At 42.4% G+C, this 53,800-nt stretch carries 30 protein-coding genes; 23 read left to right on the top strand and 7 right to left on the bottom strand.

Annotated features, from left to right (window positions below):
- The first annotated feature begins 2,396 nt into the window (after positions 1–2,396).
- From LC605_RS09200 to LC605_RS09105, 20 genes are all read left to right on the top strand, one after another.
- Entirely contained in the window at positions 2,397–4,256 is a 1,860-nt protein-coding gene (locus LC605_RS09200) for a fatty acyl-AMP ligase (RefSeq protein WP_229547256.1), read from the top strand.
- A 339-nt stretch (positions 4,257–4,595) separates the two neighbouring features.
- Positions 4,596–4,901, top strand: a complete 306-nt coding sequence (locus tag LC605_RS09195; RefSeq protein WP_229547255.1) for an acyl carrier protein — start codon at positions 4,596–4,598, stop codon at positions 4,899–4,901.
- Between the two features lie 40 nt (positions 4,902–4,941).
- Entirely contained in the window at positions 4,942–6,336 is a 1,395-nt protein-coding gene (locus LC605_RS09190) for a hypothetical protein (protein ID WP_229547254.1), read from the top strand.
- A 412-nt stretch (positions 6,337–6,748) separates the two neighbouring features.
- Positions 6,749–11,566 (top strand): type I polyketide synthase, encoded by a 4,818-nt coding sequence (locus LC605_RS09185; RefSeq protein WP_229547253.1) that lies wholly within the window; start codon positions 6,749–6,751, stop codon positions 11,564–11,566.
- Positions 11,567–11,570: 4 nt separating this feature from the next.
- Positions 11,571–14,453, top strand: coding sequence for a type I polyketide synthase (locus LC605_RS09180; RefSeq protein ID WP_229547252.1), 2,883 nt, complete (start codon positions 11,571–11,573; stop codon positions 14,451–14,453).
- A 156-nt stretch (positions 14,454–14,609) separates the two neighbouring features.
- The gene (locus LC605_RS09175) at positions 14,610–16,469 is read left to right on the top strand and encodes a hypothetical protein (RefSeq protein WP_229547251.1); all 1,860 of its coding nucleotides are present in this window, start codon (positions 14,610–14,612) and stop codon (positions 16,467–16,469) included.
- 293 nt (positions 16,470–16,762) lie between these two features.
- Positions 16,763–17,659, top strand: a complete 897-nt coding sequence (locus tag LC605_RS09170) for an SDR family oxidoreductase (protein WP_229547250.1) — start codon at positions 16,763–16,765, stop codon at positions 17,657–17,659.
- Between the two features lie 155 nt (positions 17,660–17,814).
- Positions 17,815–18,990, top strand: a complete 1,176-nt coding sequence (locus LC605_RS09165) for a glycosyltransferase (protein WP_229547249.1) — start codon at positions 17,815–17,817, stop codon at positions 18,988–18,990.
- Between the two features lie 47 nt (positions 18,991–19,037).
- The gene (locus LC605_RS09160) at positions 19,038–19,871 is read left to right on the top strand and encodes an SDR family oxidoreductase (RefSeq protein ID WP_229547248.1); all 834 of its coding nucleotides are present in this window, start codon (positions 19,038–19,040) and stop codon (positions 19,869–19,871) included.
- 110 nt (positions 19,872–19,981) lie between these two features.
- Positions 19,982–21,526: a GMC oxidoreductase gene (locus LC605_RS09155; RefSeq protein WP_229547247.1), complete on the top strand. Its 1,545-nt coding sequence runs from the start codon at positions 19,982–19,984 to the stop codon at positions 21,524–21,526.
- Positions 21,527–21,734: 208 nt separating this feature from the next.
- The gene (glf, locus tag LC605_RS09150; RefSeq protein ID WP_229547246.1) at positions 21,735–22,862 is read left to right on the top strand and encodes a UDP-galactopyranose mutase; all 1,128 of its coding nucleotides are present in this window, start codon (positions 21,735–21,737) and stop codon (positions 22,860–22,862) included.
- Between the two features lie 225 nt (positions 22,863–23,087).
- Complete coding sequence (locus LC605_RS09145) at positions 23,088–24,008, top strand: class I SAM-dependent methyltransferase (RefSeq protein WP_229547245.1); 921 nt, start codon at positions 23,088–23,090, stop codon at positions 24,006–24,008.
- Between the two features lie 407 nt (positions 24,009–24,415).
- Positions 24,416–25,639: a glycosyltransferase gene (locus LC605_RS09140; protein WP_229547244.1), complete on the top strand. Its 1,224-nt coding sequence runs from the start codon at positions 24,416–24,418 to the stop codon at positions 25,637–25,639.
- Between the two features lie 5 nt (positions 25,640–25,644).
- Positions 25,645–27,210, top strand: coding sequence for an MFS transporter (locus LC605_RS09135; protein WP_229547243.1), 1,566 nt, complete (start codon positions 25,645–25,647; stop codon positions 27,208–27,210).
- 30 nt (positions 27,211–27,240) lie between these two features.
- Entirely contained in the window at positions 27,241–27,681 is a 441-nt protein-coding gene (locus LC605_RS09130; protein ID WP_229547242.1) for a hypothetical protein, read from the top strand.
- 1,019 nt (positions 27,682–28,700) lie between these two features.
- A complete protein-coding gene (locus tag LC605_RS09125) occupies positions 28,701–31,085 on the top strand; it encodes an SBBP repeat-containing protein (protein ID WP_229547241.1) in 2,385 nt (794 codons plus the stop codon).
- Between the two features lie 1,312 nt (positions 31,086–32,397).
- On the top strand, positions 32,398–34,638 hold the full coding sequence (locus LC605_RS09120) for an SBBP repeat-containing protein (protein ID WP_229547240.1): 2,241 nt from the start codon (positions 32,398–32,400) through the stop codon (positions 34,636–34,638).
- Positions 34,639–34,947: 309 nt separating this feature from the next.
- The gene (locus LC605_RS09115) at positions 34,948–39,471 is read left to right on the top strand and encodes a filamentous hemagglutinin N-terminal domain-containing protein (protein ID WP_229547239.1); all 4,524 of its coding nucleotides are present in this window, start codon (positions 34,948–34,950) and stop codon (positions 39,469–39,471) included.
- Positions 39,461–41,248, top strand: a complete 1,788-nt coding sequence (locus LC605_RS09110; protein ID WP_229547238.1) for a ShlB/FhaC/HecB family hemolysin secretion/activation protein — start codon at positions 39,461–39,463, stop codon at positions 41,246–41,248. The genes LC605_RS09115 and LC605_RS09110 overlap by 11 nt, the downstream gene beginning before the upstream one ends.
- A gap of 295 nt (positions 41,249–41,543) precedes the next feature.
- Positions 41,544–44,213: a CHAT domain-containing protein gene (locus LC605_RS09105; RefSeq protein ID WP_229547237.1), complete on the top strand. Its 2,670-nt coding sequence runs from the start codon at positions 41,544–41,546 to the stop codon at positions 44,211–44,213.
- A 209-nt stretch (positions 44,214–44,422) separates the two neighbouring features.
- Here LC605_RS09105 and LC605_RS09100 read toward each other — a convergent pair whose 3' ends face one another.
- Positions 44,423–45,166: a DUF2807 domain-containing protein gene (locus tag LC605_RS09100; protein WP_229547236.1), complete on the bottom strand. Its 744-nt coding sequence runs from the start codon at positions 45,164–45,166 to the stop codon at positions 44,423–44,425.
- 262 nt (positions 45,167–45,428) lie between these two features.
- On the opposite strand from LC605_RS09100, the gene LC605_RS09095 reads away from it, so the two are divergent.
- Complete coding sequence (locus LC605_RS09095) at positions 45,429–45,584, top strand: hypothetical protein (RefSeq protein ID WP_229547257.1); 156 nt, start codon at positions 45,429–45,431, stop codon at positions 45,582–45,584.
- Between the two features lie 402 nt (positions 45,585–45,986).
- Positions 45,987–46,247, top strand: a complete 261-nt coding sequence (locus LC605_RS09090) for a hypothetical protein (RefSeq protein ID WP_229547235.1) — start codon at positions 45,987–45,989, stop codon at positions 46,245–46,247.
- 17 nt (positions 46,248–46,264) lie between these two features.
- On the opposite strand, the gene LC605_RS09085 is transcribed toward LC605_RS09090, so the two are convergent.
- The 5 genes from LC605_RS09085 to LC605_RS09065 all read right to left on the bottom strand — a co-directional run bounded on the left by LC605_RS09085 (position 46,265) and on the right by LC605_RS09065 (position 51,130).
- Complete coding sequence (locus tag LC605_RS09085; protein WP_229547234.1) at positions 46,265–46,984, bottom strand: hypothetical protein; 720 nt, start codon at positions 46,982–46,984, stop codon at positions 46,265–46,267.
- Between the two features lie 655 nt (positions 46,985–47,639).
- Entirely contained in the window at positions 47,640–47,834 is a 195-nt protein-coding gene (gene rpsU / locus LC605_RS09080; RefSeq protein ID WP_190895748.1) for a 30S ribosomal protein S21, read from the bottom strand.
- Positions 47,835–48,265: 431 nt separating this feature from the next.
- Positions 48,266–48,577 carry an RNA-binding protein gene (locus LC605_RS09075; protein WP_229547233.1) on the bottom strand — a complete coding sequence of 104 codons (312 nt, stop codon included), beginning with the start codon at positions 48,575–48,577 and terminating at the stop codon, positions 48,266–48,268.
- A 738-nt stretch (positions 48,578–49,315) separates the two neighbouring features.
- Positions 49,316–50,176, bottom strand: a complete 861-nt coding sequence (locus LC605_RS09070) for a 3'(2'),5'-bisphosphate nucleotidase CysQ (protein ID WP_229547232.1) — start codon at positions 50,174–50,176, stop codon at positions 49,316–49,318.
- Positions 50,177–50,236: 60 nt separating this feature from the next.
- Positions 50,237–51,130, bottom strand: a complete 894-nt coding sequence (locus tag LC605_RS09065) for a sugar kinase (protein WP_229547231.1) — start codon at positions 51,128–51,130, stop codon at positions 50,237–50,239.
- Positions 51,131–51,349: 219 nt separating this feature from the next.
- Here LC605_RS09065 and rsmI point away from each other — a divergent pair, with 219 nt between their 5' ends.
- Complete coding sequence (gene rsmI / locus LC605_RS09060) at positions 51,350–52,207, top strand: 16S rRNA (cytidine(1402)-2'-O)-methyltransferase (RefSeq protein WP_229547230.1); 858 nt, start codon at positions 51,350–51,352, stop codon at positions 52,205–52,207.
- Between the two features lie 350 nt (positions 52,208–52,557).
- Here rsmI and LC605_RS09055 read toward each other — a convergent pair.
- Positions 52,558–53,800, bottom strand: a 1,243-nt coding sequence (locus LC605_RS09055) for a diflavin flavoprotein (protein ID WP_229547229.1), incomplete at its 5' end; no start/stop codon positions are given.

Below are 53,800 nucleotides of genomic sequence, written 5' to 3'. Positions count from 1 at the left end.
CTCATTTAATTTAATTGCATTTACCGATGTTATTTTTCTAGTGCAAGGGTGTGATGTTTATTGCAAATAACAGATTTACTTCCAAAATAAACTAAGAGCCATAGCAAGCTTGGATCTACCTTTGAACACACAAAATATTCTCAGGTAAAAACTAAGCTCTCACTTAAACCGGGAGTTAACCCCCCAGTCTCGCAAAAGTCCAGAGGGATTATCCCAGTTTTAGTTGTTTATCAGGCTTTTAAAACGTTAACCTTTGTGGGCTAACTTTAGGTGCATTTTTCTGCAAAATCTCGGGCAAGAGAAATTCAGAATCATCTGCGGCACTTTTGTGCTACCTCTTTTTACCATGAATCACAACTTAAGAACAATTATGACACTAACTCTTCGTCAAAATCAAGTTGTAATCAAGCATTTTTTTGTAAGCTTTAAGGCTTACAAGATGAAGTTATTCGGACAATCCACCACCACAGCCAAAAATTTGGCTTATAAACCAAATTTTTGCTAAATATAAATTTTTTCTCTGTTTTCTAGCAGGTTATCAATTAACCACAAAGTTGTCAGAAGAAAATCTTTAAAAATCCCAAAAATGGGCAAATTTTGGATTTTAAGACACTAGATCAGCCAAGCTAGATTTATCTATGGCCAGATAATTTTGCTAAAGATGCGAAATTCAGCAACTAGCAACTTTGCTTAGGTAATCAGAGGATTCTTCTAGCAATCATCAATCACTTATACACCTCTTATCAAAATAAATAAACAGATGTGGGAATTGCTTGTTCAGCATTGATTATTTATTTGGAGTCAAAGCGGATAGTTATATCCAAAACAGCATAGGTGCATAGAAAGCAGAGATCAAAGTTTTTAATTCTGTAGTGCGTTTTTGGAGGTGAGCAGATGCTAAGTGAGTCGGCTTCAAAAAACTAACCTATGTGACAAAATGTAAAATCAGTAAACAACCTATAAATTCGTTGTTCTACAGTTTTTATAAAACTAAACATACATAGGTTTTATCATGCCGAGTTACTTATCTATGTATCAATGTATTTGCTAGGACTTACGCAATAACTCTCTGAAACTCTTATTCCTTTGTGTCCAACTCTTACGAGACGCCTCCCGAATGCGTCCTTCTCCCAGGGGGAGACGCTAAGGCAAATGGGGTTCGTTTTTTCATTATTTTGCGTAAGTCCTGTTTGCGATCGCTTATTTGCCGCCAAACTTTCGGATTCTCTCTTAGGTGTCTTATTGTGGCAATTGGCGCCAGCCAAGCATAGCAAGCATTCTCCAATCATCATCCAATAGGGTTCGATCCTCCAACCTACGCCAGTCGCCATAGGGAGGCACTCCGTTAGTTGCCTATTCTCCACCTTGAAGGAAAGCCAACACTGCAACATTGGATGAAATGAACATTATTCACAAAGTTGGATGCAACACCCACTAATATTGTTCACTTACAAATCCACACTAGTGTCGCAAGTCAAAAGTTACCCGTGATTTAATTCTGCCCTTTCTGGCTGTAATGAAATAGTAGGTTTAAGTAAGCTGGTGCGAAAAAACATAAGTATGTTACGAAACGTAAAGAAACTTAAAACCCTTAATAATGAGCAATACAACTCTTGGAACTGAAATACTTTTTAGTACCAATTATTTGCGAAGATTCCCCTCTAGAATTTATGCAAAACTATATTCTGTATAGCCAATTCATGAATTTTCCTTACCTGAATAAAGCGCAAGTTAATATAGACTCATACAGAACTGCTATATGTGATCATTCTCAAATAAATTATGGAATGGCAAGAAAGTGTTCCTGGAATAAAATAGCAGCTAAAATATGCAATACATTTGGAGTTTATTCATATATAATTCCTATAGAAACAATAGATTATAATGATAGTTCTTAGGCTGTAATCATTGTAATTTGCTAACTTAGAAATATCTCGAAGGATGAGAAAAACATATCTGGAATAATAACCGGAATAGGTTCTTCTCTTTAACATATCTGGGGGCTGTAAGTCTTATGCCTTTAGGAGTATAACGCTTTTTTCGGGTATTTAGATCCGAAAAAAACGTTCGTGTGAATTGTTTTAAGTCCCAGATCCTATTTTTTAGAATTCGGTATATCCAGTTGTATACAGACATGATAATTAGATGTTGATTTTTTTTTCTAAAGATATTGACTTATCATTCAATTAACTGTACATTAAGTTTGTAAGACAAAAGAATAGTTTTTGTAACATCGCCGAAGCAGCGAAATAAAATTTACAGGTAATATCAATACTTCTAGAGGCATAAAGATTTTCACAATTACTAAGAACATCCTGTGATCATTCTAAGTTTATTGACACAGATTCAATATCTCTGTGTCAATAAATAGCTGTAACTCAATAGAGGCAAATTGAATGAATACTTATTTCGATAGCTTGATAACTCAGCACGATTTTTCAACGTTAGTTGAATTGCTGCTTTACAGAGCGCAAAATCAATCTGAACAGAAAGCTTATACTTTTTTACAAAGTACAGAGGCAGAAGCAGCATCGTTGACTTATAAAGAGTTGCATACGCAAGCACAAGCGATCGCTGCTAGTCTCCAGGCTCTAAATCTTGTCGGTGAACGTGCTTTGCTCTTATATCAACCGGGTCTAGATTTCATTGCTGCTTTCTTTGGATGTTTATATGCAGGTGTTATTGCTGTTCCTGCATATCCACCCAGACGAAATCAAAAATTGTCCAGGTTGCAGGCAATAGCCGTAGATGCCCAAGCCAAGATTGTACTGACTTCTAAATCTATTTTAGATAGCCTCCAAACTAGCTCCAATCAAGAAGATTTAGAAATTTCTGGATTACATTGGCTAGCTACCGATGAGTTGAGTAACGATCTAGCACAAGCATGGCAACCGCAAGAATTGAGCGGTGATACCTTAGCTTTCCTCCAGTACACATCTGGCTCTACAGGGACACCAAAGGGTGTGATGATCACTCATGGGAATCTCCTGCATAACGAGCGGATGATCGAGAAAGCCTTCGGACATACAAACAAAACTATCGTTGTTGGTTGGTTACCTGTTTTCCATGACATGGGACTCATTGGAAACGTCTTGCAACCCTTATATTTAGGCGTTCCTTGCATTCTGATGTCACCAGTAGAGTTTCTCCAAAAACCAATTCGCTGGTTGCAAGCAATATCTCACTACAAAGCTACAACTAGTGGCGGCCCAAACTTTGCTTATGATCTGTGCATTCGCAAGGCAACACCCGAACAATTAGCGGCTCTCGATCTCAGCAGTTGGGAGGTTGCTTTTACTGGTGCGGAACCCGTCCGTGCTGAGACTTTGGAGCAGTTTGCTGCTACTTTTGCGCCTTGTGGCTTTCGCAAAGAAGCATTTTACCCCTGCTATGGGATGGCAGAAACCACTCTGATAGTAACTGGGGGTGAAAAAACAGCTTTACCAATCACTTGCAACGTAGAAAAAGCAGCATTAGAGCAAAACCGAATTCTCAAGCAGCATCAGAGTCACGGAGATACCCTGACGATAGTCGGTTGTGGGCAAAGTCCTGCTGATCAGAAGGTCGTTATTGCTGATCCCCAATCTTTAACGATGTGTACTCCTGAACAAGTGGGAGAAATCTGGGTAGCAGGCCCGAGTGTTGCTCAAGGTTATTGGAATCAACCTGAACAGACAGAGAAAACTTTCCATGCTTATTTAGCAGATGCAGATGTTAGCGATAGTGCCATTCCATCAGGCCCATATCTTCGTACTGGAGACTTAGGATTTATGCTAAATGGGGAGTTGTTTATCACAGGGAGACTCAAAGATGTAATTATCATTAGAGGGCAAAATCATTATCCACAAGATATTGAACTGACTGTTGAGAAAAGCCATCCAGCCTTGAAATCTGATTCCGGAGCAGCATTTTCCATCGATTTTAAAGGTTCCGAACGACTAGTTATTGTTCAGGAAGTAGAGCGGAGTTACTTGCGCAAGTTAAACGTTCAAGAAATTGTCGGAAATGTCAGACAAGCAGTGATTGCACAGCATGGACTGGATATATTCGCTACTGTACTCATCAAGACTGGAAGTATTCCCAAAACCTCTAGTGGCAAAATTCGCCGTCAAGCTTGTCGAACGGCATTTCTTGCCGGTACTTTAGATGTTTTAGAGGATTGGAGTGAAAATCCTGGGAACAAAGCTAAGTTTAGGGATCTAGAAGCAGAGGTTGATTCTGTTCTCAAGCAGTTAACACCTACTAAGCAGCTATAGATACTGGGACAGGACTGACGCAAAGGTAAGGTCAAACCAACCACAGAGTCCGCTCCAGAAGCCAGTGCATCCTTGCGGTTAAGAGACTTGTACCCTTCGGGGATCTTGCTAGGCGCAGCGTCTCTCCTGTGTGTACACCCTAGTACCGTGCGGTGTAAATACACATACCATCTCTAAGCCTTTGGAGCAGCCAAATTTTCCTAGCTTTTAATGGTCTGCTTATTTTTGCCAAGCTGTAGTAGCTTCTCAAGACAGGCATGGTTGCAGTGAAAAAATTGGGTAGCATCAAAATTAAACCCATTTGATTGTTGAAACATCTAGTAGATAAGGACTTAAACTATGACAACGCAAAATATTGAATTGAATACCACATCTACACCTGCACTCAAGCAGATGCCAACAGCAGCAAATATTCAAGCATGGATAGTCTCTTATCTAGCTGACTTGTTGGAAGTCGATTCAGATGAAATCGAAGTCACAATCCCTTTTGACCGCTATGGTTTAGACTCTTCAGCAGCAGTGGGTTTGACAGGTGACTTAGAAGACTGGTTGGGATGTGAACTTGATCCAACCCTACTATACGATTACCCAACTGTTGAGGCTCTAGTTAAGCATTTAGTCTCAGAGTTAAAAGCTGAAAATTAATCTCATTCTCTTCATATTTAGTGTCATTCAGGAGAAAATCATGGTAACTATAAACAAGACTCTCGAACCATTACAAGTCCAAGAGCCAACTCACTTCCATCGCATCGAAAAAACTTACCAAAATAATCAAGACTCAGATTATACTGAAAAAATTCAAGAACTGGGTCATGAATTTAATTACGCCAAAAACAGCAATTGTTATTGGAGTAAACCTGACCTTTCGCTTCTCTATGGGACTCCTCTTTATGATGCTGCTTCTGACACCCAAAAACTAGCACTTAACCATCTTTATTGGGTTGGAAACTATAACCATACTGCTGTTAGCGAAGCAAGTACAAGTATCTACAACATGGTCACATCTGGTGTTTTTCGTGCCGTTGGTGGTTATGAAACACTTTGTGATGAACTGGACTTTGAAACCGATCAGGAAAGCCACCACATTCGTGCCTTTCAAAAGATTGGTTACAAATCGAAAATGGCTATTGTCGGTAAAACCATATTAGGTAATTCCCTCTATAGCAAAACAGAAAAAGACAATAATTGGCTTAGTCTTTTGATCCCTCAACCTGTGCGGGACTATTTCACCTCTAGTCAAGGAAGTTCTCCCTTTTCGATCCAGCGAGACAATACCTTAAGCGCGATCGCTAAGACAATGTTGAGCGATAAAAAGCAATATTACTCTCAATATTTGAGGAATTTAGAAGAAAAAGGTCAGCCGATTCCCGCACCAGCAGATGGACTAGCAGGGCGAATCGCACCCCGCTACTGGTTACGGTTTTTCACTGTTCACTGGGGTATGTCGCCCTTTATGGCGTGTCAGTACTATTCCTTGCGCTACACCGCTAATGCAATTCTCAAAAATCAAGAGTATCCCTACGTCAGATATTACCGAGAGTTAGAGCAAAAAGGCGAGTATATTCCCACCCCAACAGCTGTTTCTTATTACCACTTATTGGACGAGGCTTTCCATACCACCATCTCTCAAACCATTGCTAGAGATATGTATAAGGACTTTCCGAAGCCAACTGCTTACGAAAAATTTATCTCTGGGTTGATAGTCTATCAAATCCAACGCAACCTTTTGAGCGGACTTTCTGGAGTCTTACCTGGTCGTTGTGTTTACGATGACGAGATGTTAATGCTCTTTTACTACAAGCTTTTAAAGTCTCCCTTATTCAACATGGAAACCAAAGAAGCACTCAATTGGATGGAAAAATGTTTCTGTCAAGAACACGAAGGTTTTCAAACTGGACTGAAATATCATCAAAGTCTTTTGGAATTGATGCGGAGATTATTTAGCCGCCTAGACTATCAGTGGTCTGTCAACCGTGACATGGGAATTATGGCTGCTGGAGCTTCTATTGAGAAAGCAATTCAAAACAATATTCCCGTCTTTAAAGAGTTCTCCAAATCGGTTTTAGCTCAAGACAGTTAAAACAATTCCTAAGTACAGATGCAGCATAAAATCGTGGCGAATTGAGGGTTGAAATTTAAACGCATAGGCGCAACTCTACCAGACGCACTCGCGTTCGCCTTCCCGTAGGGTAGGGGCGCAAAGGGAAGCGCATAGGCGCAACTCTTGGAGACGCACTCGCGTTCGCCTTCCCGTAGGGTAGGAACGCAAAGAGAATTCGCTACGAATTTATCAAATATTGTACTAACGGGACTTCCAAATATAAAAATATCCCAAAAACTCTCTGTTCCTGATTCCTGTGTGTTCTCTGTCTTCTTGGCGTCTCTGTGGTTCGTTTATTTGGGTAATTTATTTCTTGGAAATCCCTAATTCGCAATTCGTAATTCAATTCTCAAGTACGAATTAGTAATTAGTTAAAGAGGGGTATAGTATTTTGACAGAACCCATAGCAATTGTTGGCATTGGTTGCCGTTTTCCCAAAGCTAAAAATCCTGAGTCCTTTTGGCATTTATTGCGTGATGGAGTAGATGCGATCGCCCAAGTACCATCAGAACGATGGGATATAGAGGCCTTTTATGAGTCTCAGCCAGCGACACCAGGAAAAATGAGTTCCCGATCGGGCGGTTTTTTGGATCAGGTAGATTTGTTTGATCCCAGCTTTTTTGGAATTTCTGCCCGCGAGGCAGAACACATGGATCCCCAACAAAGATTAGTATTGGAAGTAGCTTGGGAAGCTTTAGAAAATACTGGACTTGTACCAAAAACTCTCGCGGGTAGCCAAACTGGGGTGTTCATCGGTCTTACTAACGCTGACTACCACAAAATTATCTACAAAGACTCTTCCCAGATCGGTGCATATAGTGCCACAGGTACCACCCCTTGCATTGCCGCCAATCGTCTATCCTACTTGCTAAATCTGCGTGGCCCCAGTATGGCCATAGATACGGCTTGTTCTTCGTCATTAGTAGCAATTCATTTAGCTTGCCAGAGTTTGCGAAACGGAGAGTCGAATCTCTGCATTGCTGGAGGAGTTAACTTGATGTTGGCTCCCGAACCTGCGATTTCTTGCTCCCAAGCTCAGATGATGGCTCCTGATGGTCGGTGTAAGACCTTTGACGCTAGTGCTGATGGTTATAGCAGAGGAGAGGGTTGCGGCGTAATCGTCCTTAAGCGTCTAGAGGATGCCGTGGGTGATGGAGACAACATTTTAGCGCTGATCAGAGGCTCGGCAGTCAACCAAGATGGTACGAGTAATGGACTGACAGCTCCAAATGGCCCTTCCCAGCAAGCAGTTATTCGTCAAGCGTTGGAACAGGCTGGAGTGGCTCCAGCGCAGATTAGCTATGTAGAAGCTCATGGCACTGGCACCTCTTTAGGAGATCCAATTGAGGTCAAATCCCTGAAAGCCGTACTGATGGAAGGTCGTTCCCCAGATCAACCCTGTTGGATTGGCTCAGTCAAGACCAACATTGGTCATTTGGAAGGTGCTGCTGGCATGGCTGGCCTGATCAAGGTGATCTTACAAATGCAACAACGGGAAATTGCCCCCCATCTCCACCTCAAACAGCTTAATCCTTATATTTCTCTGGAAGGGACACCTTTTAGCATCCCTGTTGAGCGCCAGCCTTGGTCTTACTCTGGAAGTCGTTTGGCAGGGGTGAGTGCTTTCAGCTTCGGTGGCACCAATTGCCACATAATTTTAGAAGAAGCCCCGATCGCAACCCCAGTCACGAGTCAAGCAGAACGCCCTCACCACATCCTCACCCTATCAGCAAAAACTGCTCCGGCTCTAACGGAATTAGCACAAAAGTATCAAGATTTCTTCGCGTCTCATCCAGAAGTATCTTTGGGGGATGTCTGCTTCAGTGCCAATACAGGGCGATCGCATTTTGAACATCGTCTAGCTGTTGTTAGTGCATCTGCTGAACAAATTTCTCAGCAATTGAGTGCTTTTGCTGCTGGAGAACATACTCCCGGCCTGAAAAGTCAGCAACTAACTAAAAAGAAGTTACCGAAGCTAGCATTTTTATTCACCGGTCAGGGATCGCAGTATGTCGGTATGGGTCGCCAACTCTACGATACTCAACCGATTTTTCGGCAAGCGATTGACAAATGTGCCGAAATTCTGCACCCCTATCTTAACCAGCCTTTACTTGAGATTCTCTATCCCCAAGCCGGCAAATCTTCGTCTTTAGATGAAACTGCTTACACTCAACCAGCCTTGTTTGCTCTGGAATATGCTCTGTTTCAGTTATGGCAATCTTGGGGGATCAAACCAGATGCAGTCATGGGGCATAGCGTCGGTGAATATGCAGCTGCTTGTGTCGCCGGGATATTTAGTTTAGAAGATGGTCTAAAGCTGATTGCCGAACGCGCTCGTCTGATGCAGGCGTTGCCCCAAGGTGGTGAAATGGTGGCGGTAATTGCGTCGGAAGCTTTAGTAACGTCAATTATTCAACCTTATGACCAAGTGACGATTGCTGCGATTAATGGCCCGAAGAATATTGTAATTTCTGGCGATCGCCACGTGATCGAAATAGTCACCAACATCCTTTGCGCCCAAGGAATCACGACCAAAAAGTTACAAGTTTCTCATGCCTTCCACTCTCCTTTAATGGAGCCAATGCTAGGTGAGTTTGAGCAAGTAGCCAAAAATATTACCTACTCTTCACCTAAAATTAGCCTAATTTCCAATCTCACTGGTCAACCAATTACAGATGACATCGCTACCCCTGAGTATTGGTGCAATCATGTGCGCCAGCCAGTACGATTTGCAGACAGTATGGAAGCGGTGTATCAAAGGGGCTACAAGATATTTGTCGAGATCGGCCCCAAGCCAATACTCATGGGAATGGGTCGTTATTGTTTACCAGAAGCAGAGGGAGTTTGGCTACCTAGCTTGCGTCCGGGACGTGAAGATTGGCAACAAATTCTTGACAGCTTGGCGGTGTTATACAGCAGTGGGGCGATGGTAGACTGGAATGGCTTTGATCGAGACTATGCCCGTCATCGAGTGGTGTTACCAAATTATCCATTTCAACACCAGCGCTATTGGTTTGAAGCAGTTAATCATGGACATTCAAAAATAGAGTCTTTATCCCCAGATCGGATCCAGACTCAAATCTTCAATCTTTTGCATCAAGGGGAGACTCAACAACTAGCAAAATACTTACAAAGTGCAACACAATTCTCTCAAGAAGAAATTAAAGTACTGCCTAAACTGCTAGAAATATTAGCCAAGCAACATCAACAACAATTAACAGCAGCATCTTACAAAGATTGGCTCTATGAAGTTAGTTGGCAGCCCAAGTCACGTCAGTTGGCACAAATCAGCGCTCAGGAACCTGGTAGCTGGATGATTTTGGCTGACGGCTGGGGTGTTGGACAAGCCCTAGCCGATCTTTTACAAGAGCGGGGTGAAAGTTGTTTTCTGGTCTATCCTGGGGACAGCTATCAAGTCCAAGAGTCTGGAATTTGGAGTGTTAATCCATCGAACCCAGCCGATTTTGAGCGGCTTTTCCAAGAGGTAGTGGGAACTAACAAGTTACCCTTAAAAGGAGTTGTTCACCTGTGGAGTTTAGAAGCAGGATTAGCTTCAGAATTAACCATCCCTTCAATACAAAACATTCAGGTTCTTGGTTGTGCCAGTACCTTGCATCTAGTACAAGCTCTGGCCTCACGCCTAGCTTCGCCCCGTTTGTGGTTAGTAACCAGAGGAGCAGTACCAGCAGTATCCTCATTGCAAGCACCAGCCCAGGCTTCTTTGTGGGGATTGGGTAAAGTTATTGCCTTGGAACATCCCAAGTTGTGGGGAGGACTACTAGATTTGGCTCCCGATGCTCCAAAAGATGAAGCAGGAAATCTGTTAGCAGAGATTTGGGATTCTCAAGGGGAAGACCAAATTGCCTTCCGAGAAGGAAGGCGTTATGTGGCTCGCCTCATCCGCAGCGAAGTTCCAGAGGCTCGTTCAATATCTCTGCGATCAGATAGCACATATCTGGTTACCGGGGGGTTAGGAGCATTAGGTCTAAAAGTAGCACAGTGGATGGTAGAGCAAGGGGCGCGGCACTTAATGCTGACTGGACGCAAACAGGCATCTGCTGAAGCCCTCCAAGCGATCGCTCAGATGGAAGACATGGGAGCTAAGATAGCGATCGCCCAAGCTGATGTCGCCCAATGGAGCGATATGGTTAGAGTATTCGAGGATATTAAAACCTCGATGCCGCCTCTGGCAGGAATTATACACGCTGCTGGTATGCTCCACGATGGCATCCTCCGACAGCAGGAGTGGAAATCCTTCGAGCAAGTTATGGCAGCAAAGGTCAAAGGAACTTGGATTCTGCACACCTTGAGTCAGCAGTTACAACTGGATTTCTTTGTCACATTTTCCTCGGCTGCGGCCTTACTAGGTTCCCCAGGTCAAGGAAATTATGCAGCCGCTAACGCTTTCATGGATGCGTTAGTCGATTATCGCCGAGGGTCGGGACTGCCAGGATTGAGCATCAACTGGGGACTTTGGAAAGATGCTGGCATGGCTACAAGTCTGGGAAACCGCGACCAAGCCAGATTAGCTGCTCAAGGAATGGAGTCAATACCACTAGAGTCGGGATTGCAGATATTAGGAACTTTGCTAGGACAAAATAGAACTCAAGTAGGAGTATTGCCAGTCAACTGGTCTAAGTTCTGTCAACAATTTCCTGAAGGTGTGGTTTCACCATTTCTGCAATCTTTCATTGCCATAGATCAAAAACCATCGTTGCAGCAAACAAAATTTTTACAGCAGTTGGAGACAACCCCTGTTAATGGGCGGCAAACTGTTTTATTTGCTCACATCCAAACTGAACTTGTTAAGCTTTTAGGGATTGATGCATCGGAATTAGAGCCGCAACAAGGTTTTCTTGATCTCGGAATGGATTCTCTGATGGCGGTGGAGTTGAAGAACCGTTTGGAAAGCACTCTGAGTTGTTCTCTACCTGCAACTTTAGTTTTTGACTATCCCACAATCGAAGCGCTGGTCGATTATCTACTTAAAGAAGCGATACCTTTCCTGCAAAACGCTACGCGAACGGTAAGCTTCTCTACGAGACGCTCCGCGAACGCTAACGCATCTTTAATTTCTGATGAATCTGCCGTAGATTCACAACAAAACAACCATGAGGAGCAAGTTGGAAATGAGTCATATTTAGACGATTTATCAGACAGCGAGGCCGAAGCACTGCTGCTTGGTAAATTAAATAGCATGAGGTACTGAACAAATGAATTCAGAACAAGAAAATACTGTATCACCCATTAAGCGGGCACTTCGGGCGATTGAAGACCTGCAAGCCAAAGTTGACCAGTTGGAGTACGCCAAACGAGAACCAATTGCCATCATTGGCATGGGTTGCCGATTTCCCGGTGCTGACAATCCAGAGGCATTCTGGCAACTGTTACGCAACGGAGTTGATGCCATTACTGATGTTCCTGCCGATCGCTGGGATCTGGAAAAATTCTATGACCCAGATCCTGATGCTCCCGGCAAAGTGTGTACCCGCAAAGGCGGTTTTTTGACTCAGGTAGATGGCTTTAACCCAGAATTTTTTGGGATTTCAGCTAGGGAAGCAGCAAGTATAGATCCTCAACAACGACTCTTATTAGAGGTTGGTTGGGAGGCTTTAGAAAATGCAACTCTTGCACCGGAGCATTTGTATAACAGTTCTACAGGAGTATTTGTCGGCATTTACCTCAACGATTACAGCAAGGTAATGTCGGCAGCAGGAGACTCAACCCAAATCGACGCTTTTAGTGCGATCGGTAACTCCTTGAGCGTAGCGGCTGGGCGCTTGTCGTATATTTTAGGGCTAAAAGGCCCGAGTATGGCGATCGATACTTCTTGTTCTTCTTCATTAGTTTCAGTACATTTAGCTTGTCAAAGTTTGCGGTTGGGAGAGTGCCATGTAGCCCTCGCTGGCGGAGTTGGCTTAAATCTCGTCCCAGACACCAGCATTGCTCTTTCCAAGTCGCATATGCTAAATCCTAACGGTTGCTGTCAAACCTTTGATGCGGCTGCTAATGGCTTTGTGAAAGGAGAAGGGTGTGGTGTCATCGTCTTGAAGCGTCTCAAAGATGCTTTGGCTGATGGGGACAATATTTTAGCCTTGATTCGGGGTTCTGCGGTGAACCACAATGGTCGCAGTAGTAGCTTGATTGCTCCCAATGGGATGTCTCAGCAAGCTACCATTCGCCAAGCTTTAGAAAATAGTGGCGTAGACTCAGCCCAGATTGACTATGTAGAAGTTCAGGGTACTGGGACATCAGTTGGAGAACCGATTGAAGTGGCAGCTTTGGGGGCAGTGTTTGGTAAAAATCGTCCTGAAGACAAACCTTTGGTTATTGGTTCAGTAAAAACCAACATTGGTCACTTAGAACCCGCTTCTGGCATCGCCAGTTTAATTAAAGTAGTGCTGGCTCTGCAACATGGAGAAATTCCACCCCATCTGCACTTTCAGCAGCCTAATCCTCACATAAAATGGGATGAATACAGCCTAAAAGTTCCCACTGAGCGGATGCCCTGGAATGTAGGAGCAAAGCAGCGACTGGCGGGAGTGAATACCTTTGGTTTTAGCGGCACGAACGCTCACGTAATCGTCGAAGAAGCTCCGATTTCCGAAGCAGCGCCAAGATCAATAGAACGCCCCCTACACCTACTAGCACTATCAGCCAAGACAGAGGAAGCTCTAATCCAGTTAGCCGAGCGGTACGAGAAGCACTTGGTTGCTAACCCAGACTTAGCTTTAGGAGATATCTGCTTTAGTGCCAATAGCGGGCGATCGCACTTTCAGCATCGGTTAAGTGTGGTAGCATCTTCATCTACCGAACTTTATGAAAAGTTAGCCGCCTTCCGCGCTGGGCAAGAAGTCGCAGGGTTATTTAAACAAAAAGTGGCAGGTTCTCCGAAAATCGCCTTTATTTTCACAGATTTTAGCTCCCAGGATTTAGAAATGGGGCGTCAACTCTACGAAACTCAACCTACCTTCCGGGCTGCCCTCGACCATTGCGATCAAATCCTCCGTACTTACATAGAGCAACCATTACTAGAGATACTTTCCTCTAAATCTCCCCCTGCCCTCTTTTCCCTAGAGTATGCCCTTTTCCAATTATGGAAATCCTGGGGTATAGAACCCACCACAGTTATGGGTAACAATATTGGGGAATACGTTGCCGCCTGTGTAGCTGGAGTTTTCAGCTTGGAAGATGGCTTGAAGTTAGTTGTCAAGTCCCAAGAGGATGATTTTCAGCAAATCGCTAGAGAAATAACCTACTCCCAACCACGAATTTCCGTAGTTTCTCATCTAACTGGTGAAATAGCTACCCCTGAGTATTGGTGTCAGCAAGTACGACAACCCGTGAACGCCGCTAGTGTGAATATTTTAGTTCAACAGGGCTATGAAATATTTGTAGAAATAGGTAGCGATCGCTTGTCTAAGAATGAAAAAGTTTCCCTTCCAAGTCTGCATCCAGAAAAACAAGATTGGCAACAGCTACTAGAAAACTTGGGGAGTTTATATGTACATGGAGCAAAAGTAGACTGGTTAGCTTTCGATCGCCATTACTCACATCAACGTCTGCAATTACCAACCTATCCCTGGCAGCGAAAGCGCCACTGGTTTAGAGCTAATCGTAATGAGCAAAAGAAAGTTGAGAGCATCTCCCCGAATAAATCTCTCAATCATGGAGACTTCAAACAATTAGTCAAGCAGTTAGAAATGACCGCAGAACTTTCACAAGCAGAGTTGAATTTGCTGCCGAGACTGATTGAACTATTAGAAAAGCAACAGACCAAAACTGAGGAGGAAACTAACATCACATTACAGCAATTAAATCTTAAATCTTTGACAGCAGAAGACATTCAAGCTTGGTTAGTTAGCCAAATTGCCCAAGAACTGGGAGTAAAACCCGATGAAATCAATGTCCGCATACCTTTTGACAGTTACGGATTAGATTCCGTCCTAGCGATCGCGATCGCTAGTGCTGGAAAACAATTCCTCGGACTTGATATGTCCCCACTTCTGTTAGTGCATTATCCCACAATAGAGTCACCTTCACAGCACTTAGCCAAAGAAGTAGAAGCTTCAGAATCAGAAACCTTTGAAATTTAAGTTAAGCATTTCTTACTCTCTTTCTCTCTTTCTTTCTTTGCGTCCTTTGCGTCCTTTGCGGTTCGTTCAAAAAAATTACTTTTAGCCAAGCCTACTGACACATAATTCATTCCGACTCCAGAATTCTATTTAAATAACAACAAAAATGGTGAATCTATGAACGTATCAGAACTTTTGGAAAATCTTAATCATCAAGGCGTTCAGTTGTGGGCCGATGATGATAAACTCAAGATTAATTCACCCAAAGGATTACTAACACCAGAAATTCGCACAGAACTAGCTGAACGCAAAACAGAAATTCTCGCCTTTCTCCAAAAAAGTACCGATGCCATCAGTGATAGTTATACAAACAAAACTCAAGACCTGAGTTTGCAAACAATTGGTCGTTTGATTGGTGGTTATTGTCGGAAAATTACAGGCTTTATCCCTCCTGTCATCGATCCAAAAATGATGGCAAATAGGCTAAAAGTTACCTTTAGACCTTTGCCTAACGGTTACAAAGAAGAAACAGTTTTACAATTTAGAAAAGAGTTAGAACATAAACTGCAAGAAAACGGAGTTCAGATTATATCTTGGGAAGAAGCAACTAAAGAGTTTAACTACGAAATTACTATTCCTTTGGTTAACTGGAAAAAAAATATCACCACAAGGGTAGTTAAATCAGGTGTTAATGCTGTCGTAGACGTTGAAAAACATCCTTCTTTATTTGGGAAAGCCAAGATACTTCTAGCAGAATTACTCTATCGATTATATTCTCATTTTGTTTTCAACAAAAACCCGATATCTGCTTCCAAAATCATGCAATTTATCAGTTGGGCTGAAGAGAGCGTCCAACCACTTGAAGACCCGACAAATACTCAAGCGATCGTTTTAACCAAACTGAATCCCAAGCTAGTTGATCCCAAAATACCTTATCAACAAAAAATTCCCATTGGTGTAAATACCCTAATTAAAAACTTTTCGGAAATTGTGATTGGGGTTGACAGCAGCAATATATCAATCTTAAACATGAACCTTTCCGACTCGGTATTTTCTACAGAGTTACTTGACGAGTTCGTTTCTAAGTCATTAATTCCGAAAATATTTGTCCCAATTCAACCATTACCTTTAAGTCGATTTGAGATTGGTGAATATGACGCTCAAACATCTGTATATGCTGCTCAACTAGTCAAGTTGGGTAAAGAGTTAGCATCAACAGACTTACTACCCTCTGGTTTTAAAATTAACGATGTGATGAAAAGAAAGTCCCATCGAGATATTGTAGACTGGATGATAAATGGTAGAACAGGAGTTTCTTACGGTTTTGTTGCTTATGCCGAACCACCACAATATATAGGTGATCTAGAAATATCCGAGAGGGAGTGGGAAAGCTTATCAACAATCGCCGGATTCGGCCCTGATGAACTGCGTCAGAATGAAATTGGTAGAAGGTATATTAAAACCCAGATTGCAGGAGAATACCTATTTAAACAAATACCAGACATCTGGCTTGCTAGTTCTCGTTCCGGCTCAAATAAAACCAACCTGAATTTAGAAACAGACGTATTTAGGATTGGATTACAAGACAGATTATTACTCCAGTTACCAAAAGGACTTGATTCTGGAGCGGGTGAGATTAAACCATCTTACGATATCTATGTGATGGTGGCGATCGCTCTGGCTGCTGCTTTATATGCACCACAGTTAATTAAAAATGGAATGCCAATGGTTCATTTCCACGGATATCCTTCAAAAGAGTGGTTGCAACCCCATGAATACTGCACTGGAGTTCAAAATCCCTCAGTTCCTTGTGGAACTTATGAATCAGGGGTTTTTAATTTCTTAGGTATATACAATTTAGTGAATAAATATGGCAGCAATATTGCCTTAGCAAGTCTGATCGAACCAGATCATGGCACAAATATCATCGCCTCTGACTGGGAATATTTACTCGCCAGAATCAAAACTGGAGTTGAACAGGAACAAATTGAACTGGGTGGCAAACATTTCCCTTCTCTCAAAGAGAGCATTAAGTAGGTCGGCGCAATTAAAGCTAACTGGCTAAGGCTGTCATTTGTCCTTTGTCATTGGTCACTAGTAAAGATTTTAAGGCTATTTACGTTTTGTAACATACTTTGATTTTTTCGCGCCAACTTACTTAACTGCTGAACTACTGGTCTGTCAAGGGAAGTTTGTGGGGTTAAATGACGAACCGCAAAGGCGCAGAGAACACAGAGAGAAAGAGGGAAAGATTTTAAAATTTGGTTTACTGAGGAAGGTTGACTTGGCGAACTACTCGGTTGGTACTGAATGAAAGAGGATGTAAAATCATGTCAATTATTGCAGGTCAGACAGTACTTTTGACAGGAGCCTCACGGGGCATTGGGGTATTTATTGCTCGTGCTTTGGCAAAAGAAAAGGCGATTATAGTCGGTGTTGCGCGATCGCAAGAGGCACTGGATCAAGTAGCGATGGAAGTCAAAGCTTTAGGAGGTCGCTGGTTAGGTATTAGATATGACCTTACTCAACTAGAAAATCTGCCGAACCTGATTCAGCAAATTAACCAGTTTGCAGGGCCAATTGACATTTTGATTAACAACGCAGGTATAGAGATATACAGAGAATTCCAAGATTATTCTACCGCCGAGTTGCAGTCAATATTAACAATTAACTTGCTATCGGGGATGGAATTAAGTCGTTTGGTACTGCCAACGATGTTAGCTCAAAAGAGGGGTCACATTGTTAATATTGCTTCTCTGGCTGGTAAAAAGGGAAACCCATACAACAGTGTTTACTCTGCTAGCAAAGCTGGTGTCGTTATATGGACTGATGCACTCAGACAAGAGTTAGCAAACACTGGCGTGAGAACTTCTGCAATCTGTCCGGGATATGTTTCTGGTGAGGGAATGATTGCCGATACTGGCGTACCCATACCAAAGTTAGCAGGTACATCTAAACCAGATGATGTAGCAAAAGCCGTCATCCGCGCTATTAAGCAGAATCAGGCAGAAGTGATTGTCAATCAAGATTTGATCACAGCAACTATATCAAAGCTGTTGATGGCCCTGTGGCAAATTTTTCCCAGATTTGGAGACACAGTTTACCACTGGATGGGAGTAGGTAAACTCAATCAACTCCGCATCGAAAATCAAAAGCGCGTTGCGTTGAAATCTAGTGAAAGCAAATCAATGGTAACAGCAACATCAGACAAAACCACTCAAAGATGACATCGCTGAATTTAGATATGAAATTTATAGGACTTACGCAAAACCCCTCTCAAACTCTCATTTCTCAGTGACCTCTGCGTTCTCTGTGGTTCGTTTGATCTCCTAATTTAAAAAAGATCGTTCTTAGCCCAAATACAAACCGAATCAAAAAAGCCATGAAAAAAGTATATTTGATGATTTACGATTTAGGCGCAGGCCATCGTAGCACAGCCAATGCTTTGCAAAAAGTGATCGAGAAGCGGCAATTGCCTTGGGAAATTCACATAGTTGATGCTTTCAAAGAAATCATTGGCACCACTGCTCCACACTACGTTTACAATCAGCTGATCCTCAAAAAAAACTGGGCGAAAATTATTAATAACCCTTTCTTAGTTCCCTCATTCAAATTACAAATACGCCTTTCTCGTTTTGCTTGGCTAGGACGTTTTAAGAGATATTGGCAGCAGCATCAACCTGATATGGTGGTTTCATTATTGCCCTATATCAACGGACTGATTAATCAAAGCTTGCAATCCGTAGCGCCCAGTGTGCCTTTTGCAACCGTAATCACCGATCATGCCGATTGCCCACCCCACTTCTGGATTGATCCACAAGCACAATATTTAATTTGTCCTACTCAAAGAGCAGTTGAACAAGCGAAAAATTTGGGTTATGCGCAAGAGCGAATCTTCTGCACTTCCGGAGTGGTAATTCATCCTCGATTCTCTGAACCGGTGAATAGCGATCGCCAAATTGAAAGAGAACGCTTAGGTTTAGATCCAAATTTACCTACAGGTTTAATCACTTTTGGTAGTCAGGGATCAAATGCAATGCTAGAAATTGCCGATTCTCTAGAGAAATCGTCACTGAATCTACAACTCATTTTTATCTGCGGACGCAATGAAGAAATAGCAAATACTTTGCGCCGTCAACAGAGTCGTTTACCAAGGTTCATTGAAACTTTTACTAGTGAAATTCCCTACTATATGCATCTGTCGGATTTCTTTATTGGTAAATCCGGCTCTGTAGGTGTCAGCGAGGCTGTAGCAATGAACTTGCCAGTAATTACTGATTCCAACGCCTTAAGTATGTTTCAAGAACGACCCTCGGCTGAGTGGATTGCAGAAAATGAGATTGGGATTGTAGTCCGCAATTTTCGGGATATTGACCAAGCTGTAGCAAAGTTAATCCAACCGGAAAATCTAGCTCAGTACCGTGCCAATACTGCTGCGATCAACAATCAAGGAGTATTTGAAGTTGTTGATATTTTGGAACAAATGCTGGAAAACTCCTTCTCTGTTGCGTCTTCTCCAACGGTTGAGACAAATAAGCAGTTATCCTCGAAATTTTGATCGATGTATAAAAGACTGCTGTATAAAAAAGTTTTTGGAGGGTAAATGTGAAAACAATAGCAGGTAAAACAGCACTTTTGACTGGTGCTTCCGGTGGGATTGGAGTATTTATTGCTCGTGCTTTAGCAAAAGAGCAAGCAACCGTAGTTGCCGTTTCTCGTTCTCAAGAAGGTCTAGAGCAAATATGTGCTGAGATTGAAGCTGAGGGTGGTAAAGCGATAAGTATTCCCTTTGACATCAGACGATTGGAAGAATTACCCTCCCTAGTGCAGAAGATTGAACAACTTGCTGGCCCCATTGATATTTTGATCAATAATGCGGCCATAGAAAAATTCCGACCTTTCCAGAATTACACCTTAGAAGATATCCAATCGATATCGACGACCAATCTTTTAGCACCAATGGAGTTAGCTCGTTTGGTACTACCAAGTATGCTAGAGTGCAATAGTGGTCATATTGTAAATATTTCCTCTACAGCTGGCAAAAAGGGAGCGACTTATAACAGCATTTATTCAGCCAGTAAAGCTGGTTTAATTATGTGGTCAGATGCGATCCGCCAAGAATTAGCTAATACCAATGTCGGGGTTTCGGTAATTTGTCCTGGAGTTACCGATGCTGGAATGTTTCATGCTCTTGGCATAACAGCACCCAGTGTAGCCCACCTTGCCCATCCAACAGAAGTAGCAAATGTAGTGCTTCAAGCGATTCAGCACAATCACAAAGAAGTGATACTTGATGGACTGACCTCTAAGATATTCTTTGCTATTTCACAACTTTCTCCACAACTTGGGGATGCAATTATTCGGCGAGCTGGTTTGCTAGAACTGAATCGAAGGTGTGCAGAAACGCAAATGCAAGTGAGGAATCTGGTTAAAAATTAAGTTACACCAATTTTGCTAATCAAGACAGATTAAATCTGGCTTTCTTAATTATGAATTACCCTAGCAAGTCTGCAAGTGTAATTCAGAATTAAGAATTAGGAATTAAGCAAATGGTTAATCAACATTACGATGTGATAATTATTGGTACAGGTGCAGGTGGTGGAACTCTAGCACATGCCTTGGCACCAAGTGGAAAGAAAATTTTAGTTTTAGAGCGAGGCCCTTTTCTTGCTAAAGAAAAAGCCAATTGGGATTCTCAAGAAATCTATGGAAAAGGTCGCTACCGCAGTTCCGAAGTGTGGTATGACAAGGATGGTAAGCCAATGGATGTGCCAACATACTATTACGTCGGCGGCAATACCAAATTTTACGGTGCTACATTGTACAGGTTCCGTGAGCGGGATTTTGAAAAAGTCACTCATAAAGATGGTATTTCTCCAGAATGGCCGTTGAAGTATCAAGATTTTGCCCCCTACTACGCTCAAGCTGAAAGGCTTTACGAAGTACACGGTATGCGAGGTCTTGACTCGACTGAACCCCCAAGCAGCGAAGACTATCCCTATCCAGCCATCAGCCATGAACCATACATTGAACAAATCTGCTCTACTCTCAAGGATAAAGGGTTTCATCCTTCTTACCAACCCCTAGCGGTGAAACTCAATGAAGTCAATCGTTTTTTAAGTGCGTGTATTCGTTGCAACACATGTGATGGCTTTCCATGTTTGGTCAACGCCAAAGCCGATGCTGACATTAATGGTGTACGTCCGGGAATGGTCTATCCTAATCTGACTTTGCTCACCGAAGCCAAAGTTTTACGTTTGCATACCAGTCCATCGGGTCGTGAAGTTACTGGCGTGGAAGCAGAAATCGCAGGTAATCGCCAAATTTTTTCTGGAGATCTAGTTGTTGTTGCTTGTGGTGCAATCAACTCAGCAGCATTATTGCTTAAATCTGCTAATGAACAACACCCAAACGGACTAGCGAATAGTTCTGATCTTGTCGGACGCAACTATATTAAGCATAATATTGCAGCGATCGTGGGTTTATCTGTAAAACCTAATCCGACAGTTTATTCCAAGACACTTGCTGTTAACGATTTTTATTGGGGAGAGAAAGATTTTCCTTACCCAATGGGACACGTACAGACACTCGGCGACATCAATGAAGATAGGGCTGCCGCTAATGCACCACCTTTTATTCCTAAAGGAATTCTTCCCAGGGGAGTATATAAGGCAGTATCAGATCGGACTACTGGTTGGTTTTTGATGGGTGAAGACTTGCCAAATCCTAACAATCGTGTCCATGTCAAGGATGATAAAGTTTTTCTCGAATATACAAATAACAATGAAGAAGCATTTAATCGTTTCATCAAGCGTTGGATTCAAGTATTAAAGTCCATTCAGCCACCCAGTATTAGCTCATTTTCAATTTATGTGACTACAAAAATGCCCTTTGGGTATCAGTGCGGTACTTGTCGTTTTGGTGAAGATCCTAAAACTTCTGTACTCGATCTCAATTGTCGTACCCACGATATTGATAATTTGTACGTTGTTGATGGTAGCTTTTTCCCGTCTAGTGGCGCTGTGAACCCAACTTTAACGATGATGGCTAACGCTTTGCGGGTTGGAGAGCATTTACTTGAAAGACTACGATAACTCATTCAACGAGCTAAAACATCGAAGTAAATTACCATACTGATGATCAAAGCCCAGATTTTTCCTAACCAAAATACAAATCAAATCCTTTTATATTGCTTTGTTGAACTCGGATTTTAATTTGAATTCAACAGGAAAATCTCATAGATGAAACAAAAATATCATATCCTTTTTTGCGCTGTCCACAAACTAACCGGAGTGAAATTAAATGCTATTTGATTGGCTAATTATAGGAGCGGGATACTCAGGCTGTGTAATGGCTGAACGGCTAGCAACTCAGCTTGGACAGAGGGTGCTGATTGTAGAGCAGCGAGACCACATTGGGGGTAATGCCTACGATTATTACAACGAGCATGGCATTCTTGTTCATAAATATGGGCCTCATATCTTTCATACTAAGTCTAAGAAAGTATGGGATTATCTCTCTCAATTTACAGAATGGAGGCATTACTATCATCATGTACTGGGAGTCTTGGAGGGCAAGAAAGTCCCTATTCCTTTTAATCTCAATTCTCTCCATGCACTTTTTCCTGAAAAATATGCAGAGAAGCTGGAGAATTTGCTTCTAGAAAACTTCGGTTTTGGAGTAAAAGTACCCATTTTGAAACTGCGGGAGAGTGCTAGTGGTGATCTCAGCTTTTTAGCTGATTACATTTATGAAAATGTTTTTCTCCGTTACACAATCAAGCAGTGGGGAATGAAACCAGAGGATCTGGATAAGGGAGTAACGGGACGTGTTCCAGTTTATATCAGCCGGGATGACCGTTACTTTCAAGACCCCTATCAGGCTATGCCTAAGCTGGGCTATACAGAAATGTTCCGGCGAATGCTGGCTCATCCCAATATTAAGGTAATGTTAAACGCAGATTACCGCGAAATTATCAAAGATGTTAAGTTTCACCGACTACTTTGCACTGCGCCGATTGACACCTTTTTTGATTATATGTATGGTGAATTGCCCTATCGGAGTCTGCGCTTTCAATTCGACACTTTAGATCAAGAACAGTATCAAGAGGTGGGTACAGTTAATTATCCCAACGATTACGATATCACTCGCATCACTGAACAGAAGTATTTGTCAGGACAAACTTCTCCTAAAACTACCTTGGTGATGGAATATCCCCAGGCTTATGTACCAGGAAAAAATGACCCTTATTATCCTATTCTCAATGAAGAAAGTCGCGATCGCCTGAGCCTATACCTTAAAGAAGCAGAGAAACTCAATGGTACAGTACTATTTGCTGGACGACTTGGAGACTACAAATACTATGACATGGATCATGCAGTGCTTCGGGCACTTGGTTTGTTTGAGAAAGAAGTAGCAAATTCTATGTAAGTAGGTTGGCGCAATTAAAGCTAACTGGCTAAGGCTGTCCTTTGTCATTGGTCATTAGTAAAGATTTTAAGCCTATTTACGTTTCGTAACATACTTTGATTTTTCGCGCCAACTTACTTAGAAAGTGCCAAAAGGATGCGATCGCACTTCTGATGGATAAAAACATAGAACTCTTTCTTTCAAGTTCTGACTAAAAAATGGTTAATATTTTCTCACAAAAAGATTATGACGCAACAACAACTCGTTAGTACAACTAAGCAACGCCTTGACTGTTCCATTTGCAATTATCGCGTCAATCCGAATGATGAATCTGCATTTTCTACGTTTCCTTGTAGTGTCAGAGCCTTTATAGGCGAAAAGTTTCAGGTTTGGCGTTGTCCCGATTGCAAGACGATACATTGTTTAGATGTCGTAGAGCTTGACCACTACTACGCCCAATACCCGACTGCTAAGGCAACACTCACATGGTCATATCGATTTATCTATGGCAATCTGTACCGCCAGTTGACGAAGCATGGGTTTTCCAAGACTCACTCGTTGCTCGATTATGGCTGTGGTGCTAACGGTCTGTTTGTAGAATATCTGCAAGAACGTGGTTTTGCCAATTCCTATGGATATGACCCTTATGGGCCAGAGGACGGCTTTGGGGATCCAACAACCCTCCAGCGTAGACCATTTGATTACATCTCGCTCCAAGATGTCATTGAACATGTTGAAGATCCTAATGATCTATTAACTAAGTTAAACAATATGCTGTCCCCTGGTGGTTACATTCTAATCAGTACACCTAACGCCGCTAATATCGACCTCACGCGACCCGACTTACCCGATCACTTTAACTGTATGCATATCCCCTACCACCTTCATGTATACACGCGTGAAACCCTCGAATCATTAGGGAGATATCAGGAATGGGAGCCTGTAGATTTCTTTGACCGAAAATATGATGATACACCCTGGTTCGGTTTCAATAATCGAGTTTATAACGTTTACATGAGCCTCTTTGACAACTCACCAGACGTTTTTGTTGAGCCGTTGAAACTAGGAAAAGCGTTGTCCTCTTATAAATTCCTCTTCTACGCTATTTTCGGTTATTGGCTGAGTTTCCATTCTGGGATGAGCATCATGTTCCGCAAAAGAACTTAATCTAGCGATCGCCTTCCTTATGGAGTCGCTAAAGAACTCAGCCCAATAGAATTGGCACAGCATTGTCACTAAAAAGGTATCCGCTCAATAAATCGTGGCGAACTAAGTACGTTGGTGCGAAAAAAGTTAAGTATGTTACAAAACGTAAATAAGCTTAAAACCTTTACTAATGACCAACGACAAAGGACAAATGACAGCCTTAGCTAGTTAGCTTTATTTGCGCCAACTTACTTACCAGATCAGGAACGATTTTAGGCAATTTGAGCCTTGTCCCTGAGGGATTTACCCCGGATTATTGAGCGGTTAGGTGGACTTCCAATTTAAAAAATACTCCACAAGATTGAATAATTTATTTATTGGAAGTCTATTACCAAAAAAGTTTGGTTTTTAAGAAAAATTTTGTATTTATGGAAACAATGCAATCACCCTCATATCCCAAAAAAAAGTTTTTGATCAATGTTGTCACCGGAAATAGTGGTGGAGGGCATATCGCCACTTCTAATGCCATATCTTCAATCATTGAGCAACAACTCGTCTGTCAAACTAGTGTTACCGACGTAGACGTATTAGCACAGCGTTTAGCACAAGGACAAAAGACACTGGATATCTACAGGCTATTCGGAACTAGTGCAGATCAAGTTCTCAACCAGATCATGCAAAGCGGTTGGACATGGATTCACCATCTGACCATGCCCTTTAATAAACTACTGATCAAACTAAATCACGATGCTGGTGTGAAGATATTCGAGGAACATTGGCGCGAGGAACAGCCAGATATAGTAGTTTCTGTAGTGCCGTTGTTTAATAAAATGATCTGGGAAAGTTTACAGAGAGTAAAACCAGGCACACCTTTAGTAACAGTTCTGATAGATTTTGCTGATTTTCCATCGGCCTATTGGATAGAACCAGAAACGGGAAGTTATGTTGTTTGTGGCACCCAAAAAGCAGTGGAACAAGCTCGTTCTCTAGGAGTAAAGGAGGATCTGATCGTCAAAACTTCGGGAATGGTAATTAACCCTCGCTTTTATGAACCAATTGTGAGCGATCGCGCCCAAGAAAGGCAACGCTTGGGTTTAGATCCAGACTGTCTGACTGGACTTGTGTTATTCGGTGGTAATGGCTCCAAAGTCATGCTGGAAATTGCCAAGGGTCTGGAGCGTTTTCAACAAAAGCTACAACTGATCTTTATCTGCGGACGCAATGAAGAACTAGCTGTAGCTTTACGTGAAAGCCAAGGTCTTCAAAAGAGGTTTGTCACCACCTTTACAAAAGACATTCCTTACTATATGCATCTTTGTGATTTTATGATTGGTAAACCAGGCCCCGGTAGCATCAGCGAGGCACTAGTCATGAAGCTACCAGTGATTGTGGAACGCAGTGCTAAGACAATGCCGCAGGAACAATACAACACTGAGTGGATTCAACAGCAGCAGGTGGGTCTGGTTATCCCCAGTTTTCAGGATATCGATGGAGCAGTTGAGCAGTTTCTTCAACCAGAAAATTTTGCCCGCTACCGTGCAAATGTCACTGCGATCAACAATAGAGCCGTATTTGAAATACCCGATATTTTACAGAGAATTCTCGCTACTAATTATCAAAAAACAGTGGCAGAACCACTCCAGCAGAGGTGACAACGATGAATCGAGATCGTGTTAAATCAGTTACGCTGGCGGCAATGTGTTTCGCCCTCTTCATGGCCAATCTCGATGACACTGTGATCAATTTGGCACTTCCCCAGATTCAGATAAGTCTAAACTCTAGCGTGTCGGGATTACAGTGGATTCTCAACGCTTACAGTTTGTCTGCCACTAGTCTAGTGCTGCCAAGCGGAACCTTAGGAGACATTTATGGACGTAAGCGAGTCTTCCTCACAGGGCTAGTCATCTTTACGATCGCTTCTTTAATTTGCGGTCTGGCTCCCAGTTTGAGTATCTTGATTACTGGGCGAACCCTTCAAGGAATTGGAGCTGCTGCCTTAGTGACTGGTTCTCTGTCGATCATTGCTGAGACCTTTCCCGAACCGAAGGAAAAATCTAAAGCCCTTGGTATTTGGGCTGCGGTGTCAGGACTCGCCCTCGTTGCTGGCCCAGTGCTAGGCGGACTACTAGTGGATACTTTGGGATGGCAGAGCGTATTCTTTCTCAACTTACCACTGGGCGCGATCGCTTTTTGGGTGACTTCGCGTGTTGTTAAGGAAAGCAAGGATCCCAGCAAGCAACGTCTCGATGTGCCTGGTTTACTGCTCAGTGTCATCTTTCTGGCTTCACTTACCTATGCACTTACTCAAGGGAATGCTGGGCTGTGGCGATCGCCACTAATTGTGTTCCTGTTGATAGTTGCCGGACTTAGCTTTGTGACATTTTTATTTGTTGAGTCCCGCAGTAGCCACCCAATGCTACCATTATCCTTGTTTCAAAATTCAACGTTTACTGTAGTCAGTATCGTTGAGGTTTTGGTATTCTTCACTGTTGTCAGCTTACTTTTTATCTTCAGCCTGTTTTTCCAGCAAGTGCAGGGGTACTCGGCAACGGCGGCGGGCTTACGCTTCCTACCAATGAATGGAGCTTTTGTAATTGCATCTATATTTTCTGGGTGGTTTGCTGCTCGCTTAGGGTGGCGCTTTGCGATCGCCACAGGATTGCTCCTAGCAAGCATAGCTACGTTTTCCTTTGTACGAATCACTGTCGATACAGAGTATGGAGTGATTTTGTGGAGCCTGATTGTTTCAGGGTTTGGTAGCGGCTTGACACTCGCACCCTTAGCAGCAGTAGGTATGAGTTCTGCACCTTCCACGAAAGTGGGAATTGCCTCAGCAGTCATCAACGCTAGTAATCGTTTCGGCAATATGTTAGGAGTTGGTATACAAGGAACAATTCTCACCCAACAGCTATCCTCGAATTTGGCGCGATCGCTCTCTGCTTGGGGTCTACCCTCAAACCTTCAAGATCGCCTCATGGCTGATGTTTTGCGTGGTGGATTTCAAGTTCCAAGTGACCTACCAGTCAACATTTCGACCCAAGCTATGCATCAGGCAATTAGCAATGCATTTGTGTCTGGTCTGCACGCAACTGTGCTTCTAGCTAGTATTACCCTGCTAGGTGGGGCATTTTTGATTCTGGTGTTTGTTCAGCCAACTTTTAACCAAGTCACTAAGAATTCTCCTTTTGCTAGTAAACACAAGAAGCACGGTAAGCGCATCTAAAATTAGACTTTACAAAAAGATGATTTATCTATGAACGAAGAAATTGGTAAGCTTTACGAGACTGGATCTACTGATGGTTTATTAGGGAACACTAATGGCGTTAATACCTCACCTGTAGACAGTTGGTTACCCGAGCTTGATGTCAACAACGAAAAACTGCAAGAATTTCCTGGAAGTTCAAATGATTTCGTCAGTATTGCCAATCCGAAATCAATTTCCACCATTGATATCACTAATGATTTTGTAACCAGTGAAAAGCTGCCTCAAGGCGATAATCGCATTGACCCTGCTGAGGGGATCAATCTTAATTTTACTCAGGGAATCAGTACTAACAACACTAATAGTACATTCAACTATGGACAGTTCATTTCTGATCTTATTAGCTTATTTGCCCCTCAGTCTGAAAATTCTTTTCCTTCAGCTTTCGCTCAGGGAGTTAATAATGGCACTATAGATAGTGATTTGAAATAATTTAAACTATTCCGCAACTCTTGGAGACGCTACCGCAAACGCTTCATGGGGAACTAGAATTATGTCTCCCCTCTCCCATCTTTGGGAGAGGGGCTGAAAGTGAGGGAAAAGATTTAAGCAAAATTAGGATGCTCCCCCTAGTCAGGACTGAAGTCCTTATTTCCTTAGCACACTTTGTGCTTACTACAAACCCTCAAAACTAACTTAGTACAACATTTCATTAACTCGTAGCGAATTCTCTGCGAACCTTTGCGCTTCCCTTTGCGCCCCTACCCTGCGGGAAGGCGTTCGCGTAGCGTCTCGTAGAGAAGCGCCTATGCGTTTAAATTTCAACCCTCAATTCGCCACGATTTTACGCAAAGCCGTACTTAAACATCGTAATCGTAATAGTATATTTTACGACTTTTAAAATATCTCATAAGTATATGTCAATACAGTTCAGTTAAGCATTTCCCCCTTCTCTTTCTCTCTTCTCTCTGTGTTCTCTGCGCCTGGAGTGGTAGCCTGCGGCAAGCCGCTTTGCGTCTACGTAAAAAAAAAAGAGTTTCAGCCCTTTTGTGAACCGTATTGAAGTATATGTAGGGAAGCCAGCCCCGTGGGCGAGTTTCCCAACTTAAGATGATTTTTGCCAATTTATACTAGAAGATCAGTAGATTTGATATAAGAGGCAAAAAACTATAAACAAGATTAATCATTAGTGTTGTTCATGTAAATATATGCGAACAATTCTTTTTTGTCCCAAGTCCAAAAATCAGGAGCTTGCAAAAAAGAAATACTTTACTATTTGGCCTAATTGTTGGATATTAATCTTTGGAGATACCTAAGTATAGGACTCCTATTTGATTTTTGAACAATCAAGCTGCCTAGAAGCTTGACATACAAACCTTGACTTCTCAGTATACTGAGCAAGATTCAAGTAGGATTCCTACACAACCACCAGCCAAGGGAAATTAGTCAGAAGTCTGAAACTGAGTATCGAGAAAATCTGAATCGTTTCTGAAATAAAGGATTTGAACAAAATGGCCAATAACCAATTAGGAATCTCATTATTAACACCTGCCAGCGATCTAGTTCTCGCATCGGGTACAACTGATTCTGAAGCCCTTTTCGCTCGTGCTGGAAACGATACAATTTATCCTGACAATCCGGTTGTAAGCGCCACTCAGGCAACAAATGTAGATTATTTGTTCGGCGATTTATTTGATAACTCTGCTGAAGAATTTGAGATTATTCTGAATATTCAGAATTCTCAGCAAGGTGGTAATCCATTTCTAATTCTAAACAGAAATATCCCATCTGTAGGAGCAGACAGATTTGTTCTTGGTGATCGAACTCAGCCCTACTATACTACCTCTAACCCAGCAACCCTACTAACTACAAACTTCCTTGGTTTGAACGAGTTTGCTGTCATTTATGATTTCGGCGTTAATAATGATGTCATCCAGCTAAATGGTAGACCGCAAGACTATCGAATCGTAAAAGTTACTGGATTACAGGTTGCAGGAGTCGCACAACCTCTTTCTGGACAAGCGATCTTTTCAGTGCAACAGGGACTACCTGACTTAGTAACTTTTGTGGTTGCAAAGCCGGAAGTCAATTTAAATTTGAACTCGAATAATTTTCGGTTTATCGGTCAAAAACCACTAATAAAACCAACATCGTACCGGAAGATTAATCAATTATCGACTACTGGTAACGATCTCAGTCTTGCTGCGAATACAGATTCTCCTGGTAATGTTTATATATCAGGAACTACCACCGGGACATTGTTTGGAACCAATCAAGGTTTGGGAGATGCTTGGGTAGAGAAATATAACACCAATGGCAGCCTAGTCTGGGGTAGGCAGTTTGGCTCCTCTGGTGATGAGTCTAACTTTGCGAGCGCCACAGACAGGAATGGTAACACATACCTAGCGGGTGGCACATCGGGTAACTTGTTTGGAACCAAGCAAACAGAAACGGATGTTTGGGTGGCAAAATATGATACCAATGGCAATCGTGTTTGGGGTAGGCAGTTTACTGCTGGTGGTTTTAGTAGTGGAGCCTTTAGCATTGATCTAGATCCAGCAGGCAATGTCTACTTATCAGGAATCGCAATTAAAAACAATACAAGAACAGACATTTTCAATTTTGCGGTTCAGGATGATTCTTGGGTGTCTAAGTTTGACACCAATGGCAACCAACAGTGGATTACCCAGATTAAGAATCCGGGAGCAACTTTCCCTTTTGATATCACTCCCTTTTTTGACGAATCTTACGACCTTACAGTTGATAAGGATGCCAACAGCATAGCTGTAGGCTGGACTCAGGGCTTAGTCAGAGAATCAGACCCATCGCGACAACTTTTGAAGTACGATGCTTGGGTGTCAAAGGTGAACACAGCAGGGCAGGTACAGTGGGTTCAACAGCTTGGAAGTACAAATCAGGGACTTGATTTTGCCTGGGGCGTTGATACTGACAGCCAGGGCAATATTTACGTTACAGGATGGACTACAGGGAGTATTGGCGTAAGCAACGGACAAACTGGCGCTCGCGATATTTGGATTACTAAACTTCGTCCAGATGGCTCTCAAGTGTGGGCTAAACAGTTTGGCTCTCCAGATGATGATGGTATGTTCCTATCGGATATGCAGATCGATCAAAATGACAACATCTTTATCATCGGACATACTAACGGCGTCTTGGGAAATGGCACAAAAGACCCATCTTATAATGCCTGGGTGGCGAAGTTCGACACTAATGGCAACAACAACTGGATTCAACAATTTGGAAGACTAAATAATCTGGACTACCCTACAGGAGTCACTACTGATGGAACGGGTAGGCTTTACGTGACTGGATTTACTGACAGCTCATTAACGAACCCTACTGGCGTCACTAGCTCAGCTGTGGACGGTTGGTTGGCTCAACTTAATGCCAGCACCGGAACCCTGCAAAAATTTATCGGCACATCAATTAATGCTCTCAGCACTTTAACTGATAGTCTCACCACTTCAACTGATAGTCTCACCACTTCAACTGATAGTCTCAGCCCTTCAACTGATAGTCTCAGCCCTTCAACTGATATTCTCAGCCCTTCAACTGATAGTCTCAGCACTTCAACTGATAGTCTCAGTAGTTTAAATGATGTCTTCAGTATTGCCGCTCCTACTCGCATTTCCACCACTGATATCACTAATAGTCTTGTAACTAGCGAAAAGCTGCCTCAAGGCGATAACCTGATTAACCCTGCTGAGGGGATCAATCTTAACTTTGGTCAGAGAACCACTAGTCCTTCTACTAGTAGTACATTCAACTATGGACAGTTCATTTCTAGTCTTGACGGCATATTTGACTCTGGGTTGAGACCTGCTTTTTCTTCAAGTTTGACTCAGGCAGTTAATAATGGCAGTCTAGTGATTTGAAATGATTACTCCCTTCCCGCCAGAAGAATACCTAAATTTTTTTTACGAACGGCCAACGCGAGTGCGTCTCCCCTTCTCCCAAAGGGAGAGACTAGCGCCAAGGGGGAAGGACACCAAGTAAGAGGAAGAAAAATAAATAGGTAAGGGACTTCCAATTTAAAAAATACTCAACTACTTCTTGTGGGGTGGGCGAGACATCGCCCACCCCACAAGATTGAATAATTTATCGGAGGCAGGAGTTAGGAGGCAGGAGGCAGGAGGAAAACTGACCCCTAACTCCTGCTGTGACCAGAGGGAACAGGGGTTTAAGACCCCCACTGAACTCTCGTTCAGTGGCTCTTTTTCAGTTGGGGTCGAATCCCCAACTGAAAAACTCCTTCTGCCTCCTGCCTCCTGCCTCCTGCCTCCTTCAATTATTGGAAGTTTCTAAACGACCGGCTCTGGGTTGCGGTTTCTTATCCCGAGTAACTGTTGGCTTAACTTATCTCTATTGTTATGTATTAATACGGTCTACTTTGTATAAATATTTTTATTTACTGATAACAGGATTTAGCGTAGGCGCAGCCCGGCGTAGACAGCGTAAGTCCTAAAATATTAAAAACCTAGGCAGTATTGCTACGGGATTGGCTTTGGGGTCGAGTTAAACCTGATCTAAGTTGAGAACCGAGTTTTCGCCCTCACCCTAAATCCCTCTCCCAGATCTGGGAGAGGGACTTTGAAATTCTAGCTCCCCGAATCCCATATCTGGGATTCAGGGTTGAGGGATGAGGGCAAATCCTTTTGAAAAGCGTTGAACTACAGGTTTCAAGATCGACATAGTTTAGATGAGGTAAATTGAGTCATCTAAGTAGGTTGGTGCAATTAAAGTTAACTGGCTAAGGCTGTCATTTGCCTTTTGTCATTGTTTATTAGTAAGGTTTTTAATCGTATTTACGTTTCGTAAAATAATTGAATTTTTTCGCACCAACTTACTTAATCAGCATCTCAGATTTTGGCTGGCAATCACACGTCTAAATGGTAAAACACGACAAATAAGGAGCTTGGAAAAAATAAATTATTTACTAAAAAATAAATACTTTACTATTTGGTCTAAACTGTTGGATATTATTATTCTTGGACAAAAATATAATCATTCAGAGCATCGACACCAGCAGGGGCAAAGGCACGTAAAACCTGAAACACTTGCTGTAAGAGGATTATTCTCCTTTAGATGCCCAAGACTTTCGACACCAATAGACGGAAATTAGTCACAAGTCCGAAACTAGATCTCGAAAAAATCTAAATTGCTTCTGAAATAAGGGATTTAAATAAAATGGCTGATGAACAACTAGCAATTTCATTATTGACACCTGCCAGCGATCTAGTTGTCGCAGGGGGTACAAATGCTCCTGAAGCCCTTTTCGGTCGTGCCGGAAACGATACCATTTATCCTGACAATCCGGTTGCAAGCGCCACTCAAGCAACAAATGTAGATTATTTGTTCGGGGATCTATTTGACAACTCTGCTGAAGAATTTGAGATTATTCTGAATATTCAGAATGCCCAGCAAGGTGGTAATCCATTTCTGATCCTAAACAGAAATATCCCATCTGTAGGGGCAGACAGATTTGTTCTTGGTGATACAAATCAGCCTTACTATACTACTTCTAACCCAGATACCCTACTAACTACAAACTTCCTTGGTTTGAACGAGTTTGCTGTCATTTATGATTTCGGCGTCAATAATGATGTCATCCAGCTAAATGGTAAACCGAAAGACTATCGAATCGTAAAAATTAATGGATTACAGGTTCAAGGAGTCGCACAACCGATTTCTGGACAAGCGATCTTTTCACTGCAACAGGGAGCGCCTGACCTCGTGACTTTTGTGGTTGCAAAGCCGGAAGTTAATTTAGATTTAAAATCGAATAATTTCCGGTTTGTGGGTGAAAAACCACCAAAAAAACCAGCACGAAACAATAAGATTCAGCAATTAGGGACTACGGGTCTCGATCTCAGTCTTGCTGCAAGTAAAGATTCTGCTGGCAATATTTATATATCAGGATCTACCACCGGGCCATTGTTTGGAACCAATCAAGGTTTTACAGATGCTTGGATAGCGAAATATGACAGCAATGGTAACCAGGTCTGGGGTAGGCAGTTTGGCTCTTCTGGTGATGAGTCTAACTTTGCAATGGTTGCAGACAAAGATGGTAACACGTACCTAGCGGGTGGCACATCGGGTAACTTGTTTGGAACCAAACAAACAGAAGCTGATGTTTGGGTGGCTAAATATGACACCAATGGCAATCAGGTTTGGGGTAGGCAGTTTACTGCTGGTGGTTTTAGTAGTGGAGCCTTTAGCATAGATCTAGATCCAGCAGGCAATGTCTACTTATCAGGAATCGCAATTAAGAACAATACAAGAACAGACATTTTCAATTTTGCGGTTCAGGATGATTCCTGGGTCTCTAAGTTTGACACCAATGGCAACCAGCAGTGGATTACCCCGATTAAAGATCCTTCCGCAACTTTCCCTTTTGATATCACTCCCTTTTTTGACGAATCTTACGACCTTGCAGTTGATAAGGATGGCAACAGCATAGCTGTAGGCTGGACTCAAGGCCTAGTCAGAGAATCAGACCCATCGCGACAACTTTTGAAGTACGATGTCTGGGTATCAAAGGTGAATACAGCAGGGCAGGTACAGTGGGTTCAACAGCTTGGAAGTACAAATCAGGGACTTGATTTTGCCTGGGGCGTTGATACTGACAGCCAGGGCAATATTTACGTTACAGGATGGACTACAGGGGATATTGGCACACAGGTGGGAACAAGAGGAATCGGCGATCGCGATATTTGGATTAGCAAACTCCGTCCAGATGGCTCTCAAGTGTGGGCTAAACAGTTTGGCTCTCCAGATGATGATGGTATGTTCTTATCCGACGTGGAGATCGATCAACAAGACAATATCTTTCTGATCGGACATTCTAATGGCAAGTTAGGAAAAGGTCAAAAAGACGAATCTTATAATACCTGGGTGGCGAGGTTTGACACTGATGGCAATAACAAGTGGATTCAACAATTTGGCAGCAGAAAGAATCTTGACTACCCTACAGGTGTTACTACTGACAGCGCTGGTAAGCTTTACGTCACTGGATTTACTGATGGCTTATTAGGGAAGACTAATGGCGTTAATACCTCGGCTGTGGACGGTTGGTTGGCCGAGCTTAATATCAAGAACGGAAAACTGCAAAAATTTATCGGCAGTTCAAATGATTTTGTCAGCATTGACGAGCCTGGTTTAATTCCCACCGTTGATATCACTAATAATTTAGTGACTAGGGAAAGACTGCCTTTAGGCGATAATCGCATTAACCCTGCTGAGGGGATCAATCTTAACTTTACTCAGGGGATCGGTGCTAACTCTGCTCAGAGAGTCAGTACTAGTGGCAGTGCATTCAACTATGGACAGATCGTTTCTGGTCTTGGCAGCATATTTGACCCTGAGTCGGAAAATTCTTTTCCTTCAGCTTTGGCTGAGGCAGTTAATAATGGTACTATAGTCGTCTGAATTGATTTACAGCTATTTTCAGGTAAATAGACTACGGGGAGCATCCCAATGCAAGCTTAAATCTTTTCCCTCACCCCCTCTCCCATGTTTGGGAGAGGGGGTTAGGGGATGAGGGCTATGAAGGGAATGGCACATTTGGGATGCTCCCTTACGAAGAACTTGGTTACCAACCAATTTCAACTTAGGAGATGTCTAGTACAGGATTTCACAAGTTCCTAGCGTTATTAAATTTCGCAAAGCCTTACTGGAGCATCGGTCAATTCGTCACGGATTTATGAAATGCTGTACTTAGTAGTCATATAAAAGAAAATGGTTCACAGAAAGATTAGGGTTTGGGGAAATAAAATCAAGCGATCGCCAAATACATCCTATGGGCAAACTTACAGAAAGGAGATTGCCTTCAACTGCGTTCAGGGAAAAGCAGGGTTAAAAAATTCTTCTTCAAGCATATATTGGCGATCGCCCACTAATCAACCACACATATCACAGTATCTCGAAAATTCAGCTACGAGATCAAGGAAAACTCAAGATTGGTGGTGCTGGTGTAGTCGGTTTCTGACATTAGGAAGTTGCTTGGTAGTGGGGAGTGTATTAATTACTTCTTTGCCAGAGCGTGTTATTGCCCAAATCACCTCTGATAACAGCTTACCAAATAACTCTGGCGTGACTAGGGATGGGAACATCTTCAATATTACTGGAGGAACGCAAGCAGGAAGTAATTTATTTCACAGCTTTAGCGAATTTTCTGTTCCTACTGGTGGTACTGCTTATTTTAATAATACTGTAAATATTCAAAATATTATTAGTCGAGTTACGGGTGGATCAGTTTCTAATATTGATGGGTTAATTGGCACGTTGGGTACTGCTAATTTATTTTTGATAAATCCGTCGGGGATTATTTTTGGTGCAAATGCCAGACTGGATGTTAAAGGTTCTTTTGTTGCGAGTACAGCTAATGCAATTGGGTTTGGCGATCGAGGTTTTTTTAGTGCTTCAAAGACAGAAAGTTCTTCATCTCTGCTAACAATCAATCCTTCCGCTTTACTATTTAATCAAATTGCTACTGCCCCGATTCAAAATAATTCAGCTAATCTAAGTGTCGGAAATAATCTTAGTTTGCTGCAAGTTGGTGGCAATGTAGACATAAATGGTGGCTCCTTAAAGGCTCCTGGTGGACGAGTGGAGTTAGGAGGTTTAGCGGGAGAAGGAATAGTTGGGCTAAATGTAAATGGTAATAATCTGAGCTTAAAAAATTTTCCGTCTGATGGATTGCCAGCATCAGTATCGCTTACCAACGGTGCGACAGTGGATGTTGCATCTGGTGGTGGTGGCAGTATTGCCGTCAATGCGCAGAATATAAATATTTTGGAGGGAAGTAGCTTACGTGCTGGCATCAGCCCATTAGCAGGATTTGATGGCGCTCAGGCGGGAGATGTCACCCTCAGCGCCAAAGGAACAGTCAGAATTGAAGATAGCTCTATCTACAATGCCGTTTTTGGTTTGGGAAATGGTGGTTCCTTGCGCGTGGATGCAGGAAAATTGATTATTCAAGATGGAGTAGTAGCGACTGCTACGATTTCTAGTGGGAAAGCTGGGGATCTGGTTGTGAACGCCTCTGACTCAATAGAACTAACTGGCTCTTCCTCATCAAACGGCACGATTAACATTGGCATCGATGTTCCTATTGATTTCGGCTTGTTTATTTCAAATATTCCTGTTGGTGTTCCTGTTCCTATTGGGCTGTTTTCCGCTTCCATTGATGCTCAGAGTCTTCTTGATGTTTCTGGTTTTTTAAGTTCTTTACCTACTACAAGTGGAGATGCCGGAGACCTGACTATTGAAACTGGGCGGTTAATTGTCCGTGATGGGGCAGGGGTATCGGTCGGCAGTACTAGCACAGGGGGTACTGGAAATTTGACCGTAAAAGCAAAAGACATAGAAATCAGTAATAGCTCTATCTACAATATCGTTTTTGGTTTGGGAAATGGTGGAGACTTGTTTGTGGATACAGAGAAGTTGATTGTTCAAGATGGAGTAGTAGGGACTGCTACTTTTTCTGGTGGTGATGGTGGGGATTTGATTGTGAATGCTTCTGACTCAGTAGAACTAACTGGCAGTCCCTCATCAGATGCCACGGTTGCTATTAATATTCCTGGAAATATCTCCGGATCTTCTGACGATTTTCGTGTTCCTATTGGTCTGTTTTCCGCTTCAATTGATGCCCGGAGGTTTGCCAACAATCTTTCTAATGTTTCTGGTTTTTTAAGTTTTTTACCTACTGCAAGTGGAGATGCCGGAGACCTGACCATTGAAACTGGGCGGTTAATTGTCCGTGATGGGGCAGGGGTATCGGCAGGTACAATTACGGCAGGACATGGAGGAAATTTAAGCGTGAAAGCAGACTTGATAGAACTCAGTGGTACCTCAGCTAATGATTCTCCTTCATATCTGTTGACTACAACAAGTAAGATTCCTAGTGGATTGCGTAATGAAACTGTCGGTCGGGGAGCAGGGGGCAACTTGACCATTGATACTAGACAGTTAATTGTCCGTGATGGGGCATGGGTGACAACTGGTACTGGTGGCAAGATGCCAGGAGGGGAATTGACTGTGAACGCCTCTGAATCTGTAGAACTTAGTGGCACCTCATCAGAAAATATTCCCACCGTTTTGGCTTCTGGAACACAGGGATCTGGAGATACTAAAAAATTGGTTATTAATACTAAGAAACTGATGGTCAGCAATGGAGGAATTATCTCGGCGGGTACTTCTAGCTCTGGAAATGGAGGCGAATTGATCATTAAGGCCTCTGATTCAGTAGAACTTGTTGGCACTTCAAAACAAGGGTTGTCCGCCTCTCAAATACAAGATTTTATTGGATTTGCTGGAGCTTTAGTCTCTGACTTCCTAGAAGATCGTCCATTTCCGAGCGGTGTAATTTCTGGGACTGCAAATACAGGAAATGCTGGAAACTTGACTATTGAAACTGGACGGTTATTGATTCAGGGTGGAGCGCAAGCATCGGTTTCTACAATTAATGCCGGAAATGCGGGTGACTTAAATGTTCGCGCCTCTTCTATAGAACTGAGTGGGACTTCCCTTGAAAATCCTAAACCCAACGACATTGTCGGTCGGAGCCTGTTGACAACTGCTGTCGGTGAAGGCTCAACTGGAAAGGGTGGCAATATAACAGTTAACACCAACTCCCTAACTATCAACGATGGTGCTGCACTGACAGCCAGTACTTCTGGGCAAAAGGATGCAGGTGACATCACTCTTAGCGCCAATACCTTGAGTGTTTTGAATGATGGGCAACTGCGCACCTCTACCTTTGGTAGCGCACAAGCAGGTGACATCACACTAAATATTCCTGAAATACAGTTATCTGGTTCCACTAGTGGTGTTTTTGCTCAGACAAGCAGTACAGGCCCAGCTGGAAACTTGACGCTTCAACCTTTGAACGGACAAACCTTGACGGTTAACTTCTCTGATCAAGCGCAGATATCAGCATCTACCTCTGGTAGCGGTAAGGGAGGAAACCTTACTCTGAGCGCTCCTGAGTCAATCACCCTCAATGGTAATGGTATCTTGGCGGCGACATCGGAAGGTGTTGGTAGTGGACGAGCTGGTGATGTGCTTCTTGGTACTGAGAAACTAACTATCGCCAATGGAATGCGCGTTTCAGCCGCTACTCATTCTACTAACCCCGCAGCTAGTGGTGGGAATCTGACCGTGCAAGCTGCACAATTGAACTTGACAAACGGCAGCAGTTTAGAAGCTGGGACGACAGGAACTGCACCAGGCGGGAACTTGACAATTCAACCCAATGACAATGGGCAAACCTTAGCTGTCAATTTGACTGGAGGAGCAACGGTATCGGCTGCTAGCTCTGGTAGTGGTAAAGGAGGAACCCTGAGTGTCAATGCTCCTGAATCTATTAACGTCACTGGTAACGGCTCAGTGATTTCGGCTGAGACCACAGGAGAAGGAGCAGGTGGTGACTTGACACTGACAACAGGAAAATTGGCGCTTCAGGATGGGGCGAAAATAACTGTAAGTAGTACAGGCTTAGGGCGTGCAGGTGACTTAAAAGTTAACGCTAACTCGATATATCTCAACAACGCTGCCAAAATGACTGCTGACACTACAGGAGGAGGTGGAAATATCTTTATGCGATCGCCTTTAATGTTACTAGGCAATCAAAGTTCTATCACCACCAATGCCCAAGGTTCTGGTATTCCTGGCGGCAACATCAATATTGACACAGATTTCCTCATTGCTTTTAAAAATAGCGATATCAGCGCCAATTCTGCTAACTTCCGTGGCGGTAACGTCCGAATTAATGCTCAAGTTATCTTTGGTACACGGTTTCAAAATGTGGCATCTGACAGGACAAGTGACATCACTGCTACTGGAGCAAGTCCTGAGTTAAGTGGTTCTGTAGAAATCAACACACCCGATATTGACCCCAACAGTGGCTTAGTTGAGTTGCCAACAATACCAGTTGACACCCAGGTAGCCCAAGGCTGCTATAGTCCAGGTTACGCTCAAAGCAAGTTTGTGATCACTGGACGTGGCGGTTTACCGCCCAATCCCAAAGACATTCTCGCTCCTGATGCGCCACAAATAGATTGGGTGTCTCTTAAACCCCGTAACAATAACCGCTCCCTACCACCTGTTACCAGTAAAACAACTACCTCCACTCCCGGTCGTATTGTTGAAGCCACAGGTGCAACGCTAAACGCTTTTGGACAAATAATCCTCAGTGCTAATTCATCCACCGTTACACCTCATACTTCCAGACAGAAGCCAGTTCAATGTTATGGTAGCTAAAGTTACTCATATTTTTATAGCATCTTACTTGCTGATGTTGTTCAGTAGTCTGATAACATCAGCAAGCAGGGCGCAAACAATAAATCGCGTACAACTACCTCAAAATAATTTTCCCTCGCTTCCGCAACTCCCGCCGCCGCAGGATGTCCAACCACCTTCACCCAGAACACCACCAACACCACCTTCTCCACCACAGCAACTACCCCCTCCATCCGAACTACTCAAACCTAATCAACCACTACCCACACCAGATCAACCACTCCCCGAAACATCACAAATCTTCACTGTTAAACAGTTTCAAGTTGTTGGCAGTACGGTATTCAGCCCAGAAAAATTAAATCAGATACTTGCTGATTTTCTCAACAAACCCATAACATTTGCACAATTATTAGAAGCTCGTTCTAAAATTACCGAGCTTTATATTCAAGAGGGATACATTACTTCTGGAGCTTATATTCCTGAACAAGCTCTGACTGGCGGTGTTGTGCGAATCCAGGTAATCGAAGGCGCATTAGAAGATATCCAGATAACTGGTACTAGGCGACTAAACCCAAATTATATCCGTAGCCGTATCGGTTTAGGAGCATCCACTCCTTTGAATCAAAAACGCCTGTTAGAGTCCCTACAATTATTGCAACTCAATCCTTTAATTCAAAACTTGTCTGCTGAACTGTCTGCTGGCTCACGTGCTGGTGCTAATTTGCTGGCTATCAAAGTAACTGAGGCAGATTCATTTAATATACAAACAATACTGGACAATGGCCGCTCCCCCAGTGTTGGTAGCTTTCGACGGCAGCTGCAAATAAATGAAGCCAATTTACTCGGATTTGGAGATAGTATATCGTTAGGATATAGCAATACTGATGGTAGTAATACTATAGATGCCAGCTACACTTTTCCCGTCAATCCTCGCAATGGTACTCTCAGCTTCAGCTATGGTAATACATCAGCCAATGTGATTGAGCGTCCATTCAATATACTAGATATTGAATCAGCTTCCCAATATTACGAACTGACATTTCGCCAGCCTTTATTGCAAACTCTCAACCAAGAGTTCGCTTTTGGGATAACTGCTTCTCGCAGAGAAAGTGATATTTCCTCCTCTCTAGTAGAAGAGTATGAGGTTCCCCTTTTTGTACTTTCACCAGGGGCTGACGAAGAAGGACGCACCAGAGTATCTGCATTGCGATTTTTTCAAGAATGGACTTCTCGCAATAGCCAAGAAGTAATTGCTGCTCGCTCTCAATTTAGTCTGGGTATTGGTGGATTCAATGCCACAATCAATGAAACGGCTCCTGATAGCCGTTTTTTTGCTTGGCAAGGACAGGCGCAATGGGTACGCCTCTTAGCTCCTGATACTTTACTATTAATTCGTGGCGATGTGCAACTGGGTTCTACAACGCTTTTAGCTTCCGAACAATTTGGTTTAGGTGGTATAAATAGCGTAAGAGGGTATCGTCAAGATTTACTATTGACAGATAATGGCGCTCTCGCTTCGGTTGAATTGAGACTACCAATTGTGCGTGTGTCTCCGTGGGATGGAGTTCTGCAAGTTACTCCATTTGTTGATGTTGGTACTGCTTGGAATAATTCGTCGAGTGGAAATGAAAATAATACTAACACCTTAGCTTCCGTTGGTTTGGGTTTGCGTTGGTTACAGGGTAATAACTTTACTGCTGCTGTTGAGTGGGGTATTCCTTTAGTTTCTGTTGATACTCAAGGCAATACATGGCAAGAAAATGGTTTGTATTTTTTTGTACAATATAACCCCTTTTAACCGTTTTTATAGAACTAATTAGAATAGATACATTGTAGGGTGCGTTAAAGCAGCGCGTAACGCATCTGGAAATATGGTGCGTTACCGCTAAATTGGACTTTCTCAAATGCTCAAATTCCTACACAGCCGTAACACACCCTACTTAATATTTACTTTATAAATAAGCTCTAATGACAAATGACAAATGACAAATGACAGCCTTAGCCAGTTAACTTTAATTGCGCCAACCTACTTACTTTGATTTATTCTCGCCTAATTACTTATCTAAAATCAATATTCAGCCTTGTAAGTTTATATGAAAATTTTCAAATATTTCTTGTTATTATTATTGAGTGCCTTTCTCTGCATATGTTTATCATGTTATTTTGATTCATCTAACTACTTGACAGCAGCTTTTGCAAAATCTAAAATCCTATCGTTTCGGATTTCAGCAACAACGCCGGTTGTCAACCCAACCGAGACTTCTAGCTTAGTGCAGCAAAGTCAAGCGCTTTATGAAGGGGGACAGTTTGCCCAAGGGGTAGAACTTCTCAAAAAAGCAGCAGCAGAATTTAAAGCTAAGAATGATGTATTGAATGAAGCTATAACTTTGACCAATCTTTCTTTAGCTTACCAGCAATTAGGAAAATGGCAAGAGGCAACTTCAGCGATCGCACAAAGTATTAAACTATTACAAACTCTCAAAAATTCCGATTCTTCACAAGAGCAATCGCAAATCTTTGCCCAAGCTTTGGATGTTCGGGGTGGACTGGAATTAGCACAGGGGCAAACCGAAGTAGCCCTGAGTACTTGGCAAGAAGCAGCTAAAATTTATCAACTCTTAGATGATATATCAGCACTGATTCATAATCGCATTAATCAAACCCAAGCAATGCAAGCTCTGGGGAATTATCTGCAAGCAGAGAAAACGTTGATTTCGGTAGAAAAAATTCTCCAAAAACAAGCAGATTCTTCTGTTAAAGCCACAGGATTGTATAACTTAGGGAATGTCCTACGAAGTTTGGGTTATTTAAGCGACTCCCAGAAGATTTTAGAAGAAAGTTCTTCTGTGGCTAAACGAGTGGGTAGTGCGATCGCTCAAAGTAATGCTTTACTTAGTTTAGGTAATACAGCTCGCGCTCAAACATACGCTCAACTTAGTTTGGGTAACTCAAGCAGCGCCAAGGATTACAGTAAAACAGCAATTCAATACTATCAACAAGCAGTGGAGATTGCATCTGCAATACCTGCTGTGCGCCTCCAGGGTCAACTGAATCTATTAAGACTATTGGTAGAGCAAAAGGAATTTAGCACAGCAAAGGCATTATTTCCCGAAATTCAGTCTCAGATAGACAATTTACCTCCAAGTCGGACGGCTGTTAATTACCGGATTAACTTTGCCCAAAGTCTGAGCAAAATGACACAGAACTCAGTTCAGCCAAAAGATGTTGCTAAAATGCTAGCGGAAGCTGTCCAAGTAGCTAAGAGTTTAAAAGATGAACGAACCGAATCTTATGCTCTTGGGACTCTTGGCGAACTGTACGAACAAACCGGACAGTTATCTGATGCCAAAACCCTCATACAGCAAGCATTGGTGAGAGCTGAGTCTATTGATGCTCAAGACATTGCTTATCAATGGCATTGGCAAATGGGACGGATACTGCAAAAGGAATCTAATATCTTAGCAGCAACAGCAGCTTATAAGCGAGCTTATAACGCTCTCAAATCCCTTCGTAACGATTTAGTTGCAATTAATCCTGACGTCCAATTTTCTTTCCGCGAGAGCATAGAACCCGTATATCGAGAGTACGTTGATTTATTGTTGCAAGTTAAGGAAAATACGAATCAAAAACCAGATAATCTCATTCAAGCCCGTCAGGTAATCGAATCTCTCCAGTTAGCGGAATTAGATAACTTCTTTCGTTCGCCCTGTTTACTACCAAGAGTTGACCTTGATAAATTAGTTCAAAAGGATAAATCGACAGCTATTATCTATCCAATTATTTTAGATAACCGATTGGAAATTATTACTAGTTTGCCAGAGCAAGATACAATCTACCGCAACACTACTAAAATACCTAAAGATGTATTAGAAAAAACTGTAGAACAACTACAGAAAGATTTACCCGTTGCTAGTAGGCAGCCGGATGTGAAGCAGCGCTCACAACAGTTATATGACTGGTTAATTAAACCTATTGAATCAGATTTAGCAAACAAAGGTATAAAAACTTTAGTGTTTGTTCTAGATGGTTCTTTGCGAAATATCCCAATGGCGATTCTCTACGATCAACAACAGCAGAAATATTTGATAGAAAAGTATGCTATTTCTTTGACCCCTGGTTTGCAACTTGTTGATCCCAAACCATTACGAAACGTGCGGCTAAACGTTTTAGTAGGGGGAGTTGAGCAAGAACGCTTGATTGAAGGTAAATCCTTTGCCGAACTCTCAAATGTGACACAGGAATTAAAACAAGTCCAGTCTGAAGTTAAAACAAGTAAACAACTCTTAAATCAGGATTTCACTGAAACTAATCTGGAAAAGCAAATTCAATCTACTCCCTTTTCAGTAGTACACTTGGCTACTCATGGGCAATTTAGTTCAGACATTGAACAAACCTATATTATTACCTGGGATGCTCTACTGAAGGTTAGAGAGTTTGATAATTTACTACGAACTAGGGGTGAAAGCCGACCAGAGACAATTGAATTACTCGTCCTTAGTGCCTGTAAAACTGCCACAGGAGACAAACGAGCTGCTTTAGGATTAGCTGGAGTTGCGGTGCGAGCAGGCGCACGCAGTACGATCGCAACTTTGTGGACAGTAGATGATCAATCTAGTAGCGACTTTATGGGTGAATTATACCGGCAGTTAGATGCTGGGGTAACTAAAGCCCAAGCACTACAACGCGCCCAACTTGCGATTTTAGCTAAAGAAAATCGCCCATATTTTTGGGCACCTTATGTGCTTGTGGGTAATTGGTTATAGCGGTTATCGGCAAGCGTGAAGTACAATTTTGACCTCTCTCCAAACCTCTCTCCTTTTAGGAGAGAGGCTTTGAATAAGGACAAGGATGCAGTAAGTAAGTTGGCGCGAAAAAATCAAAGTATGTTACGAAACGTAAATAGACTTAAAATCTTTACTAATGACTAATGACAAATGACCAATGACAAATGACAAATGACAAATGACAAAGTTCATCCGATTCGTACCCTTGCACAACCAGAAGTATTTTCTCGAATTCTGCCTCTAACATTGCCAGAGTGAACCACACTCCCAGTACCACTAGCATTAACCTTATAGTCGCCTTGGCATTCGCCGGTAGTACTAATTTTTCCACTTCCAGAGAGATTGATAGAAGCTTTTGTCCATGTTCCTTGAACGTCGATTTGGGACGAGCCAGAAACGTCAAGTTCTAGTCTGCCTCCTTCTAGAATTGCCTTAACCTTAGATGAACCAGAAGAGTCAATTTCCAGACTTTGAGTAATGATATCTGCTTTGACACTACCTTGAATAGATAAATAAGTATTATGGAGTCTAAGTCTGCAACTAATGTTAGAGATTCCGTTTAATTTAGCTTCTAAATTAGCCGTTGGGGTTATAATTTTGACCTTTGGTGGTAAGAATTCATTACTGTTTGAAACACCGATGTCTACTCTTCCACCGTTGATAACTACAGTGCGGGAATTACTAAAGATATGAACATTGCCGCCAACATTCTCAAAAAAGCTAAATCTGCTTGATGCTTGATTATTTTGTTGACTAATGTAAATTGTATCTTCCTGTTGATCAACATTGAATTCCTCTAAAGTCTGATCATCTGCTTCGATTTGAACAGAAATTTCAGTTGCAGATGGACTTTCAAATAAAACAATGTCACCACTAAGTTGTAAGTCAATTGTTGGAACTGATTTTACACTAAACTCGAATGACTTAAGCATGGAAAAATCTCCTTTAAGTTACATGAATAAATGATGTAGAAATCAAGCAGATATACCAAATTTTCCAACAAACCATTTCTTGAATTGACATTCCATTTTCTAATTATGATATTTTTTCAGGGGAGGCACTGCGGCCTTCTGTCTTGGCGTAGCCTCTCCCTTCGGGAGGAGGAAGACGCTAAAAGCGATCGCGAGTCTGTAATTCCTGCAAAGAATCAAGCTACGCCCAGGGTCTCGTAGAGAGTGTCTGAGGCCTGCCTAAGTGCATCAAGGTGTCAAAGTTTGTCCAGAAAGAACCACAAATATCTTAACAGTAACAGACATGACTAAGATGCGCCCAGATGGCGCTGTCAACTTTGCTTTAGAAAGAGTATTAGATTTTATAGTGCCGACTTACTTAAAAGCCAAAGAACTTTAGTTCAAGGCGGGTGACGAAGCGAACAGATAGGCATTTCTAGGGTTTTGTTGACACCAATGAAGACTTAGACACCCTATCGCGTGTTCTATTTAGCTAAAAATTGCTGTAAATTGTTAGGATTTTCTGGAATCCGCTTCTGTGCATTTGTAGCTTTGTACTTATAATCCAATACGCTTGGGTTAAGAGAATAGTAGGTTGGGTTGAGCGTAAGCGTTACCCAACAAAGTCTCGATAATGTTGGGTTTCGTTCCTCAACCCAACCTACACCAGATTTAGTTTTTAGCCTTAACTGAACTGTATTGACTTATAATCTACTAATATAATGAACTCGAACAGCACGATATAAACAGTAAAATGGTAACCATGACTGCTTGCTGTTGTTCAAAAATACAAAGATTTTTTATGAACCCATTACCACCTGAACTCAATACACCTGAATTAAAACCCGAAAAGACCGGTACATTGATTAAGCGTTTTGGTGTTGGTGCAATAACTGGAGTAGTGATTGCTGCATTGTATTGGAGTTATACAGATTGGTTTGGATATGCAGAACCTATAACCACAGGTATCATAGGTAGTTTGATACTAGCAATTTTCTGTGGATTGCTGACACTCAAATGGGGATACAAAATATTAGAAAGTTTGTTGGGGCTGTTGCCATAATCGCCTCTGTTAAATCATTAGGGTAAACGCAAATCTGCTGCGATCGCATATAAGTAAGGTTGAAAAATAGCCAAGTTTTCCAGTTTTTCAAACTTACCTGTTTGCCTATCTGGATCAAATCCAGTGGTAATTACGTAAAGTTTACTACCATCAAAGGCAACATGGTCGATATGTTGCTCTTGTACTCCACCTTGTTCCTTGAGTCCGGCGAACCCATAGCGGATTCCCTGAAGCTTACCAACGGGTACTGCTTGCGGTGGGTAGGGTGAGAAAGTAATCTCCTTTCCGTATTTACCCTGACGGTCTTTTCCAAAAGCAGCGTAGTGGTCTTCAACCCAAGCCTTGAGTGCTGATAATACTTGGGTTTGATATTTGGAACTTTGGTAGTCCCCTTGGGAACCATTGGGAATACCAGCTGCTACCAGTTTCTTTTGAAAATCCTCATTGTTTGCTAGTGGGTAAACGTTAATTTCAACTGTACCCAAAGGTTTCCCTTTGGAGGAGACACATAATAAGGGTGCATTTCCCTCACAAGCAGCAACTTGCCAATTAGTTGGAGCAGCAGCATTTCCCAGGATTTTCTGCCAGATATTTCCCTGATTAGGGTTGGGAAGTTTGGCAACAGGAGAGGATTTTACCACTGGGAGTGGAGAAAATTGGGGGAAAATAAATTTTGCTCCCAGAGGTATTGACACCAGCAAAATAGAACCTAGTAATAAATGATAAAGTCGTAACATTTTCCTGAAAATCTAGAGCCAAGGATTGCAGAGTGACTATTTTATGGGTATGGAGCAATAGGGTTCACAAAAGGGCTGAAACTCTTTCTTTTACGTAGACGCAAACGCGAGTGCGTCTCCAAGAGTTGCGGCTTGCCGCAGGCTACCACAGAGGCGCAGAGAACACAGAGAGAAGAGAGAAAGAGAAGGAGGAAATGCTTAAATGAACTGTATTGGGGTATAGAGGAAGAATACATTTATATTGCTGCGAGTTCCGCAAATGGAACTCAACAAACTATAAGTAAGTTGGTGCGAAAAAATCCAATTATGTTACGAAACGTAAATATGATTAAAACCCTTACTAACAGGGCTATTTCATTCTACACATAACCTACCCGGAACTGAAGTTCCTGGCTCATAGCTAAAGTCCGTTAAAACGGACTATAACCTTTTCTCAGTCGTCTTTAGATGACTTTCGCTATTAGACTCAGAATTCATTCTGAGGCGGGCTAGAGGAGAATGAAATAGCCCTGCTCTTACTAATTACCAATTGACAAATGACAAGTGACAGCCTTACCCAGCTAGTTTTAATTGCACCAACCTACTTAGTGCTTCTTTTTGAAATGAAGAGATGCTGGCTGGATGTAAAATCGAAGGGGAAATTTGCTTGGACTTGTTAATTGAAGCGAGAACGTTGATTACGACGTTGCTTGTGCCTAGCAATTGCTTTACGCTTCTCTTTTTCTATCGGTGTCTCGAAGTGACGCTTTTTTCTCATATCTTGGAAAATTCCGGCTTTAGAAACTTCCCGCTTAAATCTTCTCAAAGCTGATTCAATACCTTCATTCTCCCCTAAAACTACTTGTGTCATTCTCATTCCTCCTTCATATGGATGAATAGTTCAAGACTAGATATAGCAGTCGCCAAAGCCGTTAGGACAGTTGGCGTAAACGCACCTTCAACAGCCCACTTTGTGATTTTATTGCTGTCCTAAGCTTCCTGTCCGTTGCTATACAAAATCAGGACTTACGCAAAATAATGAAAAAACCAACCGCAAAGGCGAGTGCGTCTCATTAGAGAAGGATGCAAAGGAATAAGAGTTTCAGAGAGTTGTTGCGTAAGTCTTAAAAATAAAATATTCCAGCAGAATGGAGTTTTTGACTTTATCTGCTGGAGACTCTAAATAGACATCTGGTATAAATTAAATATGCATTATCCAGAACTCTTGTAGAGACGTAGCAGTGCTACGTCAAAACAATTATTTTTAGCAGATGTCTAATGTGAAATTTTCCCGAATCGACTTTAGTAGCGATTATTGTTACGGCGAGCATTACCGCCACCCCAGCTACCACGAGAGGAGTTGCTTCTTTCCTCACGAGGTTTAGCTTTGTTCACTTTCAAATCACGTCCCATCCACTCAGCACCATCAAGTGCATCAATGGCAGCTTGTTCTTGTGTGTCTGATTCCATTTCCACAAAAGCGAACCCACGCGGCCGGCCTGTTTCCCGATCTGTGGGTAGTTGAACACGATTCACTGTTCCGTATTCTGCAAAAGCCTGCTTGAGGTCATCTTCTGTAACCTGATAGGACAGGTTTCCGACGTAAATTGACATAGAAATCTCCGAATTCAGGGAGTGTAGAGAGTTAAATTCGGAGAGACACTTTTTAGAAATCAAAACGAGTTACTCAACCGAAAATAATCTTTATGTCCATGAGTTTAACACAGCCTTCAGCCTTTGAATATCGTCTGATAGTGAATTTTATTGACAAATAATACCTTTAGAGCAAGTTTGTATATCTTCCAACCACAGCTTTTGTTGCTTGTATTATAAAAGGTTATATTTTTAACACGAAATCGTAACTAACTAGCGATCGCTCAGGTATTTAGTGTTTGGAAAATTGAACTGCGGACTAAGGGGTAAAGATTATTATCGGTAGTGGAGACAATTAGACTATGACTGAATGTCTTAAAAGCAAATTAAAAAATATTCATCTTCAAATGCTTCAGAGCCTATTTATAAAGTAAATATTAAGTAGGGTGTGTTACGGCTGTGTAGAAATTTGAGAATTTGAGAAAGTCCAATTTAGCCGCAGGGCACCATATTTCCAGGTGCCGTACACGAGAGCTTTAACGCACGCGACAATTTAAGGTTTAGTTTATAAATGCTCTCTCATTAAGTAAGTCGGCAAGAATAAACCAAACTATGTTACGAAACGTAAATACACCTTAAACCCTTACAAATGACGAAGGACAAATGACAAATACTTCGACTCCCTTCGGCTACGCTCAGGGCAAGTCGCTCAGTACAAGTGACAGCCTTAGCCAGTTAGCTTTATTTGCGTCGCTCTACTTAGCTATGCTCAAACTGCGCTAAAATCCTTTCTGCTTCCTGACACAGCAACTCGTGGTACTCACCATTACTCGCTAGCAGACCTCCCCATTGATTGATATCACCGGTGTTATACTGCAACGGAGTGCCGTCGAAGTGGGTAAACTTACCACCAGCTTCTGTTAAAATTAGTTCTGGCGCTGCCATATCCCAGTCTTTGGGCGCAGACTTACCAGAAAGGGAAATGTAGATATCTGCCTGTTTCTCGACAATGGTGGCAATTTTGCAGCCTACACTACCCACAGATTTCTGATTTTGACAAAGTAAATTTTGTAGTAAGTAATCTAAGGGTTGGTTGCGGTGAGACCGACTAACAACTAAGGTTAAATCTTCAACTCGTTTACCTGAAGACACTTGTAGAGTAACACATTGATCACGGGTTTCGACAAATGTACCCCCACCTTTGATAGCGTAATATAACTTTTGAGCCTCTGGTACTGCCACTACTGCCAACACTGGGCGTGTTTGGTTGACTAAAGCAATGTGAACTGCATAGTCGCCAGTTTTTTCGATAAAGTCTCGTGTGCCATCTAAAGGGTCTATTATCCATACCCAAGGCGTCGAAGGGTATGGTATACCACTCGGCGATTCATAAGTTTCTTCACTGATGTAAGCAAAATCTTCGTTACCCAAAGCTGCTTGTAACCTCTGCAAGATGTATTGACTCACAGCTACATCGGCAACGGTGACAGGCTCATTTCGTTTATATTGTACTTCTAAGTTAGGGTCTTTTGCAGTGCCGTGGTAATAGGATCGCAGTATATCTGCTGCGCCCCAACCTACCTCACGAGCGATCGCTAATATTTCTTGTAAGTCTTTCATTAATTTAGCCTGATCTAAAAATTATCGATAACGTGATTAGGGGCGCACATCCGTGCATCCTTACTTTAAATCCATCCAGCGCCGGGTACCAAAAAATTTACAGGAATCAGCAGCAATATTAGCTGCCAGTGCCAGTGCATCAGTAAAACTTTCCTTTAAAATGTAATCACAGAAAGCACCGTGGAAAATATCTCCAGCCCCTAAAGTATCAACCACTTGAATCTGCGGCACATTTACCATACCAGTTTTAGTGCAACTCAAGTATTCAATTGGTTTTTGTCCGTGGGTAATGGCGATGTGACGAATGTCAAATCCGCCCAGATACGCAAAAACGTCTTCTCCAGTGTGGCAGTTGGGGGGATAAAAATTAGCCGAACAGATGGCATAATCCACAAATGGCAGAATTTGCTCAAATCCCGGCTTCCAACTACCACCATCAATTACTACTGGGATATTCTTGGCTTTAGCCATTTGGGCTATGGAATAACTAACCGTCATTTGGTGTCCATCAATCAGTACTATATCGACATTTTGCAAAATATCTGGCGGGATAGATGCGTTGCTGGCTTGAGTTTTGACAGCATTGATGGAAACTACAGCTCGTTCACCCGTGGCTTGAGTGACAATAATTGAAGAGACAGGGGGTGCTAAATCAGTGGTAGGCTCAAGGTCTGCGATCGCAACTTTGTAATTTGCCAAATCACCTCGAATTAGCTGCGTCATGGGATGACAACCCACCACACCCAAGACTGTAGCTTGATTAGCTAAATAATTGAAAGTCACAGCCGCGTTTGTTGCTGGGCCACCTGCTGCCACAGTATAGTCAGTAGCAACAATCTTCTGATTATTCTTAGGGGTACAGTCAGCAAGGTAAATCAAATCTAAGGTTACTAAACCCACAAATAAACCATGATTCGATTTGAGATTTGGGATTTGGGATTTTAGATTAGTCATTTGTCATTTGTCATTTGTCATTTGTCATTTGTCATTTGTCATTAGTAAGGGTTTTAAGCTTATTTACGTTTGGTAACATACTTGATTTTTTCGCACCGACGTACTTAGAACTGCTATATATATTCGTACAGGTACAGAAATTATTATTTTTAACTCCCAACTCCTAACTCCCAACTCCTAACTCCCAACTCCCAACTCCTAACTCCTAACTTTTTCCTCATGCAAACCGATCCAAAACCAGGAACACTTTACGTCGTCGGCACACCAATTGGCAACTTAGAAGATATGACCTTTCGGGCGGTGCGAATTTTGCAAACTGTGGATATCATTGCTGCCGAAGACACGCGCCATACTGGGAAACTGCTACAACATTTTCAAGTTAAAACACCCCAGGTGAGTTACCACGAACACAATCGTACCAGCCGCATCCCAGAATTATTAGAGCATTTAGTTAATCATAAAGCGATCGCTCTGGTGAGTGATGCTGGAATGCCAGGTATTTCCGATCCTGGATATGAACTGGTGAAAGCCTGTATTCAGGCGGGAATTTCAGTAGTTCCCATTCCTGGCGCTAGTGCAGCAATTACCGCTTTGAGTGCAGCTGGACTACCAACGGATCGGTTTGTCTTTGAAGGCTTTCTTCCAGCTAAAAGTCAACACAGACAAGAACATTTAGAATCTCTGCAAACAGAATCTCGCACATTGATTTTCTACGAATCGCCCCACCGTTTGCGAGATACTTTGCAAGACTTAGCAGAAATTTGGGGAAGCGATCGCCAAATTGTCCTAGGACGGGAGTTAACTAAATTGTATGAGGAATTTTGGCGAGGGACAATTGCCGAAGCGATCGCTCACTACAACCAACGAGAACCCCAAGGTGAATATACATTAGTGGTGGCAGGAATTTCACTTAGTCAGCCCCAACTAACACAAGAGGAATTGAAAGCTGAATTAAAACAGTTAATTAGTCAGGGGATATCGCGATCGCAAGCTAGCCGTCAGTTAGCAAAAGCCACTTTCCTTCCCCGTCGCCAACTCTATCAACTAGCTCTTTCTATAGTTCTCAGTGTGACTTAAAGGAATTGTTTGCCGCAACGGCAAGCAATTCCTTTAATTAGACTCCAGCTTGTTGATACTTGAAACAGCAGACTGGTAGTTTAGGAGATAAAAACTGGAGTTTATATGCAATGCCGTCAAAATAAGCATAATTACTTAAAGATTTTTAAGGACAAACGGCAAGCTTTTACCTAAATTTTGAACTCAAGGCAAAATTATAGTTTAAATAGAGTCACGCACGAATATCTGCTCGGCAGCTTGCCGCCGCCGATGGTTGGAATTGCCAATTGTTATAAGAGTGCGATCGTTTGAGTACCGATACTTCGGCTTACCTCAGCACGAGTCGCTCAGTACAAGTGCCCCATTCCCAATTAATAATGAGTTGCCGACTTGCGATGATGCACAGCTGTGACGCTATCATTATCTAGCAATTTGCCATTCTCGACAGTGGCATAAACTAGCCAGTGGTCGCTAGATTCCATCCGGTTTTGTACGGAACATTCGAGATATGCTAGGGCATCCGTAAGTATAGGAGAACCGCTTTCTGTTTCTTGGGCGGCGACATCAGCAAATCGGTCTTGTCCTGGGCCAAAAGGTTTGAGGAAGTGCTTCATCAATCCCAAGTGATTCCCTTCTTTAAGAATGTTGAGGACAAATTTGTTTCCTGTATGCGTCAGTGTTTCTACTGCGCGGTCTTTGGCTACGGCGATAGTTAAACCAGGTGGATTAAAGCTGGCTTGAGATACCCAAGAGGCTAACATGGCACTGGAGCGATCGCCTTCTTTGGCAGTCAAAACGCACAAAGAACCGACAATCCGCCCAACTGCTTGTTCTACAGTTGTTGCAGGAAGACTTTGCGATCGCACTTTTCTCGCTTTCTTCAGTGCTTGGGCAAAGTCGGTTCCAGCTTCTTCACACAATTGTAAGGTGGCATCGTTGGGTTTGAATTTGACGCGGATGGTATCAAAACCAAACCGATAGCCAGCATCTTTTAATTTACCCTCAATTAAATCAACCGCTTCCCCACTCCAGCCAAAGGAACCAAAAACACCAGCGAGTTTATTGTTAGTAGCGGTGGATAGCACAATTCCTAAAGCTGTTTGTACAGGTGTCGGTGCATGACCGCCAAGGGTAGGAGAACCGATGATGAAACCACCAGCTTTTTCCACAGCCGCCCGGATTTCTTCTGGTTCAGTAAATTCGCAGTTAATCGATTCTACAGCAACACCAGCTTTGGTAATGCCACGAGCGATCGCTTGAGCTAATGTGGCTGTATTTCCGTAAGCTGATGCATAAATCAACGCTACTGTCAAGTCAGCAGAAGTTTGCTGTTGACTCCATTCCCGATAAGCTTTAGTTAGGTCGATTAAACCATAGCGTACCAAAGGACCGTGTCCAGTGGCATACATTCTGACGGGAAAATCGACAAGTTTATCCAGTGCTGTTTCAACTTGACGGGCGTGGGGAGCCATGAGGCAATCAAAGTAATAACGCCGATCTTCGTTATATACTTCCCAGCCCTCATCAAATACCTGATCTCCGCAAACATGGGCCCCAAATAACTTATCTGAGTACAAAACTTCTGTTTGCGGATCGTAGGTACAAAGTTGATCT

Source organism: Nostoc sp. CHAB 5836, assembly GCF_020829445.1.
In the GTDB taxonomy this organism is placed as follows: Bacteria; Cyanobacteriota; Cyanobacteriia; order Cyanobacteriales; family Nostocaceae; genus Nostoc.
Note: the sequence above shows the minus strand (reverse complement) of the source record. Positions and strands in the feature narration are given on the sequence as shown.

Bases quoted from the DNA above. Each gene is read 5' to 3' on its own strand.
- LC605_RS09115 (WP_229547239.1), top strand. From the start codon at position 34,948: ATGGTTCACAGAAAGATTAGGGTTTGGGGAAATAAAATCAAGCGATCG.
- LC605_RS09155 (WP_229547247.1), top strand. From the start codon at position 19,982: ATGGTTAATCAACATTACGATGTGATAATTATTGGTACAGGTGCAGGT.
- rpsU (WP_190895748.1), bottom strand. From the start codon at position 47,834: ATGACACAAGTAGTTTTAGGGGAGAATGAAGGTATTGAATCAGCTTTG.
- LC605_RS09190 (WP_229547254.1), top strand. From the start codon at position 4,942: ATGGTAACTATAAACAAGACTCTCGAACCATTACAAGTCCAAGAGCCA.
- LC605_RS09170 (WP_229547250.1), top strand. From the start codon at position 16,763: ATGTCAATTATTGCAGGTCAGACAGTACTTTTGACAGGAGCCTCACGG.
- LC605_RS09070 (WP_229547232.1), bottom strand. From the start codon at position 50,176: ATGAAAGACTTACAAGAAATATTAGCGATCGCTCGTGAGGTAGGTTGG.
- LC605_RS09105 (WP_229547237.1), top strand. From the start codon at position 41,544: ATGAAAATTTTCAAATATTTCTTGTTATTATTATTGAGTGCCTTTCTC.
- LC605_RS09120 (WP_229547240.1), top strand. From the start codon at position 32,398: ATGGCTGATGAACAACTAGCAATTTCATTATTGACACCTGCCAGCGAT.
- LC605_RS09175 (WP_229547251.1), top strand. From the start codon at position 14,610: ATGAACGTATCAGAACTTTTGGAAAATCTTAATCATCAAGGCGTTCAG.
- LC605_RS09145 (WP_229547245.1), top strand. From the start codon at position 23,088: ATGACGCAACAACAACTCGTTAGTACAACTAAGCAACGCCTTGACTGT.
- LC605_RS09100 (WP_229547236.1), bottom strand. From the start codon at position 45,166: ATGCTTAAGTCATTCGAGTTTAGTGTAAAATCAGTTCCAACAATTGAC.
- rsmI (WP_229547230.1), top strand. From the start codon at position 51,350: ATGCAAACCGATCCAAAACCAGGAACACTTTACGTCGTCGGCACACCA.
- LC605_RS09165 (WP_229547249.1), top strand. From the start codon at position 17,815: ATGAAAAAAGTATATTTGATGATTTACGATTTAGGCGCAGGCCATCGT.
- LC605_RS09125 (WP_229547241.1), top strand. From the start codon at position 28,701: ATGGCCAATAACCAATTAGGAATCTCATTATTAACACCTGCCAGCGAT.
- LC605_RS09110 (WP_229547238.1), top strand. From the start codon at position 39,461: ATGGTAGCTAAAGTTACTCATATTTTTATAGCATCTTACTTGCTGATG.
- LC605_RS09130 (WP_229547242.1), top strand. From the start codon at position 27,241: ATGAACGAAGAAATTGGTAAGCTTTACGAGACTGGATCTACTGATGGT.
- glf (WP_229547246.1), top strand. From the start codon at position 21,735: ATGCTATTTGATTGGCTAATTATAGGAGCGGGATACTCAGGCTGTGTA.
- LC605_RS09195 (WP_229547255.1), top strand. From the start codon at position 4,596: ATGACAACGCAAAATATTGAATTGAATACCACATCTACACCTGCACTC.
- LC605_RS09140 (WP_229547244.1), top strand. From the start codon at position 24,416: ATGGAAACAATGCAATCACCCTCATATCCCAAAAAAAAGTTTTTGATC.
- LC605_RS09200 (WP_229547256.1), top strand. From the start codon at position 2,397: ATGAATACTTATTTCGATAGCTTGATAACTCAGCACGATTTTTCAACG.
- LC605_RS09180 (WP_229547252.1), top strand. From the start codon at position 11,571: ATGAATTCAGAACAAGAAAATACTGTATCACCCATTAAGCGGGCACTT.
- LC605_RS09090 (WP_229547235.1), top strand. From the start codon at position 45,987: ATGAACCCATTACCACCTGAACTCAATACACCTGAATTAAAACCCGAA.
- LC605_RS09085 (WP_229547234.1), bottom strand. From the start codon at position 46,984: ATGTTACGACTTTATCATTTATTACTAGGTTCTATTTTGCTGGTGTCA.
- LC605_RS09135 (WP_229547243.1), top strand. From the start codon at position 25,645: ATGAATCGAGATCGTGTTAAATCAGTTACGCTGGCGGCAATGTGTTTC.
- LC605_RS09065 (WP_229547231.1), bottom strand. From the start codon at position 51,130: ATGACTAATCTAAAATCCCAAATCCCAAATCTCAAATCGAATCATGGT.
- LC605_RS09075 (WP_229547233.1), bottom strand. From the start codon at position 48,577: ATGTCAATTTACGTCGGAAACCTGTCCTATCAGGTTACAGAAGATGAC.